This is a genomic window from Rhizobium sp. BK008, from assembly GCF_014197345.1.
In the GTDB taxonomy this organism is placed as follows: domain Bacteria; phylum Pseudomonadota; class Alphaproteobacteria; order Rhizobiales; family Rhizobiaceae; genus Rhizobium; species Rhizobium anhuiense.
Genome location: NZ_JACIFK010000006.1, coordinates 147,125 through 204,795 on the forward strand (window position 1 = coordinate 147,125; position 57,671 = coordinate 204,795).

50 protein-coding genes (1 of these 50 cut by a window edge) are annotated in these 57,671 nt (G+C 60.8%); 18 read left to right on the forward strand and 32 right to left on the reverse strand.

What is annotated here, in order from left to right; genetic code table 11:
- Positions 1-12: 12 nt before the first annotated feature.
- From FHT69_RS22975 to FHT69_RS23000, 6 genes are all read right to left on the reverse strand, one after another.
- The gene (locus FHT69_RS22975; RefSeq protein WP_027664817.1) at positions 13-828 is read right to left on the reverse strand and encodes a carbohydrate ABC transporter permease; all 816 of its coding nucleotides are present in this window, start codon (positions 826-828) and stop codon (positions 13-15) included.
- The gene (locus FHT69_RS22980; protein ID WP_047619046.1) at positions 828-1,766 is read right to left on the reverse strand and encodes a carbohydrate ABC transporter permease; all 939 of its coding nucleotides are present in this window, start codon (positions 1,764-1,766) and stop codon (positions 828-830) included. The genes FHT69_RS22975 and FHT69_RS22980 overlap by 1 nt, the downstream gene beginning before the upstream one ends.
- Positions 1,766-3,094 (reverse strand): ABC transporter substrate-binding protein, encoded by a 1,329-nt coding sequence (locus tag FHT69_RS22985; protein WP_063473716.1) that lies wholly within the window; start codon positions 3,092-3,094, stop codon positions 1,766-1,768. Before FHT69_RS22985 ends, FHT69_RS22980 begins: the two co-directional genes overlap by 1 nt.
- A gap of 55 nt (positions 3,095-3,149) precedes the next feature.
- Positions 3,150-3,827 carry a GntR family transcriptional regulator gene (locus tag FHT69_RS22990; RefSeq protein ID WP_174824481.1) on the reverse strand — a complete coding sequence of 226 codons (678 nt, stop codon included), beginning with the start codon at positions 3,825-3,827 and terminating at the stop codon, positions 3,150-3,152.
- A 7-nt stretch (positions 3,828-3,834) separates the two neighbouring features.
- Complete coding sequence (locus FHT69_RS22995) at positions 3,835-4,719, reverse strand: dihydrodipicolinate synthase family protein (RefSeq protein WP_097543795.1); 885 nt, start codon at positions 4,717-4,719, stop codon at positions 3,835-3,837.
- 95 nt (positions 4,720-4,814) lie between these two features.
- A complete protein-coding gene (locus tag FHT69_RS23000; protein WP_183906013.1) occupies positions 4,815-7,112 on the reverse strand; it encodes a PBP1A family penicillin-binding protein in 2,298 nt (765 codons plus the stop codon).
- Positions 7,113-7,409: 297 nt separating this feature from the next.
- On the opposite strand from FHT69_RS23000, the gene FHT69_RS23005 reads away from it, so the two are divergent.
- Both FHT69_RS23005 and FHT69_RS23010 read left to right on the forward strand, forming a co-directional pair.
- Positions 7,410-8,642 carry an HlyD family secretion protein gene (locus tag FHT69_RS23005; protein ID WP_047619055.1) on the forward strand — a complete coding sequence of 411 codons (1,233 nt, stop codon included), beginning with the start codon at positions 7,410-7,412 and terminating at the stop codon, positions 8,640-8,642.
- Positions 8,624-10,618 carry a glycosyltransferase gene (locus FHT69_RS23010; protein ID WP_183906014.1) on the forward strand — a complete coding sequence of 665 codons (1,995 nt, stop codon included), beginning with the start codon at positions 8,624-8,626 and terminating at the stop codon, positions 10,616-10,618. Before FHT69_RS23005 ends, FHT69_RS23010 begins: the two co-directional genes overlap by 19 nt.
- 177 nt (positions 10,619-10,795) lie before the next feature.
- Here FHT69_RS23010 and repC read toward each other — a convergent pair whose 3' ends face one another.
- From repC to FHT69_RS23040, 6 genes are all read right to left on the reverse strand, one after another.
- Positions 10,796-12,100, reverse strand: coding sequence for a plasmid replication protein RepC (repC, locus tag FHT69_RS23015; protein WP_132575474.1), 1,305 nt, complete (start codon positions 12,098-12,100; stop codon positions 10,796-10,798).
- Between the two features lie 154 nt (positions 12,101-12,254).
- A complete protein-coding gene (repB, locus tag FHT69_RS23020; RefSeq protein WP_183906015.1) occupies positions 12,255-13,256 on the reverse strand; it encodes a plasmid partitioning protein RepB in 1,002 nt (333 codons plus the stop codon).
- 3 nt (positions 13,257-13,259) lie between these two features.
- A complete protein-coding gene (gene repA, locus FHT69_RS23025) occupies positions 13,260-14,453 on the reverse strand; it encodes a plasmid partitioning protein RepA (protein ID WP_047619065.1) in 1,194 nt (397 codons plus the stop codon).
- Between the two features lie 273 nt (positions 14,454-14,726).
- A complete protein-coding gene (locus FHT69_RS23030) occupies positions 14,727-16,040 on the reverse strand; it encodes a hypothetical protein (RefSeq protein ID WP_063473721.1) in 1,314 nt (437 codons plus the stop codon).
- A 331-nt stretch (positions 16,041-16,371) separates the two neighbouring features.
- Entirely contained in the window at positions 16,372-17,361 is a 990-nt protein-coding gene (locus tag FHT69_RS23035) for a potassium channel beta subunit family protein (protein WP_183906016.1), read from the reverse strand.
- Between the two features lie 813 nt (positions 17,362-18,174).
- Positions 18,175-18,927: an SDR family oxidoreductase gene (locus tag FHT69_RS23040; RefSeq protein WP_132575476.1), complete on the reverse strand. Its 753-nt coding sequence runs from the start codon at positions 18,925-18,927 to the stop codon at positions 18,175-18,177.
- A gap of 406 nt (positions 18,928-19,333) precedes the next feature.
- On the opposite strand from FHT69_RS23040, the gene FHT69_RS23045 reads away from it, so the two are divergent.
- The 7 genes from FHT69_RS23045 to FHT69_RS23075 all read left to right on the forward strand — a co-directional run bounded on the left by FHT69_RS23045 (position 19,334) and on the right by FHT69_RS23075 (position 26,965).
- Positions 19,334-22,969: a PAS domain-containing protein gene (locus tag FHT69_RS23045; protein ID WP_183906066.1), complete on the forward strand. Its 3,636-nt coding sequence runs from the start codon at positions 19,334-19,336 to the stop codon at positions 22,967-22,969.
- Positions 22,966-23,607 carry a response regulator transcription factor gene (locus tag FHT69_RS23050; RefSeq protein WP_183903912.1) on the forward strand — a complete coding sequence of 214 codons (642 nt, stop codon included), beginning with the start codon at positions 22,966-22,968 and terminating at the stop codon, positions 23,605-23,607. Before FHT69_RS23045 ends, FHT69_RS23050 begins: the two co-directional genes overlap by 4 nt.
- Before the next feature lie 2 nt (positions 23,608-23,609).
- Positions 23,610-23,987 (forward strand): response regulator, encoded by a 378-nt coding sequence (locus FHT69_RS23055; protein ID WP_047619077.1) that lies wholly within the window; start codon positions 23,610-23,612, stop codon positions 23,985-23,987.
- A gap of 1 nt (position 23,988) precedes the next feature.
- Positions 23,989-24,681, forward strand: a complete 693-nt coding sequence (locus FHT69_RS23060; protein ID WP_063473726.1) for a response regulator transcription factor — start codon at positions 23,989-23,991, stop codon at positions 24,679-24,681.
- Between the two features lie 263 nt (positions 24,682-24,944).
- Positions 24,945-25,298 (forward strand): ArsR/SmtB family transcription factor, encoded by a 354-nt coding sequence (locus FHT69_RS23065; RefSeq protein ID WP_047619082.1) that lies wholly within the window; start codon positions 24,945-24,947, stop codon positions 25,296-25,298.
- Between the two features lie 394 nt (positions 25,299-25,692).
- Positions 25,693-26,358 carry a nitroreductase gene (locus tag FHT69_RS23070; RefSeq protein WP_183906017.1) on the forward strand — a complete coding sequence of 222 codons (666 nt, stop codon included), beginning with the start codon at positions 25,693-25,695 and terminating at the stop codon, positions 26,356-26,358.
- Positions 26,359-26,392: 34 nt separating this feature from the next.
- The gene (locus FHT69_RS23075; RefSeq protein ID WP_047619086.1) at positions 26,393-26,965 is read left to right on the forward strand and encodes an NADPH-dependent FMN reductase; all 573 of its coding nucleotides are present in this window, start codon (positions 26,393-26,395) and stop codon (positions 26,963-26,965) included.
- 95 nt (positions 26,966-27,060) lie between these two features.
- Here FHT69_RS23075 and FHT69_RS23080 read toward each other — a convergent pair whose 3' ends face one another.
- The 6 genes from FHT69_RS23080 to FHT69_RS23105 form a co-directional block, all read right to left on the reverse strand.
- Entirely contained in the window at positions 27,061-28,248 is a 1,188-nt protein-coding gene (locus tag FHT69_RS23080; protein ID WP_047619090.1) for a galactarate dehydratase, read from the reverse strand.
- A gap of 12 nt (positions 28,249-28,260) precedes the next feature.
- On the reverse strand, positions 28,261-29,478 hold the full coding sequence (locus tag FHT69_RS23085; RefSeq protein ID WP_183906018.1) for a mandelate racemase/muconate lactonizing enzyme family protein: 1,218 nt from the start codon (positions 29,476-29,478) through the stop codon (positions 28,261-28,263).
- A complete protein-coding gene (locus FHT69_RS23090; RefSeq protein WP_063473728.1) occupies positions 29,475-31,196 on the reverse strand; it encodes an ABC transporter ATP-binding protein in 1,722 nt (573 codons plus the stop codon). Before FHT69_RS23090 ends, FHT69_RS23085 begins: the two co-directional genes overlap by 4 nt.
- 7 nt (positions 31,197-31,203) lie before the next feature.
- Positions 31,204-32,325, reverse strand: coding sequence for an ABC transporter permease (locus FHT69_RS23095; protein WP_063473729.1), 1,122 nt, complete (start codon positions 32,323-32,325; stop codon positions 31,204-31,206).
- Positions 32,326-32,334: 9 nt separating this feature from the next.
- Positions 32,335-33,321, reverse strand: coding sequence for an ABC transporter permease (locus FHT69_RS23100; protein ID WP_063473730.1), 987 nt, complete (start codon positions 33,319-33,321; stop codon positions 32,335-32,337).
- Positions 33,322-33,441: 120 nt separating this feature from the next.
- Entirely contained in the window at positions 33,442-35,379 is a 1,938-nt protein-coding gene (locus FHT69_RS23105) for an ABC transporter substrate-binding protein (protein ID WP_063473731.1), read from the reverse strand.
- Positions 35,380-35,693: 314 nt separating this feature from the next.
- Here FHT69_RS23105 and FHT69_RS23110 point away from each other — a divergent pair, with 314 nt between their 5' ends.
- From FHT69_RS23110 to FHT69_RS23150, 9 genes are all read left to right on the forward strand, one after another.
- On the forward strand, positions 35,694-36,407 hold the full coding sequence (locus FHT69_RS23110) for a FadR/GntR family transcriptional regulator (protein ID WP_047619104.1): 714 nt from the start codon (positions 35,694-35,696) through the stop codon (positions 36,405-36,407).
- Between the two features lie 21 nt (positions 36,408-36,428).
- A complete protein-coding gene (locus tag FHT69_RS23115) occupies positions 36,429-37,259 on the forward strand; it encodes an NAD-dependent epimerase/dehydratase family protein (RefSeq protein ID WP_063473732.1) in 831 nt (276 codons plus the stop codon).
- On the forward strand, positions 37,256-38,131 hold the full coding sequence (locus FHT69_RS23120) for an SMP-30/gluconolactonase/LRE family protein (RefSeq protein WP_063473733.1): 876 nt from the start codon (positions 37,256-37,258) through the stop codon (positions 38,129-38,131). The genes FHT69_RS23115 and FHT69_RS23120 overlap by 4 nt, the downstream gene beginning before the upstream one ends.
- A 60-nt stretch (positions 38,132-38,191) precedes the next feature.
- Positions 38,192-39,145, forward strand: a complete 954-nt coding sequence (locus FHT69_RS23125; RefSeq protein ID WP_047619110.1) for a dihydrodipicolinate synthase family protein — start codon at positions 38,192-38,194, stop codon at positions 39,143-39,145.
- Positions 39,146-39,212: 67 nt separating this feature from the next.
- Positions 39,213-40,799 carry an ABC transporter substrate-binding protein gene (locus tag FHT69_RS23130; RefSeq protein ID WP_047619113.1) on the forward strand — a complete coding sequence of 529 codons (1,587 nt, stop codon included), beginning with the start codon at positions 39,213-39,215 and terminating at the stop codon, positions 40,797-40,799.
- A 5-nt stretch (positions 40,800-40,804) separates the two neighbouring features.
- The gene (locus FHT69_RS23135) at positions 40,805-41,902 is read left to right on the forward strand and encodes an ABC transporter permease (RefSeq protein ID WP_063473734.1); all 1,098 of its coding nucleotides are present in this window, start codon (positions 40,805-40,807) and stop codon (positions 41,900-41,902) included.
- A gap of 4 nt (positions 41,903-41,906) precedes the next feature.
- Positions 41,907-42,842, forward strand: coding sequence for an ABC transporter permease (locus FHT69_RS23140; RefSeq protein ID WP_063473735.1), 936 nt, complete (start codon positions 41,907-41,909; stop codon positions 42,840-42,842).
- The gene (locus tag FHT69_RS23145; RefSeq protein ID WP_063473736.1) at positions 42,839-43,696 is read left to right on the forward strand and encodes an ABC transporter ATP-binding protein; all 858 of its coding nucleotides are present in this window, start codon (positions 42,839-42,841) and stop codon (positions 43,694-43,696) included. The genes FHT69_RS23140 and FHT69_RS23145 overlap by 4 nt, the downstream gene beginning before the upstream one ends.
- Positions 43,693-44,436, forward strand: a complete 744-nt coding sequence (locus FHT69_RS23150; protein ID WP_063473737.1) for an ABC transporter ATP-binding protein — start codon at positions 43,693-43,695, stop codon at positions 44,434-44,436. The genes FHT69_RS23145 and FHT69_RS23150 overlap by 4 nt, the downstream gene beginning before the upstream one ends.
- A 90-nt stretch (positions 44,437-44,526) precedes the next feature.
- Here the strand turns inward: FHT69_RS23150 and FHT69_RS23155 are convergent, their stop codons facing one another.
- The 14 genes from FHT69_RS23155 to FHT69_RS23220 all read right to left on the reverse strand — a co-directional run.
- The gene (locus tag FHT69_RS23155; protein ID WP_063473738.1) at positions 44,527-44,973 is read right to left on the reverse strand and encodes a GNAT family N-acetyltransferase; all 447 of its coding nucleotides are present in this window, start codon (positions 44,971-44,973) and stop codon (positions 44,527-44,529) included.
- Positions 44,974-45,135: 162 nt separating this feature from the next.
- Entirely contained in the window at positions 45,136-46,230 is a 1,095-nt protein-coding gene (locus tag FHT69_RS23160) for a hypothetical protein (RefSeq protein ID WP_063473739.1), read from the reverse strand.
- A gap of 281 nt (positions 46,231-46,511) precedes the next feature.
- The gene (locus tag FHT69_RS23165; protein WP_063473740.1) at positions 46,512-47,453 is read right to left on the reverse strand and encodes an ABC transporter ATP-binding protein; all 942 of its coding nucleotides are present in this window, start codon (positions 47,451-47,453) and stop codon (positions 46,512-46,514) included.
- A gap of 22 nt (positions 47,454-47,475) precedes the next feature.
- On the reverse strand, positions 47,476-48,111 hold the full coding sequence (locus FHT69_RS23170) for an ABC transporter permease (protein ID WP_047619135.1): 636 nt from the start codon (positions 48,109-48,111) through the stop codon (positions 47,476-47,478).
- Positions 48,108-48,740, reverse strand: a complete 633-nt coding sequence (locus FHT69_RS23175; RefSeq protein ID WP_063473741.1) for an ABC transporter permease — start codon at positions 48,738-48,740, stop codon at positions 48,108-48,110. Before FHT69_RS23175 ends, FHT69_RS23170 begins: the two co-directional genes overlap by 4 nt.
- Before the next feature lie 37 nt (positions 48,741-48,777).
- A complete protein-coding gene (locus FHT69_RS23180; RefSeq protein ID WP_063473742.1) occupies positions 48,778-49,596 on the reverse strand; it encodes a phosphate/phosphite/phosphonate ABC transporter substrate-binding protein in 819 nt (272 codons plus the stop codon).
- Between the two features lie 5 nt (positions 49,597-49,601).
- The gene (locus FHT69_RS23185) at positions 49,602-50,606 is read right to left on the reverse strand and encodes an ornithine cyclodeaminase family protein (RefSeq protein WP_063473743.1); all 1,005 of its coding nucleotides are present in this window, start codon (positions 50,604-50,606) and stop codon (positions 49,602-49,604) included.
- A 121-nt stretch (positions 50,607-50,727) separates the two neighbouring features.
- A complete protein-coding gene (locus FHT69_RS23190; protein WP_183906019.1) occupies positions 50,728-51,615 on the reverse strand; it encodes a glycine betaine ABC transporter substrate-binding protein in 888 nt (295 codons plus the stop codon).
- A 115-nt stretch (positions 51,616-51,730) separates the two neighbouring features.
- Positions 51,731-53,236 carry a histidine ammonia-lyase gene (gene hutH, locus FHT69_RS23195; protein ID WP_063473745.1) on the reverse strand — a complete coding sequence of 502 codons (1,506 nt, stop codon included), beginning with the start codon at positions 53,234-53,236 and terminating at the stop codon, positions 51,731-51,733.
- The gene (hutC, locus tag FHT69_RS23200) at positions 53,233-54,000 is read right to left on the reverse strand and encodes a histidine utilization repressor (protein ID WP_063473746.1); all 768 of its coding nucleotides are present in this window, start codon (positions 53,998-54,000) and stop codon (positions 53,233-53,235) included. The genes hutH and hutC overlap by 4 nt, the downstream gene beginning before the upstream one ends.
- The gene (locus tag FHT69_RS23205; RefSeq protein WP_047619153.1) at positions 53,997-54,848 is read right to left on the reverse strand and encodes a MaoC family dehydratase; all 852 of its coding nucleotides are present in this window, start codon (positions 54,846-54,848) and stop codon (positions 53,997-53,999) included. Before FHT69_RS23205 ends, hutC begins: the two co-directional genes overlap by 4 nt.
- Complete coding sequence (locus FHT69_RS23210) at positions 54,845-55,651, reverse strand: SDR family NAD(P)-dependent oxidoreductase (protein WP_063473747.1); 807 nt, start codon at positions 55,649-55,651, stop codon at positions 54,845-54,847. The genes FHT69_RS23205 and FHT69_RS23210 overlap by 4 nt, the downstream gene beginning before the upstream one ends.
- A complete protein-coding gene (locus FHT69_RS23215; protein WP_063473748.1) occupies positions 55,648-57,198 on the reverse strand; it encodes an acyl CoA:acetate/3-ketoacid CoA transferase in 1,551 nt (516 codons plus the stop codon). Before FHT69_RS23215 ends, FHT69_RS23210 begins: the two co-directional genes overlap by 4 nt.
- Positions 57,199-57,297: 99 nt before the next feature.
- A protein-coding gene (locus tag FHT69_RS23220) for a YeiH family protein (protein ID WP_063473749.1) crosses the window boundary here: on the reverse strand, positions 57,298-57,671 show its 3' portion. It continues 652 nt past the right edge of the window; 374 of the gene's 1,026 nt are visible here — the last part of the coding sequence; the start codon falls outside the window, past its right edge — the gene reads right to left on this strand; it ends in the stop codon at positions 57,298-57,300.

Below are 57,671 nucleotides of genomic sequence, written 5' to 3' on the forward strand. Positions count from 1 at the left end.
CGTCTCACCCGCTCACTTGACGGCTCCGGCCGTCAGGCCTGCCACGATCTGCCGTTGCGCAAACACCGTCAAGATCAGCACCGGCAAGGTGACGATCAATGCGGCTGCCGCGAGCGGACCCCAACTGACCTGTTCGAACGAGAGCATGTTGTAGACCGCGACCGGAAGCGTGCGCGTCTCGCGACTGGCGAGCACGATGCCGAAGACGAAATTGTTCCAGGAAAAAATGACCGACAGGATGAAGGCGACGACGATGCCCGGCCTTGCGATCGGCAAGGCGACCAGACGGAAAACCTGCCAGGGTGTCGCGCCGTCGATGCTTGCAGCCTCTTCCAGCTCCATCGGGGTCGTCTCGAAATAGCCGATCATGATCCACACGACGATCGGCACGGTGACCACGAGATGGATGATGATCTGCGGCAAGAGCGTGCCGAGCAGGTTCAGCCATTGGAACAGCAGGAAGAGCGGGATCAGGAAGGAAAGGCCCGGTGTCATGCGCGCGATCATGATGACCATCGCGGACTTCTCCGCCTTCAGCCGGGCGATGCCATATCCGGCGGGCACGCCGATCAGCAGCGCCAGAAGCGTGGCCGCACCCGTCACCAGCACCGAATTCCAGAGATAGAGGAAGAAATTGTTCTCCTCGAAGACTTTCAGATAGTTCGACCAGGCCAAGCGCTCCGGGATGAAGATCGGCGGATAGGCGCCGTTGTCGATTTCATACTTCAGCGACAGCGAGATCATCCAGAGGAAGAACAGGACGACCGGCGAGATCATCACCAGGGCGACGAACAGCAGTCCGATGCGATCGAGCGTCTTGCGCTTCATCAGCGTGCCTCCCCGTCGGACCAGTTCACGCGCTGCCTGAGCATCATAAGGACGAAAGAAAGCAGGACGATGAGGATGAAGAAGACAACCGCCATGGCCGAGCCATAGCCGATATCGTAATAGGCGAAAGCGGTGTTGTAGAGATAGATGTTGATCGTTTCCGACGCCGTGCCGGGGCCGCCTTGGGTCATGGCATAGATGATGTCGAAACTTTTCACTGCATCGATGCTGCGGATGATCACGGCGATCATCAGGAAAGGCGCGATCATCGGCAGCGTCAGATAACGGAATTTCTGCCAGACATTGGCGCCATCGATCTCCGCACTTTCATAAGGTTCGCGCGGAACCGCCGCCAGGCCGCCAAGCACGATCAGCATGATAAGCGGCGTCCATTGCCAGGTCTCGACCAGCACCAGCGACGGGATGACGCTGCTCTGATTGTAGATCCACTCCTGGGGACCGATGCCGATGAGGGAGAGGAGATAGTTGAGAACGCCGAGCTGCGGATGGAACATCATCGTCCAGACGAGTGCGATGGCGACGGGTGTGGCCATCATCGGCATCACGAATATGCCGCGGATGAGACCGCGCAGCGGAAATTGAGCATCGAAGATCAGCGCGGCGAGCGTTCCCAGAAAAAGGGGAACCACTACGGAGAGCGTCGTATAGAGCACCGTATGCCACAGCGACTCCCAAAAGCGCACGTCGCCGGCGAGGCGCACATAATTGTCCCACCCCGCAAAGACCTGCGCTTGGCCGAGCGTCCAGCTGTTGACGCTCATCCACACGGTAAACACCCATGGAAAGACGATCACGGCCGATATGACGATGAGCGCCGGGATGACGAAGGGCCAGTAGTTGGGAGCAAACCGATCCGGTTTGCTCCTTCCTTTCGACGCCTTGGCCGCTGTGGCCGTTTCGATGCTTGCCGAGGCCATTATCCCTCGCTTTTCGCCAGGACGGGTTCGAACTGTGCCGTCGCTGCCTTCAGTTCGGTTTCGGGATCAGCGCCGCCGATCATGTTGGTGAGACCGACGCCATAGATGTCGCGGAACTCGGTGACCGGAATGATGACCGGCAGCGCGAGCTGCGAGATCTTGCCCGAACCGACGACGGCATCAAGCCACGCGCCCGGCATCTTGACGCCTTCGCGAACCTTCGCATCCTCGAGGACGGACTGCCGGAAAGGAACGCCGGCGCCGGCCTGCAGCAGACGGGCGCCCATTTCATGCGAAATCGCCCATTGGCAGAAGAGGTAGGCTGCTTCCTTTTTCTGGCTTGCTGCGACGACGCCAAGGCCGTCGCCGAAGGTGCCTGCGGCCTGTGCCTTCGGGCCTTTCGGCATGATGCCGTAACCGACCTGGCCGACGACGCGCGACTTTTCCGGATTTTCGATCGGCGGTGCAAAACCGACGCCATCAAGCCACATGCCGATCTTGCCCTGCAGGAAGGCCGACTGCGCCTCCGCCCAGTTGAAGCCGGAGACGCCGGGAGGGGCGGTTTTGGTCATCAGTCTCTGGTAAAGCTTGGCCGCATCGATCGCTTCCGGCGATGTCGTGCGCAGCTTGCCGTCAGGGCCGAGCGGGCTCGAACCATAGCCGAGCAGCAGCGACGTCCAGACCGGCGTATTGGCGTTCTTCAGGCCGCGGGCGACGAAGCCGTAGGTGTTGGTCGAAGCGTCGGTCAGTGCCTCCGCAGCACTTGCCAGCTCTTCGAAGCTCGAGGGGTAAGCAAGCCCCTTCTTCTCGAACAGCGCCTTGTTCCAGTAGATGATCCAGTAATCGACTGAAAAGGGAAGAGAGCGCAGAACACCTCCGGCGTCCTTGGCGAAGGCGAGGCCGGCTTCGGCGAAATCGCCCTCCGTCAGGGACGGGTCGGTCAGCGAAGGGTCCTTGAGGAAACCGCTGATATCGGCAAGCCAGCCGCCCTTTTCGAACTGCCGCTTCTGGACATGGTAGCTCATATGCACGACGTCGAAACTCGGCTTGCCGGAGCTCAGCTCGATCGTCGTCTTCTGGCGCTGCTGCTGTTCGGGCGTCGCTTCGGCATTGACCTTGATGCCGGTGAGCGCCTCGAACTCGGACAGGTACTTCAGCAGTATTTCGCTGCGCGGGCTCTTGACCAGGTTGACTTCGAGCGTCGTGCCGGCAAAACGCTTCCAGTCGACGGCGGCCGATGCGAGCCGCATGCCGAGCATGCTGCTCGCCCCAAAAGCGGCTGTGCCCGCCAGAAAGCCGCGTCTCGTCGGATTCAAAAACGATGACATGTGATTCCTCCTCCTTATGCCGGCGATCTCCTCACCCCCGGCTGTTTATTTCCGATTATATCCTGAGCGCACGATCTCTTGCATGATTGATGTGTGCGACAAGGCTGTTGACGGCGTCCTCCGCCGATCGTCGTTCGATCGCCTCGAGCACTTTCAGGTGCTCGCCCATGACAGGTCCGACGTGACCTTCGATGCGAAAACGATCCTGACTGATCAGGCGCATCTTGATCGAGTTCACCCGATAGGCGTTCGAAATGATGGAATTTCCCAGGGCATCGATAAAGGCGTCGTGCATACCCCAATCGACGGCCTGCGCGTGCACTTCCAATTCGTGCGATGTATCGCCGCTTCGAATGGCATCGGCGATATCCCGATGCTGCTTCAAAAGCCCGGCGATCGTCTCGTCAGACGCAGAGCGGGTGAAAAGCGCGACGGCCTCCTTCTCCAGGAACACGCGCAGCTGGAAGGCCTCGCGAATGAGGTTGAGGTCGATATGAGCAATCTGCAAACCCCGCTGGGGGACCGTCTTGATCAGCCCTTCGGCTTCGAGCCTCGGGATGAGCTCACGGATGGCGCCGAGCGTCAGTCCCGTCAGCTCGACGAGACGGCGCTGGGAGACGAACTGGCCGGGACGCACGTCACGCGCAAGAAGATGGCGCGTGAAGCTCGCATACGCCTTTTCCCGCAGCGTTGGCTGCTCGTCCGTTTCGTCCATCGCCTCTTCCCGAAACATGTCTGACCTATGCCGCTTTCGACTGGAAAAGACGATCGAAAGCAAGAGCGAGCTGCGCCTGCCCTTCGGCGGATATTGAAGCGAGCGGCGGGCGCACCGCAAGCCAGATCTCTTCGGACGCCACGTGCGCCATCATGGCTTTCACGGCCGGGACAACAGGATACTTAAGCAGCTCGGCCACAAAACCCTCGATGCGGGGATCGTCCTTGCCTTCTTCGGCCATCAGCTTGACGTCGCGGGGCACAAAATTCGCCATGCCGGAGATCGCCCCCTGGCCGCCGAGCCGCACGCCCCTGGCAAGATGCCGTTCATCGCCCACCAGGATAATGAGATCGCCATGCGCCTTGAGCAGGCTTTCGGTATACGGCCAGTCGCCGGAAGAATCCTTGACGCCTGTCACGATATTGGGGAAGGCGGTCCGCAGCCGTCCGATCAGCGACACGGTCAGCGGGACCATGGTGAGCGAGGGAAGATTGTAGACGATGATGTCCCGCGCCTTGTCTCCCAGAATGGCGAAGACGGCCGAAAACCACTGGAAGACACCGTCGTCGCTGACATTCTTGAAATAGGACGGCGGGGCAAGAAGAATATTACGAACGCCCTGGGAAAGAGCATGATCTGCCTGGATCGCCGCATCCTCGGCGGCATCGACCAGCACACCGACGATGATGTTTTTTGCCGCGATCCCGGCATCAAGGAAAGACGCGAGGACGCGGTCACGTTCCCGGCTTCCGATGGAGGAGCCTTCACCCGTCGTTCCGAACAGGGTTACGCTGGAACATCCGGCAGCGAGGCTTCGCCTTGCCTGCACGATCATCGCATCGATCGCAATATCGCCATTGCTGTCAAACGGCGTGGCAAGGGCGACTGACAGGCCGAATTTCTGGGTCAAATATGCTTCCTCCCGATTGTTGAGATTAGATGTAGCAGACTGACATGTTAGTTGTAAAGAGATGATTGCAGGCGCGCCTCGTTACGCGTGCCACGTCACTTTTCGCAGAGCCGCCGGCCGCCGGAATATGGCTGATAGGTACAGTCGGACGGCCGGAAGGAGCGGTAACTGCGTGAGCAGGCGGCGATGTTACAGGACTGCGGTGCGCCTTGACCATCGTTTGCCGCTTCTGTCGATCGCACGCCATTCAGCGTAGGTTCGGCCGTCGCCTGGCGCATGAAATCCCGCCAAATATGCGCTGGCAGGGCGCCGCCCGTCACCCCCTTCATCGGCGCGTCATCATCATTGCCAACCCAGACACCGACGACAAGCGCTTCCGTGAAGCCGACGAACCAGGCGTCACGATTGTTCTGGCTCGTGCCGGTCTTGCCGGCCGCAAACGTGCCGGGGTCCGCTCCACGCCCAGTACCGCGCTCGACCACCAACTGCAGGAGGCCGAGGAGATCGGACTGGTAGGGCGAAAGATCGACGTTCGGCTTTGATTGTGAGCCAACTCGAAATGTCTTGGGCTGCCCTGCCGCTTGAAAGTCGATGATGCCCCAGGGCTTGACAGGTGCCCTACCGAGTTGGACGGACGCATAGGCGCTGGTGAGGTTAAGCAGATTTACTTCGGATGTCCCAAGCGCCAAAGACGGCGTGTTGGCGAGTGGTGCATCGATGCCGAGTTCACGCGCTGCGGCAATCACATTGTCTAAACCAACCTCTTCGGCAAGCGCCACTGAAGCGGCATTGAGCGATCGCGCGAACGCCTCGGCAAGCGTTACCCAACCGCGATAGTTGCCGCCGGAATTTTCTGGCGACCAGCCAGCGATGTCAATTGGCGCGTCCAGAACCTGGTCAGACAAGGTGAACCCGGCCTTCAATGCTGCGTAATAGACGAATAGCTTGAAGGTGGAACCCGGCTGGCGCATCGCTGTGACGGCGCGGTTGAACTGGCTTGCCTTATAGTCGCGCCCGCCAACCATCGCGACGACCGCGCCATCGGGCGTCATCGCAACCAACGCGGCCTGCGATGCTCCGACTGCCTTCCCTTCACCGTCCAAGGCTCCTTTCACGACCCTTTCGGCGATTTGCTGCAATTGCGGCACCATCGTGGTTCGCACCGACGTCGAACCTGGCGAGGAGCCGGCGATTTCGCTCGCTTGCGGCGAAATCCAGTCCGCAAACCAGCTTCCCGAGCGCGGTGTCGGCGTCGTTGGATGCAGCTTGGCAAAGCTCGCCTTGGCCTCCGCCGCCTCTGGCGCGGTGATTTTTTCATTGGTCGCCATCGCATCGAGAACGACCATGCTACGCTGCCGGGCGCCTTCGAAATTGTCGATGGGATTCCATTGACTTGGAGCCCGCAGCAACCCCGCCAGCATCGCCGATTCCGGCAAGTTAAGGGCGTCGATATCCTTGTTGAAATAGATCCGCGCGGCGGCAGGCATGCCTGTCGCGCCGGCGCCAAGATAGACGCTGTTGAGATAGCGCGTCAGGATTTCCCGCTTGCCGAGCTTCCACTCCAGCCAGACTGCGATCACAACCTCCTGTATCTTTCGCTTTATCGTTCGATCGCTGTCCAGGTATTGCAGCTTGATGAGTTGCTGGGTGATGGTGCTGCCCCCCTCCACCACCGAGCCAGCCTCCAAATTCCGGAGAAACGCCCTCCCGATCCCTCTCGGATCGACGCCGAAATGGTCCATGAACCGGCGGTCCTCAATCGAAAGGACGGCATCGATCAGATGGGACGGGAACTGGTCGTATTGCGTATATGGCCCTTGATAAGGTCCCTGCCTTACGAGCGGCGCACCGTCAGCGGTTTCCAGCACAACAATCGGCTTCAACGTTCCGTCACGAATCTCGCTCCAGGGCACGTCTTTTAGTGCCCACACCAGCACGCTGCCTATGAGGAGGCACACAAGCAAGGCCGAGCCCATAGCGAATTTCCACCAGTTCGCCAGAAGCCATCGGCGCCGGCGACTTTCGCGCGGCTTGCTATGCCAATGGCGAATGCCGCGCCCGGCTTTGATCGGAGCAGTCGTCATCCATTTGGTGAGAGCTGATGTGCTTCCCAGCCGCATCGACCTCGTCAGCCTCGTTCTCAAAAACAAAGCCATCGACTTGATCTTCGCCAGCACAGGACTTGCCTGCAAATCGTGACGCAGCGCACGTAACAGATTGCTCGCGGCCTGGCGAGTTTGGACGAAGGGTCGGTGAGGGAGTTGCGGACTGTCGGCCTGGGTGGTTCTCGGCGAATCCGAGGCGGTCACTTGCGTTGCCGAAACTGCTTGCTGATTGCCACCCGTGCTCGATTTGCCAACGCTTTCGCCTGAGGATTCGGGAGGATTGGGCATCGGTTACCGCCAAAAGGCCAACGTGGCGTGAACTTTATAGCCGAGCGATGCTGCGTGTTCTACCGCAAAAGGCCCCAATCACTCCGAGGCGTTTTGGCCGGAATAAACCCCTGATCGAACAGGCACCGTAGACTTTCAATGCGGCGCTTCGTCCAGAGCCGACCTGCTTCTGCCGCAGGCTTACGACCATCACTTGTCTATTTTTTTCAATGCGCTAAATTACAAGAATTAGTTGCATCAGTTTGTCCCCGCTCGATTGGGGCGGATGCTGCAGAAGCGATACCTTCGGATGCCAACATGATCTGGAACCATCGCATCACACGCATTGTTGTCGGCCTGCTGCTGCTGGCACTGGTGACTCTCGTTTCATTGCCGACGATTACCGGCTTTACGAGCCTTGATGGCACGGTCAATGCGCGGTTTGCGGTCGTTAATGCCCCAATCGATGGCACAATTGCGGAAGAATCCCTCAAGGTCGGCAGCCCGGTCAAAGCGGGACAATCCCTCGCAGAAATCAGAAATACGCGCGTTAATCGCGCAATCCTCGCGTCGCTCGAGGCAGATCACAACACGGCGCTCGACCGCGTCGCGGCACTGAAAAAGGAACGGGAGGAACTCTCCGCGCTTCGCGAGGAATTGTCTACCAGATTGGAAGTCTACAAGCAGACCACCATTGCCAATCTCGAACGCGAAGTCGAAATCCTGCGGAAGAAAGTCGAAGTGTCGCAAGCTCAGGATCTGGTCGCCCAGGTCGACTTGAGCCGCCGGATGCAGCTCGAGTCAAAAGGCATTCTCACGCAGAAGCTGGTTGAGGCCGCGCGTGCCGCGGGCGCTGCGACCGGCGGCGAAGTCGAAATCAGCAACCTGACTGTCGATCAATTGCAACAAAGGCTCAATGCGGTCCGCCAGGGTATCTTTGTCTTCGGCGACGGACAGAATGACGTGCCTTATTCGCGACAGCGCGAAGACGAGGTAGTCGTTCGCATCAACGACTTGAACTCGCGCATAGCGGAAAATGAAACACGAGCCACCGAAGTTCAAAAGCAGCTGGTCAAAGAGGCAAATCGCGTCAGCAGCCTTGAATCCGCAACCGCGATAGCGCCCTTTGACGGCGTTGTTTGGGCGAGGAGTATCGTCAGCGGTTCGAACGTTGTGCTGAATGACGAGTTGATGCGCCTCCTCGACTGTCGAGAGCTGTTTGTGGATATCCTTGTTCCCGAGGTCAATTATGACGAGATCTATCCGGGACTTGTCGCGCAGGTGCGTTTGTTCGGCCGCAGCGATGTCTTCAAGGGCACGGTCATTTCTGTCAGAGGCAGTTCGGCTTCGGTCGAGACCGATTCCTTTGCCGCCACTTTGCCGCCGTCGACCCAGCGCAATGCCCGCATTCGGGTTCGCCTTGATCCATCCTTCATGAACGACGACTTTGCCAACTCCTGCCAAGTGGGGCGCACAGTGCAGGTACGGTTTTCCAAGCATGGCATCGATGTGTCCAACTGGGTGAAAAGCCTGTGGTTCAGTATCTTGTAGCGCTGGTTCCGACCCTTCTCGTTTTGGCCTTCTTTTGCCTGGGGCCGTTCAATTGGTCGCGCCGCCACACCTGGACACGGGCGGTGACCTGCGCGTTTGTCGCAGCAGTCGCATTGCGATACATGTTCTGGCGCTTGACGGAGACAGTGCTTCCCTATCCCAACAACGGTGCGAGTTTCTACTGGGTTTGGATCCTCTTCGTCGTCGAGATTCTGGCGTGCGTCGAAGTCATCCTTTTTCTGGTATTGATGAGCCGCTACGTCGACCGGAGCGCGGAAGCGGACAGGCTGGCTCGTGGTTTCTTTGCGCGCGACAAGCGTGAGCTGCCGACTGTCGATGTTTTCATTCCAACCTATAACGAGCCACTCGACGTGCTCGAGCGAACCATCATCGGCGCCCGCTCGCTGGATTATCCTCCCGACAAATTGAATGTGTATGTGCTTGACGATCAACGCCGGGACTGGCTGAAGGCCTATTGCGAAGAAAAGAACGTCATCCACGTCATGCGCGGCGACAACAACCACGCCAAAGCGGGCAATATGAACAATGGGCTGAAGGTCAGCTCGGGCGAGTTTATTGCGGTCTTCGACGCCGATTTTGTTCCCTATCGACATTTCCTTCGCCGAACGCTGCCCTTCTTTTGCGACGAAAGCATCGGCATCGTCCAGACGCCTCAACATTTCTTCAACGCCGATCCGGTGCAATCAAACCTCGGCCTGGAGAATATCTGGCCGGACGAGCAGCGTTTGTTCTTCGACGAGATCGCGCCCAGCAGAGACGCCTGGGACGTCAGTTTCTGCTGCGGGTCATGCTCGATTGCCCGCCGCAAGTCCATTGACGCAATAGGAGGATTCCCGACGGAGTCGATCACAGAAGACCTGCTGACAACTCTTTCAATGCTCAACAAAGGCTACAAAACGCGCTACCTGAACGAGCGGCTGTCGATGGGATTGGCTGCCGAAAACCTGACCGGTTATTTTGTGCAGCGCGAACGGTGGTGTCAGGGAGGTATTCAAACCCTTTACCTGCATAATGGCCCGCTGCGTGGCCCCGGATTGACGCTCTTTCAACGGATCATGTTCCTGCCGGCGTCCTGGCTGGTGCAGTATCTGGTCCGCTTCATGATATTGCTCGTCCCCATCGTCTATCTCTGGTTCGGCCTGCTCCCCCTCTATTTCACTGACATAGCCGATTATGTGTCTCATCAGGTGCCGCTGCTGGCAGCGTATTTTCTGCTTATGCTATGGATCACGCCGACGCGCTATCTGCCTGTGATATCAAGCGCCGTCGGGACCTTTGCGACATTCCGCATGTTGCCTACCGTGGTCTCCAGTCTCGTGAGACCATTTGGCAAGCCGTTCAGGGTGACGCCGAAGGGCAGTGGCAACGAGTCGAACCAGTTCGACCGCTACAGCTTTGCCTGGATCGCAAGCATCATCATGATCACCGTCCTTGGTCTGCTGGTCAACATCGTCCCGGAAACGGCGCATGTACAAGGCCAGTTTTCGCCGGTCGCGGCCTGGTGGTCAGGTATCAATATCGTCGTGCTGCTCATCGCATCGCTCATCTGCTTTGAGAAACCCCGACGCTTGTTTCATGCCTTCAAGCTCGATGAACCCGCGATCGTAGACGATGTTCCTGGCCAAATCGTAAGTTTGGCCTTGGACAAGGCGGTCGTTGCGGTCCCCACCATGTCCCGATTTCAATCCAAATCCGTCGTGCTTAAACTGCCCGGCTTTGCTCCGTTCAAATCTGAGCTCAGACTGGTCACCCAACGACGCAGGAGCATAAGTCGCGGCGGTGACAAGCAATCTTACTACCTCCACCTGTATTTCGAACTCATTGGCTCTGCTCGCGACAGCATGATCGTGAAGCTCTACACTGGTCAATATTCGCAGGACATTCGCGACATCGATAAAGTCGCGGTCTCTCTTAATCTTCTTCTGCGTTCGTTCGGGCGAACGCGCACGTTGTAGTCGACAGTCAACCTCGGATCGTCCGGCCGGCGTCCTCTCGAGCGTTGCCGCAACAGAGCCGGATTATTCCATCGAAGGGGCGCCAACCAAACCCGCCCTCAGCGGCGGGTTTTTCTTTGCCTTGTTGCCGCTTTGTCAGCGTTGCGGATCATTGTCGTAGCCGCAACTTCCTTACGATCAACCGGCATGTCGCCGCACTCCACTGTTTGCCCGCACCAGCGCCATCAGCATCGGGCCGATAGCAAATTCGCCCCTCTCGGTTCTTCGGGTCAGATCGCGGAGATAACCGCCAGGCGAGTTGATATGCCCTCCCCTTTCCAGGATGCAGGCGATCACGGTTGCGGCATTTTCCGGCCCCATGCCCGAGCAGGCTTCCTCATAGGCCGAGGGGCTGACGCCGAGCATCGAGCGCACGATGACGGCAGCCGACATCAGATCCCGCCAGTTGCCGATCGTTCCACCCGGCCCGTAGTCGAGAATTTGAGGGCAGGCCTGGAGGACGAGGCCAAGCGGGAAGGATTTCAGGCTATGCCCGGCCCCTGGATCTGCCGTGTCTTTCGCCTTGTTGCCCATCCCGCCGGAAGGCTTCGGTTGTTTCAATCTTCGCTCGTCCGGCGCTTCGGCGTTCGGCTCATTATCGGCCACCGCCCTTTCGCCCTGCTTCGTTTCGAAGCTTGGTTCAAGTTCATAAGTGGAGTCGGGATTTGAATTCTGTTTGTGACGCTCAATCTGAGACTCATTGGCGTCTATTTTTTGTGTTTTTATCCGTCTTTCCAATGCGTTGATGATCTCGTCGCGCAGTAGTCCCATCTCGTCGAGCAGCGGCGCCAGTGCTTCGGCCGTCGCAACGCGCGGAATTCGGGCAAGGAGCGTGCGGAACATCGCCGAAATTCCCTCCCAGTCACCGGAGACCTCCTCTTCGATGGCTGTCGCGATCAGCTTGGAGATATCGCGCCGGCACACCGTCAGGCGTTCCCTGGTCACCCTGAGCAATTCCCGGTCGGCGACCGCCTGGGCGGCCAGGTTTTCGATTTCAACCGCACGCGCGAGCAGCGGCGCGACGCTGAAGCCGAAGGCCTCACCGACGGCACCTGCTTTGTCGCGGCGCGCATAGCGCTTTCCATTCGGACTGTCCTTGCGCAGGATCAGGCCGGCCTCGACCAGGACGGCAAGATGCCGCCTGAGGGTGGCTGCCGTCATGCCGCGGGCACGCAGCGAAAGCTGCGCATTCGACGGGAAGACGATCAGGCCCTTTTCTTCGGAAATCTCGTCGTCAGGGTAGAAAGTCAGAAGCGCATCGAGCACCGTCAGCGCCCGATCGGTCACGCCGAGCGCCGGCCGCGCCTCGCAGATTGCCCTGAACAGCTTCCACTTGCTGCGCTTCATTCCCGGCTCGATGGTCTCGGCCAGTTGCTGGCTTGCCAGCATGCCAAGCGACATCGGCCGCCGCCCAAAGGGCGTCGTCACATATCCACTCTCCATTTGCCTTCACCTTCGTTCAGGCAAAAGAAAACCATCCACCAATTTGGTGCCTAAGACGCTTGACTGTGATTCGTGGAAATGCGATTCTCGATGTGCTTAAGATCTGAGAAGGGCTTCCACGACGGCGTCGTTGGGGGCCTTTTTCTTTTGCGCGTTACGCTCCTCTGTCCTTGTTGAATTCCTGGAACAGGCCCTTCAGCCTTTCCTGGACGAATTGATCGAAACCGGGTGCGGTCTTGCCGTCGAAGACGAAGGTTGCACCGGATGCTGTCTTTTTGATCACCACCGGCACGCCGCTGACTAGGGTTTTGGCGATCGCCGGCTTCGGCGCTGCCGTCCTCTTCGTTGCCAGAACGAGTGCCCGATGAAACCGCTCGTCGCTTGAGATTTTGCGAGCGTCGTCCGCGGACAACTCCGCGATGATCTTCTCGATGTCGGCGCCTTCCAGCCGCTCGCCCAGCTCCAACCAGCGTCGACGGCCGATATCGGGGGCCGCGCCGATGGCGTTGACGAGCGCCAGGGGGACCTGCCGGATGACGATCAGCATTCTCGACAGCGCCGCCTTATCGACGCCGAGAGCCGCCATGATGACATCGCGGCCAAAGCTGCGTTCCTCCAGCCGCGATGCGAAGAGCGCACGCTCGATATAGGAGAGATTGGTTCGAGCGCTGTTTTCCTGACCCTGGCTGACGACCAACTGACCGTCAGTAAGATCGCGGACGACCGCGCGCACCCTGATGCCGATTTCTCGGGCGGCAGCCAGGCGACGATGGCCGTAGGCAACCTGATAGCGTCCCCTAGTTTCGGGATGCGGACGAACAAGGATCGGAACCTGCTGCCCATGCTCGCGGATCTGCTCGACAAGCTGGGCGAGTTCGGCCGCATCGATCGCCAACCGATCGCTAACGAAGGAAGCGTCGATCAGGCCGGGATCGAGCTCGACGATGGTCTGGCCGGCGGCAAGCTGCCGTTCCAGTTCACTCGCCCGCTCCATTTTCTCGGTAATGTTGCCGAGCGTCTTGGTGATGCCGCCGACCGGCACCGCACTGCGCTCCTGCGGCACGAATCCGGCGATCGGACGATTGTCGCGCGGCGCGACTGCCTCCACCGTTGCCGGGTTCGGAGCGGAGATTTCGATGAGGTTCTTGCGCGCCATCTCCTATTTCCTTCCCCAGGTCGAGCGAATATGCGCTTCGATCTCGCCATTCACGAGGTTGAGGGACTCCAGAGCCCGGTCATAGGTTCCGCGTGTGAACTGCGACCGCTCGACCTCGTAGAGAGTCTGCTTGGTGACGCCGGCGTCGGCGACCGCCGTCGACTTCACCATGGCATTGTGAAGCATTCGATTGCCGAAGATCGCCCGCATGAAGCCGGTCATCTGACTTTGCGGCCCGTCGTTCGGCTCGAAACGGGTCACGAGATAGCGCATCCAGTCATAGCTGGTGCGACCACCCGCCTTTTCCACGACCGACATCAGCTCACTCGTCATCGTCAGGAACTGCGACATCGACATGACATCCAGCATCTGCGGGTGAACCGTGATCAGGACCGAGGTTGCCGCGCAGAGCGCCGACATCGTCAGGAATCCCAACTGTGGCGGGCAGTCGATGACGACGATGTCGTAAAGGCTTTCGATCTCCGTCAGGACCTCGCCGATGCGGGCAAAGAACATCGTCTCCGCCGTTCCCGAGGCCATCGCCTTCGGTGTCTCGTGCTCGAATTCCATCAGCTCGAGATTGCCCGGAATCAGATGCAGATTGGGCGTGTAGGTGGCGCGCACGATGTCGGCGATCGGACGCGGCTCCTCATATCGGATCGCGCCATATATGGTTTCGCCCTCTCCGACGTCGAACTCCGGCTGATGGCCGAACAAGGCGGACAAGGAAGCTTGCGGATCGAGGTCGACGGCGAGCACGCGGTAGCCCCTGAGCGCCATGAACTGCGCCAGGTGGGCCGCCGTGGTGGTCTTGCCCGAGCCGCCCTTGAAATTCATGACGGAGACGATCTGGAGCTTTTCGCCCGGCCTGCGGGCCGGCACATATTTCGGCGTGCCGTTTCGCTCGTCGAGGACCCGGCGAATCCGATCCATATCCAGGGCACTGTAAAGCCGCCGTCCGTTTGCGAGCGGATCGGGGCCATGGCCATCGGCAGCCACCTGGCGGAGATAGCCTTCGCCAATGCCGATGAAGGCCGCAGCTTCCGCCGGCGAAAATGTTCTGATGGTCTTTTGCGACAGCGGGGGGAAGATTTTTGCCTGATGCTGCTGAAGTTGATAGGATAACTCCTTCGCATCTGTTGCCAGAAGCGACGGGAGATGCTCTTGATCGTCCTGAAGAGCAAGACTCGGCTGCATGATCTTTTTCCCACGTAACTGCGCAATTTTGAACGAAAGCGCTTCAGTTGCGCAGTTACTATATGCCTCGATTCGTTACCAATTTACAAATGCTTAACCAAGCTGCTCATTTCACCCATCGAGACGGCTGGCCAGGTCAGGCAGGTTTCGGGCGGCTGGCGCCATGGCGACGGCTCGAAACGGCTGACAGCCCTGGCGGCTTTCAAACCGACCGGGAAGTTTAGGCCTTAGCCTTATAAATCTAATTTATTCAATACCTTGGATGCTACCTGGCTATCTCCCGTCGTCCTTGAGGTAGTTGTTGCCGTTGATCACCAGAAGCCCGTCGGATGCTTTGTCCGGTTCGAATATGCTCATGCTTTCCGTCCTGCCGTCGGCGTCGGTCAAGTCGAGGCGATAGCCGGAAAGCTTATAGCGGCCGCTTGCGCCCGGCCGGTTTCCGGATGTGGTGACGCCCGATCGGGATCCGCCGATTTCGTTCATCATCGAGGCGCCGGACCAGCCCGTGCGTTCGAAGGTGCCGTTTCGACGAAGCGTCAGCGTATGGCTGGAGGCCACCGATCCCGATGAGGTCGCAGTCATGCCGCTCGAGGCAAAGGTGGAAACCCATTCGCCGTCGAGCGTCGTGCCCTCATCAAATGGCGGCACGGCGCGATAATCCGCGTCTGAAATCACCAGGTCCTCACCCTTTTTCGAGAATGGTTTCGTCTCGATTTCGATCGTGCCGTAGGCTGAGGTGACGCTGCGCATTTCGATCGACCCGGCCGAGGAGAAGAAACCGCCGCCGGCAAGCTTGTAGAGACCGCAATCAGTCGGGGTCTCCTTGCAATGTTCGCCAATGCTCCGGCCGCCCTTCGGCAGCTCCGTGCTGAACCGGCCCTCCCGGTCGAACATGCTGATCGTGCTGTCCGAGTAGAAATCCATGCCGCCGAAGACATTCGGCCGGATGCCGGTATCGAGATGGGTGAAGACGCCGTCCAGCCCGCCATCGCCGCTCGCCGGAACAAGGTCGAAATCCCTGTCGGAAGGATCGAGCTTCACCGAGCGCACGAGGGCCGCGAAATCAGCCTCCGCCCCTTTGCTTCTGTCGCCGGTTACATTCAGCAGCACGAGCTGCAGATAGGCCTGCCGCTTGTCGCCGGCGATGCCGACCACGATCTGGTTGATGCTGACATTGTTCTGATGGACGCAGCAGCGTTCTTCCACGCGGATGTCGTGGCCGTTCACCGTCACCCCGTAATGTTTGATCAGGATATCTTCCTTCGCCATGTCGGGCAGCGTGGCGACGAAGGTCTTCATCCCGGCCTGCAGGGAATTGCGCGCGGCCGGGAGCGGCTTGGTGATCTGGATCAGAGCACTGCCGCGCTTGTCGTCATCCGTTTCAGGAAAATCCTTCTGCAGCATGAAGAGATTGCCTTTGGCGGCCTTCCTCCAGCCGGAAGCGGCGTCGGGCAGGGTCACCGTCAAACCGCCGATATCGGCGGGCGCGGCAAATGCCGGAAGGCAGGACAGGAGGCAGGCAAGAACGACAATGAAGCCCAAACCTGACCTGGCCCGCCCTATCCGATCGACATACGCATTGCCCATGTGCCCCTCCCCTCGTGCTTCGAAGACCGCCGACGAGATTTGGAGCCGGGGGAGGCCATTTCAACCCTGAGCTTCATGAAGGTTTCTTGAACGCTTCGACCCACATCATATTCGTGAGCCTACGAAGAAGTGGGCGCTATCAGGAGAAACAGGGCGATAACGGCCGTCATTGCCGCTCAATAGCGGCAGTTGCTCTATCGCAGCTCAGCGCCGATCAAAAATCGGAAAGCACGCCAACCGCCGAGGGGCCACCACGGTGCTGCTGCGGTAGGCCAACCGCAGTTTCCCTCGACGAGTTTTGGTTTGGCTCGTCGAGAGAAATTTGTTTCGCCTAGAAGCGACGGGGTTCTTCGGGTTTGTTGCCGGCGATCATGTCGATCCGGTCCAGCACGTCAGACGTCATCTTTTGCCTGTGTGAGAGGGCCGCGAGATTGTCCTGCAGCTGGCTGGCGCGCGATGCGCCAAGAATGACGGTCGAGACGTTCCGGTTGGCGAGGCACCACAAAAGGGCGAGATGCGTGATCGATATTCCGATCTCGTCCGCGAGCTTTGCGAGCTCGCCGACTTGTCGGAGCTGAGCGCGGCCGGCATCGCTGGACCACTTTTCCTTCAGCCATTCGTAGCCAGGCAGGTTCATGCGACTGTCGGCGGGCACACCGTCATTGTATTTGCCGGTGAGGACGCCCGAGGCGAGCGGCGACCAGATCGTGGTGCCAAGCCCGATCAACTCGTAGAGCGGGAGGTAGTCCGACTCGACCTTCTGGCGCTCGAAGATGTTGTATTGCGGCTGCTCCATCGTCGGCGGAGTGATGCGCAAGTCCCGAGCGACGGCATAGGCTTCCGTCAATTGTTGCGCCGACCATTCCGACGTACCCCAGTAGAGCACTTTGCCCTGGGCGACGAGATCGTGCATCGCCCGGACTGTTTCCTCGATGGGCGTGTCGATATCCGGGCGATGACAGAAGTAGAGGTCGAGATAGTCGACCTGAAGCCGCTTGAGCGCGGCATGGCAGGCGTCGGTCACATGCTTGCGCGACAGGCCGCGCTGTGTCGGTTTCTGCCCTCCCCAGAAGACCTTGCTGGAGACGACGAAGCTGTCACGGCTCCAGCCCAGCGATCTGAGCGCCTCGCCCATGACGATTTCGGACTTGCCGCTTTCGTATCCCTCGGCATTGTCGAAGAAGTTCACCCCGTTGTCATAGGCAAGCTTCATGAGATCGACGGCGTCGCCTCCATTTACCTGCTTGCCGAAAGTGACCCATGAACCGAAAGAGAACTCGCTCACTTTCAGACCCGACTTTCCCAAACGTCGATATTCCATCATGCAGCTCCCGCAAGTTATGAACATGTGCCGGCCTGTCACCGGCGTCGGCGTCGCACGATTGATCGACTGCCAATTCGCGTAATCTATGGCATGAGCAACGATATGCGAGGCTTAGCTATCGGTTCGCATCGCCTCTTTTGTGACGAGACGATCGATCCAGTGAAACGATCCGCGTTTGCCCGCCTGGACTGAAGCACGGGTGCGGTGGAACCGCCGCCACGGTTCTTGCCTGCGTTCCAGCCTCCGGCAAGAGAAAGGGCGCTCCGCGACTTATGTCGGAGCGCCCGTAGCGTGCGGTCGACGACGTTTGCGGCGGAGGTCGACGGCAGCAACGCAAGATGAAGAGATTCGGAACGGATAGGCAACATATGATTAGAATAGGGGGCTTTGTCGGCCGCCGATCGATCGTGTCATCCACTGGATATCCACAGCTTATCCACAGGAACGGCGACCGCGACCGCAGCAACTTCAATGACATTCGCCTGGCGGCAAATCACACCTCACAAATGCTTATGTGACTGGTGAACGACACTACGCTTTTGTTTGCCGGCTTAGATACAAACCAAGGCCTGGTTCGGATAGATTTGGTTCTCTTCCCGACCGTGGCGGCGGACGCCGGGAGGAGGTGGGCGGTGGGCAACATGAGGGTCCACCGCCTTCTTTTAACCGCCCCCTGGGGTCGGCCATCTCACACGTCGAGTTTGACAATTCCCTTGGCCGCCAGGGCCTCGACCGATACCCGACCTGCACGCTACGGAATGCGTCTTGGATATGAATCGGGTGCCACCGCGCGATCAAATGATCGACTCGCTAGTCCGCCATCGCTTGGTAGAGCCAGTCGGAGAGCTTCTCGGTCGCCACGCGCGCGCCGGCGCCAGGAAGCAGCGCGCCGGCGGTCAATTCGACGCCGAAATACGAGGCGGATGGGTCTGTCACCACCTGCCGCTCGTCCTCATTCGCGGCGAGATAGATCCGGGCGATTTCATCGATACCGAATTGATCCGGACCGCCGATTTCAACAATATCGTTCAACGGCGCTCCGACTGACAATTCCGCCAGCAATGCGGCGACGTCACGGGCCGCCACCGGCCTCATGAACGCCGGAGACAATCGGAAAACATCACCATCAGCACCGGTGTCGATCAATCCGCTGATGAACTCGTAGAACTGTGTGGAACGGAGAAGCGTATAGGGTCGATTTGAAGCCCTGATGAGATTTTCCTGCACCATTTTCGCGCGGAAATAGTCGCTTTCGACCAGACTTGGCGTGCCGACGACCGAAAGTGCAAGATAGTGCCTGACACCGGCCTCGGCCGCTGCGGCAAGCAAATTCCTGGTCGAAGCCCTGAAAAAATCCAGCGCCGCACTGTCGCCGAAAGATGCGGCGTTGGTAACGTCAACGATGACTTCAGTTCCCGCCAAGGCCGCTTCAAGGCCCTTTCCGCTAACCGTGTCGACGCCGAGCGACAACGACGCGGCGCTGACTTGGTGGCCGGACTGGCGCATGATTTCACTGAGGCGTGTTCCGACAACACCGGTTGCTCCCGCTACCGTGATTTTCATCTCAGCATCCTTTGTTGCATTGCACCGCGCGAATGGCGACGAGATCGCGGATAGGGATCGTCTTCAACGTCTCGGAATCGACCGGACCGACAATGACTGGAAAGCCGGGCGCTCTCCATCGTCCATGGGGTCCGGTCGCCTTAGCCGTACGTCTAGCGAAACCACCCCAAGGTTTAGGATGCCCCACCAGAAGGCAGGACAGGTCTCCAATTGCTCGTTCGCGCCGAACTACCGATTCCGGGCACGGCGGCCACATCCCCGCGCAATGCATGGGTTTCCATGAGTTGCGGTTGTAATGGGGCGGGGTTACGGTCTGAGCATGCGCTCGCCAGCCCCGAAATCGAGAATAACGACAATACAAAACGCCGACGATCCCGTGGCTTTGTCTGTCCGGCAGGAGCAACTGATAATGAGCGTCTGGTCGCACCGCCCTCAATTCCTGCACCTGGGCCTTTTCATCTTAGCCTATGTGCTGGCCTGCGGATTCGCCCAGTCGCTCGCAATCGTCCCTGGAACCGGAATTTCCATCTGGCCGGCGAGTGGCCTTTTCATTGCGACACTTGTGGCCGCCTCTCCCTACAGCTGGCCTTGGTGGGTGCTGGGAGGCTGCCTGGCCGAACTGTTCAGCAATTTGCTGTGGTTCCACAGTCCGCTGCCTGCGGCTTTTCTGATCTACATCGGTAACGCCCTGGAAGCGGTTGCCGGGGCATGGCTCGTCAACCGAATCTTGAAGCGGCCAGTTCGGCTGGAAACCTTGCAGGAAGTTTTCGCGTTCGTCGTACTGGGCGCGGGGATTGCGCCCATCGCAAGCGCGACCGTGGGAAGTGCGACCCTGGCGTGGTTTGGCATACAATCGCAATCCTTCGCAACGGCTTGGCCTCTTTGGTGGATCGGAGACGCCACCGGCGTCCTGATCGTAGCGCCGCTGGCGTTGGTCGTATTTCACAGCTGGCGCGGCAAAACCCGACTCTCAGCCGCGCAATGGGTGGAAGCTTTCGTCCTGGGGCTGATCTTTCTCGGCGTTGCGGCTCTTTCGCTGAGCGGCTACCTCCCCTTCGCATACATTATCATGCCGCCTCTTCTTTGGGCCGCCGTTCGCTTCGAATTCAAAGGCGCCGCCGTATCCTTGGTCCTCCTCGCCTTGATCACGGCGTTGTTCACGATAACAGGCACCAGCCAGTTTGCCGGCGATCCCGAGGCCCAGAAGCACAAGCAGGTCATGCTGCAGCTTTTTCTGGCCATCTCGGCATTTTCGGCGCTCATTGTGGCCGCCATATCCCGGCAACACCAGTTGGCAGTGCTCACATTGCGCCAAAGCCTGGATACGCTCCGCGACCGGGAGCGGGAACTCTCGCAGCTCGTGGATATGGTTCCGAGCCACGTCTGGCGTCTAACCCCCGACGGCGAGCCGACCTTCTTCAACCAACGGATGGTCGATTTTCTCGGTTTCGATGTTGCTGATTTCGACAAACCCGACATGAGCCGGCTGGAGTCCGTCCTGGACGCCACCGTTCACCCGGAGGATGCGGCGGGTTTCGGAGATGCCCTTCGCCATTGCCTCGCTACCGGCGCGAGCTTCGCCATGCGGTATCGACTGCGCCGCTCCGACGGCCTCTATCGCTGGATGTCGAGCCGCGCGGAACCGATGAGGGATCAATCAGGGCGCATTGTCCAGTGGTACGGCCTGTGTCACGACATCGACGATCAGGTTCATGCCGAAGAGGCCGTGCGGCGGAGCCAACAACAGCTTCAGCAGATCATAGACGCCGTGCCGGTTCGCATCTGGAGTGTGGAGCCCACGGGAGGATCGTTCTATTTCAACAAGCGGTATCAGGATCATTTTCGCTCCGTTATTGCCAATTTCGACGCTCTCGGTGAACCGCGCATCGACGATCTGCTGCAACAGCTGATTCATCCAGAAGACGCACCCGACATCCAGCGTACGCTCAGGAACTGCTTCGAAACCGGCTCCGGCTCCGCGATGCGATTTCGCTGGCGCGAACAGGATGATGTCTATCGCTGGGCGGAATGCCGGGTCGAGCCCCGCCGCGATGACGACGGAACGGTCGTGCAATGGTATGGCGTTTCTCTCGATATCGACGACGAGGTGCGTGCGCTGGAGGCGTTACGTGAACGTGAGCGCGAGCTCTCGCAGCTCGTCGACATGGTCCCGGTACAGATCAGGCGCTTGACACCGGAAGGCGAGCCGGTCTTCTTCAACAAACGTCTGATCGACTTTTTCGGTCTCGACGTGGGCGATATGGACAGGCCTGGCATGAGCCGCCTCGCGTCAGTCATTCACACCCTCGTCCACCCCGATGACGCATCGAGGTTGCTGGAGACGGTTCATCGTTCCCTCGCCAGCGGCGATCCCTTCTCGATAAAATACCGCATGCGCCGCGTCGACGGTGCCTATCGCTGGGTCGACGGCCGCGCCGAACCGCTGCGGGACCAAAGCGGCGCAATCATGCAATGGTACGTGATCTCAGTCGACATTGACGATGAGATGCGTGCACAGGAAGCGCTGCGCGACCGGGAGCGGGAGCTTTCGCAACTGGTGGATATGGTTCCCAGCCTGCTCTGGCGGCTCAATTCGGAAGGCACTCCGACCTTCTTCAACCAGCGCCTAATCGATTTTCTCGGTCTCGACATCGCCGATATGGAAAAGCCCGGCGTGAGTCGGCTGGCAGCCCTCATCGAAGCCGCCGTCCATCCCGACGATGCCGCCAGCCTCGCCGAAGCGCTCAACCACTCCCTCGTCACCGGCGAGGGCTTCTCGAAACAGTATCGCCTGCGGCGCGCCGATGGCGTCTATCGCTGGGTGAAGGGCAGCGCCGAGCCGCTGCGGGACGAAAACGGGCGGATCGTCCAATGGTACGGTCTCTCGCATGACATCGATGATCAGCTGCGCGTTGAAGAAGCGCTGCGAGAGAGTGAACGCTCGCTCTGGCAGATCGTCGAGACGCTGCCGGCCATGATCGATTGCGCCGCTCCGGATGGAGAGCCGGTCTATCGCAATCCTCAGCTTCGCGACTTTCTCGGATACAAGCTCGAAGAGCTGGACGGAACAGGAAAGTCCCGGCTGGCCGGCACACTCGACGCCGGTGTTCATCCCGACGAGGTGGCCGGAGTCAAGGAAAAGTATGCTCATTCGCTCGCCACCGGCGAGCCCTATGCACGCAGGCATCGCCTACGGCGGTTCGATGGTGAATATCGTTGGGTCGAGACACGCGCGGCGCCGATGCGCAACGCTGAAGGCGAGATCATTCAGTGGAATGTCATATGCCTCGATATCGACGGTGAGGTACGGGCGCAAGACGAGCTGCGCCTGGCGCAAGAGGGCCTTGCCCGGGCGAGCCAGGCAGCGAGCCTCGCCGAGCTTTCGGCTTCGATCGCGCATGAGGTGAACCAGCCGCTGGCCGCCGTCGTGGCGAATTCGCATGCCTGCCAGCGCTGGCTCACGGCTGAGCCGCCGAATATGGAGCGGGCGCAAAAGACGGTCGAGCGCATCATCCGGGACGCCAACTCGGCGGCCGAGGTCGTCAGCCGCATTCGCGCCTTATTCAAACAGTCCGCGGACAGGAGGATCCAAACGACGATCTCCGGCATCATCGACGAGGCGCGCAGCCTGATGACCGACGAGGCCTGGCGACGTCGTGTTCGCATCGGTGTCGACGTTGACGGCAATCTTCCGCTCATTGCAATCGATCGCATCCAGATCCAGCAAGTCCTGATCAATCTAATCCGCAACGGCATGGAAGCGATGGACGCCGTTGCAGACGACAGGACGATCGAGATCCGCGCGCGCCATATGGGGAATGCCGTCCAGACCGAGATTAGCGATCGCGGCCAGGGTATCGAGTTTCCCGAGAAAATGTTCGAGCCGTTCTTCACGACCAAGGAAAACGGCATGGGCATGGGGCTGGCGATCTGCCGTTCGATCGTCGAGCTTCATGGTGGACGATTGTGGGCCGAGAAGAACAATCCGCACGGAGCGACGTTGATCTTTACCTTGCCCATAGAAACGAAGGCGGCGTCATGACAGCCGATGACCATATTGTCTTCATCGTGGATGACGATGGACGTATTCGGGAAGCGCTCGGCGAGTTGCTGGAGTCGCACGGCATGCGCGCCATCGCCTTCGAATCGGCCTGCGATTACGTGAAAGCGGACAAGCCTGACCTGCCCGCCTGCCTTATTCTCGATATCGAACTGCCTGACATCAACGGCCTCGACCTGCAGAGACAGATCGCTGACAGGGACCATCCGCCGATCGTCTTCATCACAGGACATGGCGACATTCCCTCCTCCGTGCGTGCGATCAAGCATGGCGCGGTGGACTTCCTGACCAAACCCTTCAGCGATGCGGACCTCATGGCGGCAGTCCACGCGGCGATCGCCGAGGATCGGACAAAGAGATCGGAACGCGCCGAACTCGACATGCTCAAACGACACTACCTCGACCTGACGCCGCGAGAGCGCGAGGTGCTGCCGCTCGTCGTCAGCGGTCTTCTCAACAAGCAGGCGGCAGCCGAATTGGGGATCAGCGAAGTCACGCTGCAGATCCATAGAAGAAATGTGATGCAGAAAATGGCGGCGGCGTCGCTCGCCGATCTCGTCCGGATCGCGGAGAGATTGGAAATACCGATAACCCACTCGCGCCGAGTGGGAGGGAATTGAACATGAACAAGACAAGACACGTCGTGGCAATTGTCGATGACGATCCAAGGCTGCTTGAATCGATGGGCGACCTTCTGGAATCCGCGGGTTATGTGGCCCGCAGCTTTTCGTCGGCGGGCTCGTTGCTCATCAACGGGCTGTCGGACCTCGACCTGCTCATCACCGATATCGGAATGCCTGGCATCGACGGCTTCGAACTTCGCGATTTGGTGCGGAAGTCGCGTCCGGAGCTGCCGGTATTCCTGATCACGGGCCGCCACGAGATAGCAGATCAGGGCCGCGCTCAAGGCGTGGGCGGATTTTTCCGCAAGCCCTTTGATGCCCAGGCGCTGCTGGCAGCCATAGCCAACGCTTTGCATAAATCGACAGATGGAGGGTGACATGCGAGTTGACCAGCCGTTGCTGCGGAGATCGGCGCCGTTATCGTTGCAGGGCAGATGTGAAGAGACAGAGCCACTCGTCATCATCGTCGATGACGACGCGTCCGTTCGTGAGGCGCTGTCGGAGCTCATCCTGTCGGCGGGTTTCCGGTCGACCAGTTTTGCCTCGACCCGCGAATTGCTTGACGCCGATATATTGGATAGCCCCGGTTGCCTGATCCTCGATGTGCGCATGCCTGGAGCAAGCGGCCTCCACCTGCAGCGTCATCTGGCCGAAAACGGCATTGCCAAGCCGATCATCTTCGTGACCGGCCATGGCGACATCCCGATGACCGTTCAGGCGATGAAGGCCGGCGCTGTCGATTTTCTCACCAAACCCGTGCGGGACCAGACGCTGCTCGACGCCATTACGGCTGCCATTGCGACGGATGCCGAGCGGCGAGCGGAAGCCGCGATCGCCGAGCGCAATATCAAGCGCCTGGAGACCCTGACGCAGCGCGAGCGCGAGGTTCTGCATGAAGTGGCGCGCGGCCGCCTCAACAAGCAGATCGCCTTCGATCTCGGCATCAGCGAAGTAACGGTCAAGCTGCATCGCAGCAATGTCATGCACAAGATGGAGGCTGCCTCCATCGGCGAATTGATCCGGGCCTGGGAAACTCTGCCCGCACAAATGCGCCAGGCAGGCGCGCGCTAGCGCAATTCCAGACGCAACACTGCTGCACAGTTTTGCTGGAATTGCTCCAGCTTTAGCAGCACGCCTCCAAAAACTCGGGATGCCGGCCTCGAAGATTACATACCGCCGCTGTCCATTTGATGCGCGCCGTATCCGATCTGCGCCGAAAAAGACCATCTTGCGCCGGCAATGGGGTTTCGGCCGCGCACCCATGCGTTATTCCTAAATTAAAGCTCGGGGATATGACCTGGTGCCCCGCTTTGGTTCCTAAAGGAGATCTCGCTTTGAACAATCACTCGTCAACCGCGCCTTCCCCTGAAACCACCGCCTTCGACAACGAAGCAAACTTCCTGTCGGCCATGGGGAATGCCAAACGGCTTCATATGCTGCATCTGCTGGCCGAGGGAGAAATGTCGGTGAGCGTCCTGGCCGACGAGGTGGGGTTGAGCCAATCTTCGACGTCCCAGCATTTGGCCATTCTTCGAGAACAGGAACTCGTGCAGACGCGAAGGGCTGCACAGACGATCTATTATTCACTTCAATCCGGCGCGGCCAAGGCGATGCTCGATACGCTCGCCGACATTTTCGGATCCTACCATCGCTCCCCGGTAGAACGTGTCCGAGCCGTAGGCACCTGATGACGAAGCGTTGCTCTTGCGGCTCATGATTGGTGTCCAATTCTGCTGAGGATGATCCTGTCGGCAACTCAGGATCGGCGCCGCCGCATCGAGCTGCGGCATCACGGCGAAGAACGCAGTTTCGAAAAAGACGACTGCGGCTTGAGCGCAAGCGCCAAGCCGCCGTTCAGGGGCCGCAATTCCAAGGCCGGGATGCCGTGGCGCGGGAGTCCTGTCATGCTTCGCCTACATGCCCCTCGAACGCATCGATCCCCGATGTACGTTTGATGTACCCCTCCTAGACCACGGTGTGATTACGCCTCCATTGCGAATGGAGATAATGAACCGCATCAGGAACGGAACGGCAGCCCGACCATGCTCATCGATGCTGGGTTTGGGTCAGACGGAGGTGATCATGGACGTATATGAGGCAGTCAAAAGCCGACGGTCGGTGCGCGGGTTCAAAGACGCGCCTGTGGACAGGGGGGTTCTGGAGCGGGTGCTGTCCGCCGCGGCTTGGTCGCCGTCAGGATCGAACATCCAGCCGTGGAACACCTACGTGATGACCGGCGCGCCGCTGGCTGAGCTGAAGACGTCCGCCGTCGAGCGTGTGGCCCATGGCGACGCCTGGGACAAACGGCAGTACGAGATGTACCCGCCCGCACTGAAGTCCCCCTACGGGGAGCGCCGATCCGCCTTCGGCAAGGAGCGCTACAGCGCGCTCGGCATTGCACGCGAGGACTGGGAAGCGCGCCAGCGGGCAGCAATCGCCAACTGGAACTGTTTCGGCGCGCCCGCCGCCCTGTTCTGCTACATCGATCGCGACCTGGGCCTACCCCAATGGGCCGACGTCGGCATGTATCTGCAGACCGTCATGCTGCTGCTCCGCGCCGAAGGTCTGCACAGTTGCCCGCAGATGGCGTGGTCGCAGGTTCGCGAGACGGTCGCGGAGGTCCTGTCACCCCCGGACGGGCTCATCCTCTTCTGCGGCATGTCGATCGGGTACGAGGACCCCACGGTAAGTTACGCCCGTACGGGCCGCGCGCCGCTCGACGAGACGGTCACGTTCCTCGGCGATTAGTTACTTGCGATCAAAGGACAAGAGGGAGAACGCCATGACCACGCATAAAGTAGGCTATCTCATCGGCAGCCTCGCCAAGGGCTCGATCAACCGCAAACTCGCCACGGCGTTGGTGCGGTTGGCCCCGCCGGAACTCGAAATGTCGGAGATATCCTTCAAGGATCTGCCGCTCTACAGCTACGACTATGACGCCGACTACCCTCCGGCTGGCAAGGCATTCAAGGCGGCAATCGCGGCCGTCGACGCCGTGCTGTTCGTCACGCCGGAATACAATCGATCCATACCCGGCGGGCTGAAAAACGCAATCGACTGGGCGAGCCGCCCCTACGGCACCAACTCGTTCACACGCAAGCCGTCAGCAGTGATCGGCACGTCGCCGGGCGCGATCGGCACAGCCGTCGCCCAGCAGAATTTGCGCAGTGTGCTCAGTTTCTGCAACTCTCCGCAGATGAATGCCCCGGAAGCCTACATCCAGTTCACACCAGGGCTGATCACCGACGACGGCGAGGTCACGAAAGACAGCACCGCCGATTTCCTTCGCACTTTCATGCGGGACTTCCACGTCTTCATCGCAAGGGTTCGCTCAGTGCTGCCTAGAGATGCCTAGAGGGCGCTTGGAATGAGCGATTGCGTATCCTGTACTGCGGGAGCTGGCCACGTCCATCCGGGCGGCCAGCTCCGGTTTTTAAAGCGCACAATGCCTCAGGCGAAGGCGTAGGAGCCGTCCGGTCGCTTCGGCACGCGCCGCTGCCAGTGGATGTAGCCTTCCTCTTCCATCGCCTTCTCGTCCATTTCGACGCCCCAGCCCGGCCGGTCGGGACGCAATTCCAGATAGCCGTCCTTCGGCAGATAGGGATCGACGACATAGCGGGTTTCCCCCTGCCGTTTCTCGATATCGAGGCCGCCATAGACATAGGCCTGCCCCTTCGGCAGCCGGTATTCGAGGATGCGGAAATTCTGCGCCGCGGCCGAAAAATGAACGTTGACCGCCGTCGCAAGCGGCCCCATCGGGTTGTGCGGCGCCACCCCGACGAAATAGGCTTCGGCGAGTGTGGCAATGCGGCGCATTTCACTGATGCCGCCGACGACGCAGATATCGGGCTGGATGAGATCGGCGCCCTTGACCTGCAGCAGCCGCAGGAACTCGTTTCTGTTGTAGAGCGACTCGCCGGTGGCAAGCACGCAGTTGAGCCCCTGTTTCAGATCGCCCCACGCCTCGATATTCTCAGGGCGCAGCGGTTCCTCGAAAAACAAAGGATCGTAGGGGGCCAGCGCGTTGCCGAGTTGCCTTGCGGCGACCGGCTCGAAAATCTTGGCATGGGCATCGAAGGCGATCTCGTATTCGTCGTTGACCGTCTCGCGCAGCGAGCGGAAATAATCCGCCGAGGCTTTCACCACATTGCCCCAGCGATGGGCGTGCATGTCGATACGCCAGGGGCTGAGCTTAAAGGCGGTGAAACCCCATTCTTCCTTCAGACGATCGAATTCGTCGCGGGCGGCCGGCGCGTCCGGTGCGGTGTAGACGCCGGCATAGACCTTGATGCGGTCGCGCACCTCGCCGCCCAGCAGCTTGTAGACTGGGACATTTGCTGCCTTGGCCGCAAGATCCCACAGGCAGTGATCGAGCGCAGAGATCGCGGCAAGGCCAAGCGCGCCCGGCGGGAACCGGCTTTGCTGGATCAACAGATTGACGAGATAATCGACGCGTGTGGGGTCCTGGCCGGAGAGAAATGCGTAGAGATAATCCAGGAGCGGCGGCAGCGCCTTATCGGGGCCGTGATTGTAGCATTCACCCCAACCCGTCAGCCCGTCATCGGTGTCGAGCGCGACGATCACGCGGGGACGGTCCTTGTCGCGGGTCATAAAAACCCGCATGCGGTCGATCTTCATCTTTCTGTCCTTCTAGCGATTGAAATAGCTGCGGCGTGCGACGCGCGTCTGCACGTAGAGATGCTCTTTGTAGGTTCCGGGATTATAGGAGCCGGCAGCTTCCGGCACGGGAACGGAGACATTGCCGCCGCTCGGAAAACGAGCGACGAATGCTTCGTCGATATCGCAGCCGAGCCCCGGCCCGTCGGGGACCGCAATCAGGCCGTCGACCTGAACGGGGTGCGGCACGATCGTCTGGCGGCGGCCGTCCCAGTCGTCGTCAAGGCGCTCGAGAATGAGGGCGTTCGGGATCGCCGCAAGCAGATGCAAGGCGGCATATTCCGCCACCGGCCCGAGCGAGCCCGAATGCGGCGCCATCTGGATATGATGCGCCTCGGCCATGGCGGCGATCTTCTTCATCTGGGTGATGCCGCCGGCCCGGCCGGTATCCGGCTGGATCACGTCGACCAGTTCCTTCTCGATGAGCTCGCGCTCGCCGAAGATAGTCGCCGAGCGCTCGCCAGCCGCGAGCGGCACATGGGCTGCGTCGCGGATGCGCCGGTAGCCGTCGATATTGTCGGGTGCGATCGGATCTTCGACCCACATCAGCTCGTAAGGTTCGAGCGCCCGCACCAGCCGGCAGGCATCGGCTGGCGTCAGCCATGGCGGCCCATGCAGATCGATGGCGATGTCCATGTCGTCGCCGACGGCGTCGCGGAGAGCTGCAACCTTGCGAACGGGATCGGCAACCCCGCCGCATTTGATCGCCTTGATGCCGCGCTCCTTGATGGCAAGCGCGCGCTCGGGCGTATTCGCATGTGAATAGATCGGGATCCGGTCACGCACCTTGCCGCCGAGCAGCATCCAGACTGGCACGCCGAGCGCCTTGCCCTTGATGTCCCAGAGCGCCATGTCGATGCCGGTCATCGCACCGCCGCCGACCGTCCCGAGCATGCCGTGACCCATCATGGCGATATGCATCTTCTGCCACAGCCGTTCGATATGGGCCGGATCCTCGCCGATAAGGAGGGGTGCAAGATCATGGATCGCCGTCTCGATGACGCGCGGCCAGCCGGAGCATTCACCAATACCGGTGATGCCCTCGTCGGTATCGATCTTCAGAAAGAGCCAGTTCCGGGTGCCGGCGAGCTGTCTGGACGCACCATCTTCGGAGCGCTCGTCCGAGGCCCATTTGGAGGGATCGGGCTGACCGGCATGCATGAGAAACGTGCGGATCCCGGTGATTTTCATCGCAGAGAACTCCCATTCTTCAGAATCTCCGGCGCGACGTAGCGGAAACGCCGCGAATGATCGCGGTCGCGCGGATCGGGGCGCGGGATGGCTGATATGAGCGCCTGCGTATAGGCGTGCTCGGGCGTGCGGCAGACTTTCTCCGCATCGCCGATTTCGACGAGTTGGCCTTTGTACATGACGCCGACACGGTCGCACATGTAGCGGATGACGCCGATGTCATGACTGATGAAGATATAGGCGAGGCCGAGTTCGTCCTGCAGGCGCATCAGGAGATCGAGCACCTGCGAGCGCACGGAGACGTCGAGCGCCGAGGTCGCCTCATCGGCAACGATGACACGCGGATTGAGTGTGATGGCGCGGGCAATGCCGATGCGCTGGCGCTGGCCGCCGGAGAATGCGTGCGGGTAGCGTTCGCGCGCCCTCGGGTCTAGGCCGACCTGCTCCATGAGGTGGCAAACGCGCTCGTCCAGCGCCCGCCCCTTTGCCACGCCATTGACGAGCAGCGGCTCGCCGATGATCTGGGAGACGGTCATGCGTGGGTTGAGGGAGCCGAAAGGATCTTGAAACACCATCCGCAATTCCCGCCGTGCGGCGGCGAGCGTCTGACCCTTTGCCGTTGCCAGATCGATGATGTCGCCGTCGGCGCGGCGATAGAGGATTTCGCCTGCTGTGGGATCAATCAGCCGCATGATCGAGCGGCCCATCGTCGTCTTCCCGGATCCGCTTTCGCCGACGATCCCAAGCGTCTCGCCCGGCAGAAGCGAAATGGAAACATCGTCCAGCGCTTTCACTTCACCGAAATCCATCGATACATTGCGGAGTTCGAGGATCGGTGGCGCCGTCGTGTCGAGCGGGGCGCGCTCCAGCCGAATTTCGGCCTTCGCTTCCAGCTTCAGCACCGAGCCGATCAGCATGCGGGTATAGTCGTCTTTCGGTGCATGAAAGATTTGCTCGACCGGCGCATATTCCTTGGCGACGCCATTGTGCATGACGAGCACATCGTCGGCGATCTGCGCGACGACGCCCATGTCATGGGTGATGAACAGAACGGCCATGCCCTTGGCCTTCTGCAGCCGGGCGATCAGATCGAGAATTTCGGCCTGTGTCGTCACGTCGAGGGCCGTGGTCGGTTCGTCGGCGATCAGGAGCTGCGGTTTGCAGGCGAGCGCCATGGCTATCATCGCGCGCTGGCGCATGCCGCCGGAATATTGGAAGGCATATCGGTCGAGCGCCTTTTCCGGCGAGGGAATCTCGACCTGCTTGAGCAGCGATATGGCCTCGGCGCGCGCCTCTGCCTTGCTCATCCTGGTGTGAAGGCGAAGCGCCTCGACGATCTGGTTGCCGACCGTGTGGATCGGCGACAGTGACGACATCGGCTCCTGGAAAATCATGGCGATGTCGCGGCCGCGGATCGCCCGGATCTGGCGCCCACGCGGATTGAGACTGGTCAGATCGATCGAGCCGCCGTTCTGTTCGTTCAAGATGATCGATCCGCCGGAGATACGGCCGGGCGCATCGACGATCTGCAGGATCGAACGCGCCGTCACCGACTTTCCCGATCCGCTTTCGCCGACGACACAGAGCGTCTTGCCCGGCTCGATCGTGAAGGACAGATCGCTGACGGCGCGAAAGACGCCGGTGCGCAGCGGGAATTCGACGGTCAGATTTTTCACCTGCAGCAGCGGCTTGCCGGCAATGGGAACGATATCGGTCATGCCGGCCTCATTTGTTGTAGGGATCGGCTGCATCGCGCAGGCCATCGCCGAGAAGGTTGAGCGCCATCACGGCAACGACGACGGCGCAGCCCGGCATGAAGAGCCACGGTGCCGTGGCGATCGAGCGAATGTTCTGGGCCTCGCGCAACAGCACGCCCCAGGAGATGGTCGGCGGCTGCAGCCCAAGCCCCAGGAAGGAGAGTGAGGTTTCGGCAAGGATCATCGCCGGCACCGCAAGCGTGATCGAGGCAATGATGTGGCTGGCGAAGCTCGGCAGCATGTGGCGAAAGATGATGCGTCTTTCGCGAACGCCGTCGAGCCTGGCGGCGGCGACGAATTCTTCGGTGCGCAGGGACAGGAAGCGGCCGCGAACGACGCGGGCAAGCTGCGCCCAGCCGGTCAGCGACAGGATGATCGTGATCATCATATATTGCAGCGTCGCCGGCCAATCCTGCGGCAGGGCCGCGGCCATGGCCAGCCAGATCGGGATCGTCGGCAGCGACAGCACGAAATCGATCACCCGCTGCAGGAAGAAATCGATGTGGCCGCCGTAGTATCCCGAGATGCCGCCGAGCACGATGCCGAGAATCAGTGAGAAGAATACGCCAACGAGGCCGATCGACAACGATATCTGCGAGCCCTGTACCGTTCGGCTGAAGACATCGCGCCCCAGCCTGTCGGCACCGAAGAGAAGCAGCGGCGTCGTCTTGTCGGGCGAGGCGATCAGATGGATGTTGGTGTTGAACAGGCCGAACACGGAATATTCATAGCCGCGCCCGAAAAACTGGACGTCGACACGCTTCGTCGTGTCTTCCTTGAAGATAGCGGCCAGCGTTTCCGGATCGCGAGTCAGCTTCATCGGGTAATAATGCGGGCCGAAGGAGAAACCGTTCGCAGTATCGATCAGATGCAATTTCTGCGGCGGGTGAAAAGTCGCCCGCGCATTTTGCAGGTTCGGATCGTTGATGGCGAAGAAACCGGGAACAAGGGCGACGATATACATCATCACGGTGACGACGAGCGCGACCATGGCGAGCCGGTGCCGGCGGAAAGCCCACCAGATGAGCTGCCACTGCGATGCGACGGCAGCGCGATCCGGCTGAATATTTGTAACGGTGATGTCGGCCACGTGAGGCTCCTATTCCAACCGGATGCGGGGATCGACCAGCGCAAGCAGGATGTCGCTGATCAGAGAGCCTATCAGCGTCAGCGCGCAGATCAGCAGAACGAAGGCGCCGGCGAGATACATGTCCTGGGCCATCAGCGCCTGCAGCAGCAGGGGTGCTGCCGTCGGCAGATTGAGGACGATGGCGACGACGACGGAGCCGGAAATGAGGTTGGGCAGCAGCCAGGCAATCGTCGAGATGAAGGGATTGAGCGCGATCATCAGAGGATATTTCATCAGCAGCCGGAACTCCGAGAGCCCCTTTGCCCGTGCCGTGGTCACATAAGGCTTCGGCAGTTCGTCGAGCATATTCGCGCGCATCACGCGAATGAGGCTTGCCGTCGAAGAGACGGCCAGGATGATGACGGGAAGCCAGAGATGCGAAAACAGGTCGACCATCTTGGCGAAGCTCCAGGACGCGTTCTCGTATTCCGCCGAAAACAACCCGCCGACATCCTGGCCGAATTCGACCGCCGCGATATACATCAGCACCAGCGCCAGCAGGAAAGACGGAACGGCCAGGCCGAAGAAGGTGAAGGCGGTGAAGAAATAGTCGCCGATGGAATATTTGCGCACGGCGGAGAAAACGCCGATCGGCAGGGCGATCGCCCAGGTGGCGATCAATGTCGACAGAGCCAGGACGAGGGTCAGCGCCATGCGCTCCCAGATCAGGTCGGAGACCGGTTGCTGCCACTCGAAGGAAATGCCGAAATCGCCGCGCGAGAGGATGCCCCAGATCCATTTGAAATATTGGACGAGCATCGGATCGCCGAGGCCGAAGCGCTCGCGCAATTGTGCCGCCGTGTTCTGATCGACGATCTCGTTGGAGGCGGCCAGCGTCGCAATATAGGTCGTGACATAGTCGCCCGGCGGCAGCTGGATCAACACGAAAGCGAGGAAGCTGACGGCAAACAGCGATGGAATCATCCATAGGAAGCGTTTGGCGATAAAGATCAGCATGAGGCGCCTCTTGCATTGAACGCCGCCCTCCGGGCCCTGTCGGCCGTCAGCCGGCAAGGCATCTCGGAGGGCGAACTGAAAGAAAGCGCCGTACCGTTGGGCACGGCGCCAAGTTCGAAATCAGCTCGTAAAGGTGAATTGCTGCGGCATCGCAGGCCCTGGATTGGGCCAGGACCAGCTATCCGGCTCCTTCTCGGGAACATTGCGCAGATTGTTGCGGATGATGCCGAAGCCGCCGACGGCAAGGCATAGGCCGACTGTCTCGAACTCCTCCGCAGCGATATCGAAGATCTGCTTCATGATCGCGCCGCGCTTGTCGAGATCGGCCGTCGAACGCGCTTCGTCGAAGAGCTTCATGCGCTTCTTCTGGCTTTCCGGGGGCTCTTCGCCGCGGGCACCGTTGGAGGTGTACCAAAGCGTCCACGGAATGGCGTAACGCGATCCTTGAGGATGGAAGGCGAAGAAATCGCGCGGATCGAGCATCGGATCGAGACCGCCAGGACCCGGCCACACCGCCGCATCATGGGCGTTGTCGTCGCCGCGAGTGTAATAGAGCGCCCGCTCGATCGTGTTGACCTTCATGTCTATACCGATCTGAGCCCAATGCGTCTTGACCAATTCCAGGGCATCGACGAGGTCGGGATAGAGCGTCGGAATGACGTCGATCGAGAAGAACACTTTCTGGCCGTCGGGCCGCAGCCGGAAACCGTCGCTGCCCTTCTTGTAGCCGGCTTCATCGAGCATCGCGCTCGCCTTGTCGACATCATATTCGGTGAACTGGCGCGCGTATTTCTCGTTATACCAGGGATGGGTCGGACGCGGTCCTGCCTGGTAGGGTTCGCTCTGTCCGAAATAGACGATGTCGATGAGTTCTGGGCGATTGATGCCGATCGACAGCGCTTGCCGGAACGCCTTATCCGCAAACATCTTGCGCATGGCAGGATCTTTGTGGGTGATGTTGAAGTAGATCTGGCACTGTTGCGAGGCCGAAGGCACCAGCGTCAGCAGACGATAATCGCCTTTCTCCATGTTCTGGGACAGCGTCGGCTTGTTGGCCAGAACGCTGATATGGCGTTCCTGGATATCGATCTTTCCGGAGATGACGTTCAGCATCAGCGATTCGACGTCCTGCGAGATGCCGAAGTTGATTTCATCGATGTAGGGAAGCTGGTTGCCCTCGGTATCGACCTGCCAGAAATAGGGATTGCGGGTCATGACGACGCGCGTGGCACCCCCGGCATAGGGCTCCTTGACCACCCACGGATCGAGCGTCGGCTTGTCGACATTGCCCCACCGCGACGGGATCTCGATATCGCCGCAACGGCTGCGGAACAGCTCCGTCCAGCTGGTGACGCCGGCCTTCTTCGCATCGGCCTCGATATTGGGATTGTATTTCGGCAGGAACTGGCTGCAGTAATGCTTCGGGAACAATGTCGGATGCTGACCGAGCGGCGTGGCGAGGTTTTCGAGATAAAGCGCGTTGGCCGCCGCAAAGGTGAACTTCACCGTATAATCGTCGATCTTCTCGACCGTGACCGGCTTGCCGGCGACCGCAAGCTGCGCCGGTGTCGAGCTGTAGAGCTCGGTGTTCTTGACGCAGTCTTCGATCGCAAAAACGACGTCGTCGGCCGTGAAGGGGTGGCCGTCGGACCAGCGAACACCTTCGATCAGATGGAAGGTGAATTGCTTTGCGTCGTCGCTAACTTCCCAGCGTTCGGCAAGGTTCGGCTGCACGGCGGTAAAATCGAGGTTCCAGCGCACAAGGCTCTGGTTGCCGACCATGCGCAGGATGCCGTTATGGTCCGATGAACCGCGAAGGCCGCGCCGCAGCGAGCCGCCATAGGTGCCGACTTTCTCGTACGGCGTCACCACCATCGGCTTTTTCGGCAGGCGCTCGGCAAGCGGCGGCAGTTTTCCGTCTTTGACGAGCTGCGCAAGTGCCGGCGCTTCGCCGCCTGCGGCGAAAGCGCGGCCGGCGATGGACAGCGCTGCGACGCCAGCCATGCCACCAAGCACGGCGCGGCGTGTGACACCACGCGACAGAATTTCATTGGGCATCGAGTTCCTCCCTTTTTGCGCCGGCACAGCTTTTGCACCGGCTGATGCGGCGGGCTCCCGACCTGCCGCTTGCGCCCTCCTCGGCGCTGGGACCGAACCATAGACACGTTCTCAAATGATTACAAGAGTTGACAGATATTTACAAATTCGATAGCGATGCAGCCAGACACCGCAGGCGTCATGCCGCTGAAAATACTGTCGCCAGACCAAAAACGGCGGCAGATCTGTCAGATTCTGTAGGCCACACAGAAGACCTCACGATCGGCGACAGGGAGTACGTGGGGCGCCGCGTGGCTTGAGAGAAAAGGACCATAATGACTTTCGCAGTCGACGCCGTTTCCAACAGAGGCGCAACGCGCTTCAGCGACATCATCTACGAGAAGATCGTGGGGATGATCGCCGACGGCAACTTTCCGGTGAACGAACGACTGCCGTCGGAAACGAAGCTCGCCGCGGATTTCGGCGCCTCGAGGCCCGTCGTGCGTGAGGCGCTCGAACGTTTAAGAGCCGATGGCCTGGTCGTTTCGCGCAAGGGATCCGGTTCCTATGTTCGGCAAAGGCCGGATTCGTCGATGCTGAAAATGGTGCCGGTCGGCTCGCTCGCCGATGTCCAGCGCTTTTTCGAATTCCGCGCCGGCCTCGAAGCCGAGGCTGCGGAGCTTGCCGCACGAAACTGGCAGCCGGATGACAGGGAGCGGATAACGGCAGCGCTTCTTGCGATCGAGCAATGCCTTCGCAACGGGGAGCTTGGCGCTGAGGAAGACCAGGCACTGCATGATGCCATCGCCATGGCGACCGGCAACCAGTTCCACATCACCGTTCGTGAATGGTTCAGGCCGCATTTCGCCATCGGGCATTCCGTGACACGAAGCCTGAGCTTGAAACGAACGCTGGAGCAGATTCGCAGCGTCCAGGATGAGCATGCGGTGATCGTGGAGGCGATCTTCGCGCGGCGGGAAACCGACGCTCACGATGCGATGAAGAGACACATACTGAATGCTCGCGCCCGCATGTTCCAGGGCGTTTGAGCGAGAATGGGAGGAAGAACGATGAAACGGGTCGCTGTGACGGGTGCCGCCGGACGTGTCGGAACGCTGCTGCGCCCGCTGCTTCGCTCGCATGTCGAGCATCTGCGCCTGATCGATCTCGAGGAGCCTGCCGGGCTTGGCGAAAACGAGCATTTCGTGAAGGCCGATCTCGCCAATGTCGATGAGGCCACCGCTGCGCTTGAAGATATCGACGGCATCGTCCACCTGGCGGGCATTGCAAGCGGCATCGATATGAACGCCATCCTGCAGGCCAATGTGCTGGGAACCTACAATCTCTACGAGGCGGCGCGGATCAACAAAATTCCCAGGGTCGTCTATGCCTCGAGCAATCATGCCACCGGCTTTTATCCGCGCGGCCAGCTCGTCTCGCCGCTCGATCCGATGCGCCCGGACAGCCCTTATGGGCTTTCCAAATGCTGGGGCGAACTGGTGGCGGGGCTCTACTACGACACATCGGGCATTCGCTCCCTTTCGATCCGCATCGGCAATGCCGGCACCTATCCCAACAGCGAGCGATCCGTCGCGATCTGGATCAGCGCACGAGACCTGGCGCAATTGGTCAGGATCGGCCTGTCGCACCCGTCGATCGCCGCGACGGTGGTCTATGGCGTTTCTGACACCGACGAGAAATGGTGGGACAACGAACTGGCAGCGAGGCTCGGCTACCAGCCACAGGACCGGCCACGCGACCATGCCCGCATCGAGCAGGGATCCGAAGGGCCGGTGGCGCTTGCGTTCCAGGGTGGCGGCTTCTGTGAGATCAATCACGACGGCACCATCCGCATGCGGGACGCCGAGGGCTTGGCCGAGAGCCTGGAGATGGTTCCATGACGGCACCGCGCATCATCCGCCCGGACGTCCGTTCCGTGATCCAGCAACCGCTGACGGTCGGTGAATCCCCGGTATGGGACGAGCGGACCGGCACGCTGTGGCTCGTCGATATCCTGGCGCCGGCAGTTGTCCGCATCTCCGCGCAAGGGAAGGTCGACCGCTTCGACATGCCGGCTCCGGTCGGCAGCCTCGGGCTCTGCCGTGACAACAGGATCGTCGTGGGCCTCCAGACAGGCGTCCACCTCTTCGAGCCCGCCTCGGGCGATCTCGAGTTCCTGTGCGATCCGGTCGGGCGCCACATCAATGGCCGCCTCAACGATGGCAAGGTCGGTCCCGACCGACACTTCTGGGTCGGCTCGATCAGCGAAGCCAAGCCGCAAGTAAACGACGCCGCTCTTTTCCGGGTTGGCGCCGACGGCAGCGCGCGGACGGTGGCAACGGGACTGACGAGCTCCAACGGTCTTGCCTGGTCGCCGGATGGCCGGCGGATGTATCACTCCGACAGCCGGCAATGTTTCCTGCAGGCATTCGATTTCAATCCGGCGACGGGCGAAATCGGCGAAGGACGCCGGCTTCGCAGCTTCACGGAAGACGACGGGCGGCCGGACGGAGCGGCCATCGATCGTGACGGCTTTTACTGGAGCGCCGGCGTATCCGCCGGTCGCCTCAACCGGATATCGCCCGACGGCGAAATCGTCGAGATCTACATTCTGCCGGTCGCCGCACCGACCATGCCGTGTTTCGGAGGGCCGGATCTGCGCACCCTCTACGTCACGAGCCTGTCGACCGACCGCACTGGACGCTTCGAGGCGGGAACGGTCATCGCCTTCGACGCGGACGCAGAGGGCTTGGCGCCCTTCCGTTTCGGATGACAGCGTGCCGATCACCCGTCGGGTGACGGCGGATTGATGGAAAGCTAAGGGGGAAGAAAGATGAGCATCGCAATCATGCGCAAGGCGCTCACAGGCGTATCGGGTGTTCCCGTCACCGCCTATGACGGCAGCGGCGAAGTCGACCCCCGGATCACGGCGAAGGTCTATGAGCGGGTGGCGGCAGCAGGCATCCACAACATCGTTGCCGCCGGCAATACCGGGGAATTTTATGCGTTGACGCCTGAGGAGATCAGGATCGTCCACGAGGCGGCGGTGTCAGGTGTCGACGGCAAGGCGCCGGTGACGGCGGCGATCGGCCGGTCGCTGCGCGAGGCGGTCGGCATGGCAAAGGACGCGGCCCGCATCGGCGCCTCCGCCGTGATGTCGCATCAGCCCGTCGATCCTTTTGCGGCCCCTTCGGCCCAGATCGACTATTTCTGCAATCTTGCGGATGCTTCCGCCCTGCCGCTGGTCGCGTATGTCAGGGCCGAGGGTTTCAGTGTCGCAGAGATCGTTCGGCTCGCAAATCACGGCAATATTGCCGGTATCAAGTTTGCGACGACCGATCTGATGCTGCTGTCGCGAGCGATCCCGGCCGCCGACCCGGCCGGTGCACTGTTCGTCTGCGGCCTGGCAGAAAGCTGGGCGCCGACATTCACCGCAGCCGGTGCGCGCGGCTTCACTTCCGGTCTCGTCAATGTTGCACCGAAGCTCTCGCTTGCCGTCCACGATGCGCTTGAAAATGGCGATTTCGCCGCGGCACGAGCGATCGTCAACAAGCTCGAACCATTCGAGCGGATGCGGACCAAATTCCGCAACGGCGCCAACGTGACCGTCGTGAAAGAGGCGGTCAGCTATTCCGGTCTCGATGTCGGCCCGGTGCGTGTGCCGGGCTTGCCGCTGCTCGACCAGCATGACCGCGAGGAACTTCATCGGCTGCTTCGAAGCTGGGAGGCCGAGGGCAATGTTCAAACGGATCCGAACCGGCAGGAGACTTCAAAGGCCGCCGTCTGAGGCCGACATTATTTCCGCAAGCAACAGGTGCCGGCATGGCCGCGCCACAGGATTGGGAGGTCTTGAGATGCTGAAACAGCTACTGACAACGATCGCGATAACGGGCGCCCTGACGGCGGCACAGCCGAGCTGGGCTGCATCGCCGCCAAACATGCTGGTCATCGGCACGAATCTCACCGGCATAAGAACGCTCGATCCGGCCCAGAACAATGCCCGCACGGTTTCCGAGCTGATCTCCAATCTCTACGACAACCTCGTGCAACTGTCACCGGACGATCTAAAAACGCTGAAGCCGATGCTCGCGACGCAATGGAGCGTCTCGGCGGACGGCAAGATCATCACGCTGACATTGCGCGACGACGCGGTCTTCCAGAGCGGCAACAAGGTAACAGCCGATGATGCCGCCTGGTCGATCCAGCGCGTTATCAAGATGGGCCAGGTCGGCTCCACCGATGTCGCGCTCTGGGGCTTCACATCAGACAACGTCGAAAAGCTCGTTCGGGCAAAGGACGAACACACGCTTGAGATCGAGCTGCCGCAGGCCGTGAACACCGATCTCGTGCTCTATTCGCTAGCCGGCTCGTCGATCGGCATCATCGACAAGAAGACGGCACTCTCGCATGAGGCAAACGGCGACTTCGGCGGCGCCTGGCTTTCTGCCAATTCTGCCGGCAGCGGCCCGTTCGCGCTGGCGCAATGGCGGCCGAACGATGTTGCGATCTTCAACGCGCAGCCGAACTACTGGGGCGGCAAGCCGGCCATGGCCCGCGTCGTCGCTCGGCATATCCCAGAATCCGGCAACCTCAGACTGCAGCTCGAAGCCGGAGATGTCGATGTCGGCCAGTATCTGGCAAGCGGCGACCTCGATGCCCTGTCCAACAACAAGGACGTGGTGATCGAGAGCGTTCCGGGTCTGGGCTTCTATTACATCGCCCTCAACCAAAAAGACCCGGATCTGCAGAAGCCGAAGGTTCGCGAGGCCTTCCAGCATGCTTTCGACTGGAAGGCGATCTCCGGCAACATCATGCGCTATACCGGTTTTCCCTGGCAGTCGATGATCCCGCGCGGCATGATCGGCGCGCCCGAGGAAGCTGCCTCCCACTACGACTATGATCCTGCCAAAGCCAAACAGCTGCTGGCGGAAGCCGGCTACCCCAATGGCCTGAAGAAGGTGCTCAATCCATCGGGCGCGGCGACACTGCCCTTCGCCGAAGCGCTGCAGGCGAGCGCCCGTGCTGCCGGCCTCGATCTCGATCTCGTGCCCGGCGAATTCACGCCCGCCTTCCGCGAGCGGAAATACGAGGTGCTGCTCGGCAATTCCGGCGCCCGACTGCCTGATCCTTTCGCTGTCGCCACGCAATATGCCTACAATCCCGACAACAGCGACGAGGCGCGTCTCGGCAGCTATTATCTCTGGCGCGCCGGCATGAAAGTGGACGAGCTCAACACACTCGTCGACCAATCGATGAAGGAGCGCGATACGGGCAAGCGCACTGACATCTTCAAGAAGATGGACGGCATCTATGCCGGCATGGCCTCGCCGCTCGTCATCTTCTTCCAGCGAACCGACCCCTATGTCACGCGCGCCAACGTCAAGAACTATCACGGGCACACGACCTGGTCGACGCGCTGGCACGACGTGACCAAGGAGTAGAACGCGTGGCGAGCGCCGATCTGACATCGAAGCGGGAGAGCGGCACCCGTTCTGCGGAGGGCGGGTTCGCCGAGGCGGCCCCGCACCCTCTGGTGAACCTGTTGCGGCGCTTGGCAGGGCGGGTCGTGGCTGTGGTGACGACGCTGCTCGGCCTTCTCTTCCTGACCTTTTCGATGGGTCGTCTGCTGCCTGCCGACCCGGTGCTCGCCATCACCGGAGCGGAGGTCAGCAAGGAGGTTTATGATCGCGTCTATCATGAGCTGGGGCTCGGGCAACCCGTCTGGATGCAGTTCCTCGCCTATGTCGGGAAGATCGCGACAGGCGATCTCGGCACCTCGGCGACGACCGGCCAACCAATCCTCACCGACCTCATGACGATCTTTCCCGCCACCATCGAGCTTGCGGTCATCGCCATGATCATCGGCGCCATCATCGGCGTTCCCCTGGGGATCACGGCTGCCGTCAGACGCGGAACTGTCATCGACCACGTCGCCCGCATCGTCGCCCTTGCCGGCCATTCCATTCCGATCTTCTGGACCGGGCTGATGGCGCTCTTCATCTTCTATGCCAAGCTCAAGCTCGTCGGCGCATCCGGCCGCATCGACGTCTTCTACGAAGGTCTCGTCACACCCATGACCGGCTTTCTCCTGATCGACGCAGCGCTGCAGCAGCAATGGGACGTGTTTCACAACGCTCTCGGCCACATCATCCTGCCGGCGGCGATCCTCGGCTATTATTCCGTCGCCTATATCAGCCGCATGTCGCGCAGCTTCATGCTGGAGCAGCTCAGCCAGGAATACATCATCACTGCGCGGGCAAAGGGGCTCGGCACCCGCAAGGTCGTCTGGCGCCATGCCTTCAAGAACATCCGCGTGCAGCTTTTGACGATCATGGCGCTGACCTTCGGTGGGCTGCTCGAAGGAGCGGTGCTGATCGAAACGGTTTTCGGATGGCCGGGGCTCGGCCAGTACCTGACCCGAGGGCTGCAGATGAATGACATGAATGTCGTCATGGGCTCGGTGCTGACGATCGGCGCCGTCTTCCTGACGATCAATATCCTGTCGGACTTCCTCTATCGCATTCTTGATCCGAGGACACGGTGACGCCATGACGATTTCCTCTGAGCACGCAGACAGCGTTGACACCGGCGGCTTTCGCAAATGGCTGCTCGCGCCGGAGCCGCGAGGCTGGTTTCAATCGTCCGCGCAGCAAATCCATCAGGGCTGGCTGAAATTCAGCCTGCACCCGCTTGGCCTCGCCGGACTCGCCATCATCGTGCTGCTGATCGTGGTAGCGACGGCCGCCCCCTTGCTGACGAGCTACGATCCGATCGTCCAGGACATGGCCGGGCGGCTTGCCGCGCCATCGGCAAGCCATTGGCTCGGCACCGACAATTTCGGCCGCGATGTGTTCTCCCGGGTGATCTATGGCGCCCGCACGACGCTCTACATCATCATGCTCGTCACGATCATCGTCGCCCCGCTCGGCCTGCTGATCGGCACCGTCTCAGGTTATTTCGGCGGCATCATCGATGAAATCCTGATGCGCGTCACCGACATTTTCCTGTCTTTCCCCGGGCTGGTGCTGGCGCTCGGTTTTGCCGCAGCGCTCGGACCGGGCATCACCAACGCAATCATCGCAATTTCGCTGACGGCCTGGCCGCCGATCGCGCGCCTCGCGCGGGCCGAAACGCTCAGCCTTCGCAAGGCGGACTATATCGCCGCCGTGCGCCTGCAGGGCGCGAGCTCAATCGCAATCATCACCCGCCACATCCTGCCGATGTGCATTCCCTCGGTGATCGTCCGCGTCACCCTCAATATGGCCGGCATCATCATCACCGCCGCTGGTCTCGGCTTCCTCGGCCTCGGTGCGCAGCCGCCATGGCCGGAATGGGGCTCGATGGCCGCGAGCGGCCGTGAGTTCATGCTCGACAGCCCCTGGGTCATCGCCGCACCCGGCATTGCCATTGCGCTAGTCAGCCTCGCCTTCAACCTCGTCGGCGATGCGCTCCGCGATGTGCTTGATCCCCGAGGTTCAGAATGACCGAGCCCTTGATCGATATTCGAAACCTCGAAATCGCCTTCGGCGGTGGACAGGTGCGGGCCGTGCGCGGCGTCAGCTTCGCGCTCGGACAGGAAAAACTCGGGATCGTCGGTGAATCCGGATCGGGAAAATCCACTGTCGGGCGGGCGATCATGAAGCTCTTACCGCCGACCGCGATCGTCAATGCCGAGCGGATGCGCTTTCGCGACGTGGATCTGCTCAAGGCAAACGAGAAAACGATGATGACGATCAGGGGGCGGCGGATCGGGCTCATCCTGCAGGACCCGAAATATTCGCTCAATCCTGTCATGCGGATCGGCGAACAGATCGCCGAAACCTATCGTTTCCATCATCCCAAGGCGAGCACCAAGCAGACCTCCCGCCAAGCGCTCGATATGCTCGAAGCCGTCCAGATTCGCGATCCCGAGCGCGTGGCCCGCCTTTATCCGCACGAAATCTCCGGCGGGATGGGCCAGCGCGCGATGATCGCCATGATGCTGATCGCCGAACCCGAAGTGCTGATCGCCGACGAGCCGACGTCGGCACTCGACGTGACGGTAAGGCTCGAAATCCTGGCGCTGCTCGACGAGCTCGTGCTACGCCGCAATCTCGGCCTGATCTTCATCAGTCACGACCTCAATCTGATCAGGAATTTCTGCGATCGCGTCCTCATCATGTATGCGGGGCGGGTCGTCGAAGTGCTCGAGGCGCGCGATCTCGACAAGGCCAGACACCCCTATACGCAAGGGCTGCTCGCATCCCTGCCGACGATCGACAATCCCCCTGCCCGGCTGCCGATCCTCAAACGCGATCCGGCCTGGCTCGACGAACCCGTATTGGAGGCGCCGCGGTGATCAAGATCGACAATCTCACGATCCGTTTCGGGCATGGCCAGCGACCCGTCGTCAGAGACATCAGCCTCGCCATCGAGAGCGGCACGGCCTTCGGCCTGGTCGGCGAGTCCGGCTGCGGAAAATCCACCGTGCTCAGGGCGCTTTCCGGCCTCAACGCCAATTATGACGGCCGGATCTCGCTCCAGGGCGAGACGCTGGACCGGCAGCGCAGCCGGCCGTTCTTCCGCCGGGTGCAGATGGTGTTCCAGGACCCCTACGGGTCGCTCCACCCGCGCAAAACCATCCGCTCGCAGCTGAAAGAGCCGCTGCGCAACCAGGGACTGGATACGAATTCCGTCGACGTGAATGCCGTCCTGAGATCGGTCGGCCTCGATCCGGCGCTGAGCTACCGATTTCCGCACCAGCTGTCCGGCGGACAGCGGCAGCGTGTGGCGATCGCCCGCGCCCTGATGCTGGACCCGGATGTTCTGCTTCTCGACGAACCGACATCTGCGCTCGACGTGTCGGTTCAGGCCGAAATCCTCAATCTCCTTCAGGATTTGCGTCGGGAACGCGGCCTCACCTATCTGCTCGTCAGCCATGATCTCGCCGTCGTCTCCCATATGTGCAGCCGCGTCGCCATTATGGAAGCCGGCGAGATCGTCGAACAGGTCGATATCGCAGCCCTGCGCAGAGGCGCGGTCGAGCATCCCTATTCGCAACGCCTGCTGCGGGCGAGCCAGATGTATGGAAAGGCGTAAATTCTCGATCGATGCGCGGCGGCTCGACGTCGTCGCAGGCCCGCCATCCTCAGGATCGTCAATGGCGGATCAGAGACTCCCAATCCAGCACTATCCGCTCGATCTGGAGTACAGGCCAAGCTCGTCTCTCATAGCAAATCCGCAACGCTGATAGAACTCCGACAGCGCCCCACCTCGCTGCGAGATCAGCCAGACGCTATTACACCCTTCAGCTTTGGCTGTTTCAAACATTGCAGAAAGCAGAGCAGTGCCTATTCCCTTACCCTGTGCGTCGGGTTGCACTGAAAGCTCGTCCAAGTAAATCACCGGGCCGGTGTGGCGCCGCTGTCGTACGCCCAGCGCAATCCCGAGCACCTTGCCTTCATCAACCGCCGCCAGCGCAACCGATCTAGGGGTTTCAAGCACATAGGTCACATTTTCCGCAGCCGCCTCAAGGGACCAGCTCTCGTTCCACGGCGGCAGGGCATAGGCTCTTACCAATACGTCGGCCGCGCCGCTGACGTGTTTTTCAACCAGACGTTCGATCCGAAATGACATGAACTTGTCTCACGCTACGTGAGGTGACATTTGCCGAGCGCGGTTGGTTTCGCAATGGTGTGTTGCCTGCATCCGCAGATTTTTTCCGAGCTTATCCCCAAAATGGCTAGGCGCCAGGCAGGCCGAGCCAGTCCTCCCGGCTGAGCCCGCCATTGAAAGTCCCTATTTCCAACTTGTGTAATCGTCAGCGACGCAACCAAACGGCGCACGATCCTGATCGAACCGCTTCTTGAGCTGCTGGCATCCCCACTCGTTCAACGGCGCCGGCATGAGATTGTTGATATCCATGCCAGGCGATTGAAATTGTGTCGTGGAGCTCGTGACGTACCAAAGCCAGAAGCCGACCACACCGACGACGATCAGGAGCAACACACCGAAGAAAATCTGCAGCCGCTTCCAGATCGATACCGCCTTTTTGGGCTCTTCGACCAAGACCGTCGCATTCCGATCGCCTTCTTGCTGAGACGCAAGAGATGCAAGAGCGGCGGCACGCTCATCATTCGTAAGCTCGACGCGCTGCAGACGATCGTCCAGAAGCACCGGAAGAGCAGTATTGCCGTGCCTGACAGCCAGTCCGATCGCTTTGCCCTTGGCTTCACCGACGATGAGCGGCTCTTCTCCATTCTTCATGCGCGTGTAAGCCGATCGCCCCGTTTTGTCGGCGGCGATCTTGTCATTATAGGTGATGGAAAGGACGCCGCGTTTGCGGTCGAATGCGGTCACCTCGACCGGGACAGGGGTCAGCATGGCAGGCCGGCGCAGTTGGCCCTTGACCCGCCAAATGCGGATACCGAGAAAAATCATACCCAGGCTCATGCCGCCAAGCAGGATGACAAACACAGTCAGCGTGATGATCCGGTTCCAGAGCATATCCAGACCGAGGCTCATCGTCGCGAGTTCCGGATGATCGGCTGAGATCACAAGGCCAGTTTCATAGTCGCCGGTATGGAAATCGACGAACATGACCTCGACCTCGGTGTCGTAGTCCCGTCCGCCGTAATTGTAGACAAGGCGTGCTTCGCAATCCGTGAAGATGGCTTTGCGCGTCGTGCATCGCCCGTTTTGCACATCGCCGTTTTCGAGCACCAAGGGGTTCTGGCTGATCTGGAAATCGCGGATCACGCCTGGCGCTGCCGAAACGAAGAGAAAGATAGCCAGTGCCAGGATGATAGGCGTTGACCAGAAGTAAGCATTTGGCGTGGAGATGACGTTGCGCGCCAACGAAAGCGGGCGACTAGGAAGAACAAGCGAAGACAATGGCGTCGACCCCTTATGTGACAGCGCAGCGCGCTGGTAAAGCTTCAGACAGCCGATGATGAATGAGCGGCGTTGACGCCATTGCGACCGGCTTCACACAATCCCATTGTGTGATACCGATCTACAGCCTGAGGCGGGCGATCGGCAATCCCTTTCAGCGCGCGTGGGTAGCATTGGCATGTTGATCCCTTCGCGCACCGCGAGCGAGTCGGTGAGTTGCGCTCCAATATCGATGGTTCGTGTCCTCGGCGCTGCGCTCGCATCTGCTTAGCAGGTGAGCTCTACAGCCGATTGGCGCGCAACAAGGTGTCTCGCGACAGATATCCCGCAAGCGTCCCATCGGCTGACCTGACATGCAGGCCCGGCATCTCACCGGAGAGGATGAGCGCCAAGGCATCGTGAACCGTGGCGTCAGCGGCGATCTCGGCATCGCCGTTGGACGGTTCCGGCGCGGTCATGATCGTCGATACGGCAATCAAGCTGAGCCTCTTTATGGCTCGGTCGGGGCCGAGGAAACTCTCGACGAATTCGTTGACGGGACGCGCAAGGATTTCCTGCGGGCTATCATATTGAAGGAGGCGGCCATCCCGCATGATCGCAATGCGATCGCCCATCTTGATAGCCTCATCGAGGTCATGCGTGACGATGACGACGGTTTTCTTCACCTTCCTCAAAATATCGCGGAATTCGTCCTGAAGCCGGACGCGGGTGATCGGATCGATCGCGCCGAACGGTTCGTCCATCAGCATGATTGCGGGGTCGGCTGCGAGTGCACGCGCGAAACCGACGCGCTGGCGCTGCCCGCCTGACAATTCATGCGGCAGACGCTGCCGCATGATGGCCGGATCAAGACCGACGAGATCCAGGAGTTCGTCGACGCGGCGATTGCTGCGCGCCTTTTCCCAGCCGAGAAGCCGCGGGACGGTCGCGACATTGCGTGCGATCGACATATGCGGAAACAGACCGACCTGCTGGATGACATAGCCGATGCTGCGGCGCAGCTCCTTCTGGTCGACCCGGGCGATATCCCTGCCGTCGACCAGCACACGTCCCGTCGTCGGGGTCTCCAACTGATTGATCATCCGCATGGTCGTGGTTTTGCCGCAGCCCGAAGGACCGATCAGGGCAACCGTCGTACCAGTCTCGATCAGGAGATCGAGGTTGTCGACCGCATGCTGGCCGCTTCCGTCGTAGTTCTTGGTAACATGATCGAGATGAATCATCCTGATATCCGCTTTCGGCCGCTCAGCGCCGTTGAGTGAAGAGGCGCTCCAGGGCGCCGAAGGCCAATTCCGCAAAGATTGCGAGCAGGGCAATCGGCACCGCTCCGACAAGAAGGCGCGGCATGTTCATGATCGCAATGCCGGCATTGATGAAATCGCCAAGCCCGCCGCCGCCGATGAAAGAGGCCAGCGCCGCCCCGCCGATGACCTGGATGGCGCTCGTCCTGACGCCCGACAGAATCGCGGGAACGGCCAGGGGAAGTTCGATCTCCCACAGCATCTGTCCGGCGCTCATGCCCATTCCATCCGCCGCATCGATCACCGAGGCGTCGATCTCGCGGATGCCAATGATCGTGTTCAACAATAGCGGCGGCACGGCCAGGACGATGAGGGCGATCACCGACGGCAGCAATCCGATGCCGAGAAAAGGCATCGTCGCCGACAGGATCGCCAGGCTCGGGATGGAGCGCAAGGCGCCGGCTATATTGACCACCGCAAAGGCGGCGCGTGGTGCCCGTGCGACGACAAATCCGAGCGGCACGGCGATGACGAAGGCGATGCCGAGCGAGAGGGCGCACATCAGAAGATGGCGATTGAACGCGTTGAAGAAGGTGCCGGAATTGTTGAAGATCCAGCTGAATGCATCGATCACGATCATGCCGGCTTCCCCCCGCTGCGCCGGCGCAGCAGCCTTTCGAAGGAGGCAAAACAGCAGTCGGCAAAGAGCGCCAGACATGACGTCAGCAGCCCGCCGGCGATGATCTTTTCGGGAAAGCGCTGGTCGATGCCTTCGAAAATGATGACGCCGAGCCCGCCGGCATTGATATAGGCGGCAACGGTGGCGATGCCGATGACCGTCACCATGGCGATGCGGATGCCGCCGACGATATAGGGCATGGCCAGCGGCAGTTCTACTTCCCAGATCCGCCGTGCCGTGCCGTAGCCCATGCCATCAGCAGCTTCCAATATGTCACGCGGAATAGCCTGAAATCCCATGCCGATATTGCGGATCAGGATCATCAGCGAGTAGGCGGCAAGACCGGTTATGGCGGGTGCCGCCCCGATGCCCATGATGGGGATCAGAAGCGCAAACAGCGCCAGGCTCGGCACGGCGAACAGGATGCCGGTGAAGATGACGATGGCCGCAAAACTCCGCGGCCGCCTCGCCGCCCATATCCCGACGATCAGCGAGATCACCAGGGCAATGCCGACCGAGGAAAAAACGAGATAGAGGTGCTCCAACAGCGCGTCGAAGAGCCGGTCGAGATGTTTGGGGACCCATTTCATCGTCGAAACCTCCGCATCCGAGCGCTCGTTCGGCTGTCTACCATGTGATCCCCAATCTGCGATCGGCGTCGTCGGCTCTTAGCGGCAGACTATCGTAGGCCGGGGGAACGACCGTCGAAAATCGCCGGAGGCCGAGCCGTTCCAAAACCGCCGCTCCCTCACGCGTTTCATGCAACGTCACGAGGCTTTGCTGTAATGCTGTGGCGATGTCCGCAGGCAAGGTTTGCGCGGCAACCAATAGCGGCGCGGGAAGCGGATCGGTCGTCGCCAGAATACGAAGACCATCGATCGCATCGGTTTCGTGCATCGACAACAATTGGAAGGCGTAAGCATCGATCGCACCCGCATCGATCCTGCCGTCCTTGAGGGCGGCGACGATGCCTGACGGGTTGAGCAGCGGCCCGACCGTCATGCTCTGCTTCACTTTCCCGGCAAACCGGTCGGCAAGAAAAGAACGCGCCGCGTGGTAGCCCGATTGGGAATCGCGCACGGTCCAGCCCCAGCGGGCCACAGCGAGATCCGCTACCTCGTTCACCGCCCCGGTGGAGGCGACGAGAATGTGGCTGGCATAGAGCGGCTGGTCCAAAGACCATGCCTCGCTCGAAACGGGTGCAGCAAGGGCAGTCGGCCTGGCGCCCTCGGGCATACGCGAAAACGGATAGCCGCACATAAAGACCAGCCCCATGTCCGGCCTCGCCCATAGCTCCGACAGCGGCGCCGGTGCTGCATGAGCGATGATCTCGAGCTCAATGCCGGACTGCACGCTGACCAGCGCAAACAACGCATCCCACAGGCCGCGAATGCGCGGACTGAGATTATACATTCTCGAACAGGCGATCGGCTTGGACATCACCATGGCAACTATGCGAACCGCAGCCGCTGGCCGATGTTCATCTCTCTTGCCTTGTCGACCATGGCGGCGCCGAGCGCCACGTCGGTGGTGCTGAGGCCGCGGTGCCAGAACAGGATCGTCTCCTCGTCACTTTCGCGGCCGGGCTTCATGCCGCAGACGATCTGGCCGATTTCGGCATGCAGGTTCTCGGCCGTCACCTTGCGCTCGTCGACGTGACGGCGAAGCGCTCCGAACGGCTTGCCGGGGCCGCATTGTCCCCAATCGTCGACGACGACCTTGTCCATGATGTCGGTGAGATCGAATTCAAGCGCGCTCATCGTGCCATAGGGCACGACGAAGGCGCCCTTCTTCACCCATTCCGTCTTGAACAGCGGCGCCGGTTCCGGCAGGCGGCTCGCCTCGACCATGATGTCGGCGCCCTTGAGGCAATCCTCCCAATTGTCGGTGACGATGATCTTCTTGCCGAGATCCGCCTCAAGACGCTTGGCGAAGGCATCCCGACTTTCCGGCCGGCGCGAATGCACGCGGATTTCCTCGAAGTCGAAGAGATGGTCGAGAAGCCGGACATTCCAGTAAGAGGTTCCGCGCGCACCGATATGGCCGAGAATCTTGCTGTCCTTGCGGGCGAGATATTTTGCGCCAAGAGCGGTGACGGCCCCGGTGCGCATGTCGGTGATATCAGTTGCGTCGATGATGGCCTTCGGCACGCCGGTGTTCGGGTCGAACAGGTTGAGGACCGCAAGCTCCGAAGGCAGATCGACCTTGTAGTTGTCGACGAAGTCGCCGACGACTTTGACGCCGGCATAATTCAGCGCTTTGACGTAGCCGCGAAGCACGTTGAAATGGCCTTTGTCGGAGCTCTCCGGCACAAGATGAACACGCGGCTCGATGACGGTTTCACCCCTGCCCTGCGCATCCAGCGCCTTCGACACCGCATCGAGAATCTCGTCATTCGTCAGCGCCAGCGCCTTGGCATCGAGGGCGTTGAGATAATCGATCCAGATTTCCTGCATTTCCCGCTTCTCCATATTCCTGCCCGGCTGCTGACCGGACGGATTTTCGAACAAAAACCCTTAAATGGATCGCCGCGCCAGACCGCAGCCGGATTGATATCCGGCCGCGGAGGCATGACAATCATTTCGGCAGGAGGCCGTTTTCCTTGAGGAAATCGACCGCCACGTCCTTGGCTTCCTCGTGATCGGTTTCGACCTTGGCATTGAGGACCCGCATCTTTTCGTTGTCGAGATGGGAGCCGACCGCTTCGAGCAGTTCGGCAACCTTCGGGTTGGCCTTCAGCACGTCCTGGCGGACAACAGGCGCCACGTAGTAGGGCGGAAACAGACCCTTGTCGTCTGCCAGCGGCACGAGATTCTTCGAGCCGATCTGCCAGTCGGTCGCCGCACCATTGGCAACGTCGATATCCTTTTGTTCCAGCGCGTCGTAACGAAGACCAAGCTTGGCGAACTGCTTGAACTCCTTGAACTCGGCGTCGTAGACGCGCTTCAGGCCGGGCAGGCCGTCGGCGCGATCCGGAAATTCGGCGCCGCCGCCGAAGACCAGTGTCTTGGAGACCTTGGCGAGATCCGACAGCCTCTTCAGATTGTTGGCCTGCGCCGTTTCTTGCCGGACGACGATGACATAGCCGTTATTGATCCCGCTCGGCTTCAGCCATGTGAGATTGAACTGCTTGGCGTAGAAGTCCTTGACCTGCGTATAGACCTTGTCGGCGTCGGTCGACATCTCGCCCTTGACGACGGATGCGAGCGCCGTGCCGGTATATTCCGGATAAAGATCGATCTCGCCGGCCACCAATGCCTGGTGCGCAATCAGCGTGCCGCCGAGGTTGATCTTGCGCTCGACGGTGAAGCCGGCATTTTCCAGAACGGCTGAATACAATTCAGCGAGGATGAACTGCTCAGTGAAATTCTTGCTGCCGACCTTGATGGTCTCTGCGGATGCAGACTGGAACATGGCGGTTGCCATGATGCCGGCTGCAAGGATGCCCTTTGTCCAATTTTTCATAGTCATTCCCTCTTGTTGACTTTTCAATGAACGAACCGGCGGCGTTCCCCAGAATAGCCGTCGGCATGACCGGTCGGCGCCCTGCCCTTCTTGGTGGGGCAGTGGCGAACCGGGCTTACAGCGGGCCAAGCCCGATCAATGCGGCGATCGCCGCAAAATCCGGCCCTTGCGCGCGATCCTCATCAAGCGCCGGGACGTGATTGCGGACGAAAGCATAGGCCTCAGCCGATCCCTTGCCCAATTCGCCTGAGACGCCGCGCAGCTCGACGGCCTGGGCCGAGGCAATCAGTTCGATGGCAACGAGATAACGCAGGCGCTCGACGATCGCCTGCGTCTTTGCCAAAACGCTCGGCGCCATCGACGCTTGGTCTTCCACGCCATCGGCGACGGGAAAGGGCGAAAGCGAAACCGGCATGGCGAGATGGCGGATTTCGGCTTCCATGGCCGAGACGGTCTTTTGCACGGTCGCAAAACCGGTCCGGCTCTGGCCCATCGGGGTCAGGAAGCGCGGGAGGTCTGACATGCCGGGCGACATGATCTTCATGATCCGATAGGCGGTGCCTGCCGCACAATGCGCCATCGCCTGCCCCAGCCTTTCCCAGGCGAGCACAAAAGCGGTCATGTCGAAATTGCCGTGTGCAAGAATGACGCCTTCGGAGGCGATGACGACAGGATTGTCGCTGGAGCTGACGAGATCTATCTCCGTCGCCTGCCTTGCCTCGTCGATCGCATGCCTCATCGCGCCCCAGACCTGCGGCGTGCAGCGGTAGCTCAAAGGATCCTGGAGACGTCTTGCGGCATCGGCCGCAAGCAAGGAGCTTCCCGAAAGCAGTTCCATCAGTTGAGCGGCGACACGGCGCTGCCCAAAGGCCGGTCTGGCAGCGAGAGCGCGATCGTCGAAGACGCTGACATTGGCCCGGAACGCTTCGAAATTAACGGCAATCGCCTTCAGGGACCAATCGAAGAGCCGCTCGATATCCTCAAGCGCCAGGCAGGCAAGGCCGATGGAGAGACTGTTGGCCACGACAAGCGCATGCCCGTCCTTCGGCGCCAATTCGAGTTGTTTCAGGCCGGCCCTTTCCAGGGCGATGGCGGCCGGCAGCACTTCGCCGCCAAGCTCGATCTCGCCGAAGCCGAGAAGCGCCCGGCTCATATGGGCAAGCGGAGCCAAATCCGCCGCACCGATCGAGCCCAATGACGGGACGACCGGATGGATATCTGCATTGATGGCGGCGATCAGACCACGGAACACGTTCAGCGAAATGCCGGAGCCGCCCGCCGCCATGCCTGCAGCCCTAACGGCCATCATCGCCCGCACGGATTCCTGGGCAAGCGGCTTTCCGACGCCGACCGCGCGGGCTTGCGGCACACGCATCTGAAACGCCACCAGATCTTCCGTTGCAAGTCGTGTATCGACCCCCGCTCCCAGTCCTGTCGTCAGGCCATAAACCGGCAGCTCCTTTTCCGTATAGCGATCGACGACGGCGCGCGCCGCCGTAATCCGAGCCTCGACCTCGGCGGAGATTTCGATCCTGGCGTGACGACGGGCAATTGCTGCGATGTCCTCGATCGTCGGCGGCGACGCGCTGAAGGTGATCGATGGAGAATGGGTGGCGCTCACTGTTTCTCTCCGAGAATGGCGACGGGCTTCGAGGGACCCTTGGTGGACCGTGCTTCCAGCCGATATTGCGCGCCCGGATAGTATAACAGCGCACAGGTCACGACGGCCTCGCCCGACCAGGTCCTTCGAAAGACGCGCAGGCAAGGGTGATCATTCTTCAGGCCAAGATATTTGCGGATCGTCGTGTCCGGTTTGACGGCCTGGACGATATGTTCGAACGCCGTTATCGGCGCCACCTTCGTCAGATATTCGTTCGGCGTCATGCTGCTGAAATCGGTCGACAGATAGTCGGGCGCGACCAGCGGATTGACGTAGCGCTCCTCGACCTGAATGGGCTGGTCGTTTTCCAGGTGCACGATCAGCGAGTGCATCACCTCAGCGCCGAGCGTCAGTTCGAGCGCGTCGGCAACGTTGGCATCCGCCTTCATCGAGCCGGCCTGAACGACCGCCGCCTTATGCGTGTGACCCCGCTCCAGTATTTCGTCGGCTATGTTGCGGATTTGAAGCAGATCGACGTCGAGGTGCTTTGGCGACACGAAGGTTCCGATCCCGGCGGATCGCTTGAGGACACCCTCGAACATCAATTCCCGCAGCGCGCGGTTCGCCGTCATGCGGCTGACGCCGAATGCCGCCACCAGTTCGCTTTCAGAGGATACCCGGTCTCCCGGCTGCAGCTTGCCTTCGGCGATGTCGGCCAGGATCTGCTCCTTGATCCTGATATAATGGCGCGCCTCGCGGGCGGCTGGTTTGACCGCTTTCGTCATGACAGCCTCGCCATGCCATTGTCGAGGATGGTCACACCCCGTGACGCAACGATCCCCCTGAAGCGAATCTCGGCGTCGTTGCGCCACATCTGCAGGGTGATCGTTTCTCCGGGAAAGATCGGCGCGCTGAACCGCGCCGCGATCGCCCGCAAGCCGATCTTCATGCCTGGATCGATGGCGGCGATGATGGCGTAGCCCGCATAACCGAAGCTGCACAGCCCATGCAGGATCGGCCGATCGAAGCCGCTTCGGCCGGCTGCCTGTGGATCCGCATGCAGCGGATTGAGATCGCCGTTCAGGCGATAAAGCAGCGCGGCGTTGTCAGGGAGGTCGACATTGAATTCGAAGTCCGGCTCTCGGTCCGGGACTTTGGACAGAGGTTCAGGCGCCGATCCCGCCGAACCGCATCCACCGTCACCGCGGCAGGCGTTCGTCTGGACGATCGTCGCGATCGGCTCATCACCGTCCACGGTTGCGATCATGCGCTCGAAGCTGACGAACATGCCTTTCTCAAGGCCGCGATCGACCACCGACAAGACGCGCGACCGGGAGATCAGCGGCACATCGAGAGGGACTGGCCGGTGGATGGTCAGGCGATGCTCGGAATGCACGAGACGCGCCCAGTCGACACCCGTCTGCTGCATCCACGGGCCTGGATGCGCCACGACATTGGCAAGGGTCGGCGCGGTCACGAGATCGCGTTCATAGACATAGTTCAATAGGTTTTCGTCGAGCGGGTTGGTGCCGTAGCCGACAGACAGGGCGTAGAGGATGGCATCTCTTGCAGTAACCACATGCGTCGCTTGCGGCACCGGGAAATCGAGAATGGATTGGGCCGACAACGTCACGATGCGGCTCCGCCGGATGCCACGGGCTTGCGAACACCACCCGACAGGCGGATGCCGCCGTCGACGGAAAGCAATTCGCCAGTGACGAACTCTGCCCCCTGAACAAGCCAGACAATGGCGCCGGCAACGTCTTCCGGTGTCGCGACCCGGCCGAGCGGCGCGGTTTCCGAAAATCGCTTGGCAATGGCGCCATAGGCATCCGGCCCGAGCGTGTCGCGCATCCAGCGCGTATCGATGATGCCGGGGCAAACCGCGTTCACCCGGATATCGGGACCGCAGGTGCGCGCTAGCGCCAGGGTCAACGCATTGAGCGCACCCTTGGAGGCCGTATAGGCAAGCGAACTGCCGCCGCCGGTAAAGGCAACGTTGGATGAGACATTGACGATCGCACCGCCGCCGCTGTCACGCATCACAGGCACCGCCGCCCGGCACATCTGATAGGCGCCGATGACATTGACGCCGAAAACACTCTGAAAATCTTCGGCCGACAATGTCTCCAGATCGAAAGGATCCGATTTGACCGTCGTTGCGGCATTGTTCACCAGGGCGTCGAGCCGCCCCCACCGGTTGACGGCCGTCGCGACCATCCGGCGGCAGGCCGCATCGTCGGCAACGTCGGCCTGGACGATCTCGACCTCCGCGCCCAGGCTGCGGCAGATATCGGCCGTTTCATCGGCCTCTTTGTTGCTGCTGTTGTAATTGACGACCACCCGGGCACCGCTCTCGGCGAACTGCTTCACGCATGCGGCCCCGACGCCTGTTGCCGAGCCCGTGACGATGATGACGGCTCCATCGATTTTCATGGGGCAAAGTCCTTCATGGCGTGGGTGGCAAACAGGCGCGCGTCCATCTGTTTCAGCTGGCCCGACACCGCGACGCCCTTCGGCAGGCGGTCGAGAACATGGGAGGCGAGATCGATGCCGGGGGCAAACTCCGTCAGCATCAGGCATCCGTCGATCACTCGAAAGACCGCCCGCTCGGTGACGACGAGCTGCGACTGCCCTTCCGGCGCAAAGGCCGGGCTCGAACTGATCTGGTCGACATGGTCGACGATCTTGCAAACTCTGCCGTCCCGGATGATGTCGAGGCTGCCGTCGGCAACCGCAATTTCCGCGCCGCCGGCCGAAAATGCGCCGAGATAGACAACACGCCCCGCCGTCTGCGAAATATTGGTGAAGCCGCCGACCCCAACGATGGAATTGTTGAAGCGGCTGACATTGACCGCACCGTGCCTATCCACCTCGGCCATGCCGAGAAAGGCGATATCGAGGCCGCCGCCGTCGTAAAAGTCGAACTGCGAAGCCTGTGGGACGATGGCGGTCGGATTGACGGCAGCGCCGAAGGACAGTTCCTCGGCCGGCACGCCGCCGATCACGCCGGATTCGATCGTCACCGTATAATCGTCGAATCCCTCTTCGCTGGCGATCCGACCGATCCCGGCGGCAATGCCGATGCCGAGGTTGATCGTCGGGCGATGGAGCGGCGCCAACTCCAGGAAGGCACGGCGCTGAATTATCTTATCGGCCGACAGCGGCGCCGGGTGCAGGCGGCTCACCGCCATCCGGACGCGCCCGGTATAGGCGATATTGTCTGTCTCGGCGAAACTGACGCCGTGCTGGGCCGGATTTTCGCAGACGACGACATAATCGACCAGCGCCGCCGGGATGCGAACATCGCCCGGCGGCAGCGAGCCGCGCTCGGCAATCCGCTTGACCTGCACGATGACGACACCGCCGGAATTTCGGCCTGCCTGCGCCATGGCGAGCACGTCGAGCGGAAAGGCTTCGTCCTCGAGGGTGACGTTGCCGTCTTCGTCGGCCGTCGTACCGCGCAAAAGCACGCAGTCGAGCGGCATCGAGGGATAAAGCAGCCATTCCTTGCCGCGCAACGACACGCGCTCGACAAGCGCTCGCGGCGTCGTCGCATTCATGCGGCCGCCGCCATGCAGCGGGTCCATGAAAGAACCGAGCCCGATATGGGTGATCACCCCAGGCTGACCGGCGGCAATCGCCCGATAGAGCTGGGCGATGACGCCTTGCGGCCAACAATGCGCTTCGATCTTTTCCTCGATCGCCAGCCTGCCAAGGCGCGGCGTTCCCCGCCATCCCCCGGCGATCACGCGGGCGACGAGGCCCTCATAGCCGAAATGCCCCATGCCGCGCGTCTGACGATCGCCCGTGCTGGCAGCAAACAGAAGTGTCAGCTTGCGCGGTTTTCCAGTGGCGAGGAAACGCTCCTCCACCGCGGCCGTGATGGCCTCGGGATGGCAGCATCCTCCAAAACCCGAGGCAGCGACCGTCATCCCGTCTTCGAGGAGATCCGCAGCTTGCTGTGAAGAGATGACCCGCATGACGATCTTTGCTTCTCCGCCCTGTATATACAGGCTAGCCGCTGATCGTTTGGAAGGCAACGGGAATTTTTGCAAGTATTTTGGGCACACCACCCCGTCTCAGACGATATTCAGCAGGCCGATCAAGCAAAGCCCAAGCACCGCCAGAGCCAGCAGCGACAGCGCCGCCGCGACGAGGACCCGACCGCCGGTATGGGCGATGGATCTGACATCGACGGAGAGGCCCAACGCGGCCATGGCAGTAACGGTGAAGGCGGCTGATACAGCCGACATCGCGGGCAGCAGCGGCGCCGGGATCGCGTCGAGCGAACGAAGCGTCGCCATGGCCGCAAAACCGAGGATGAACCATGGCAGAACATGGCGGAGATTGATTGCGGCGCCGCCGGGACGGCGACCATGAACTGCGCCGAGCACAAGAATGACGGGGCCGAGCATCATCACGCGGATCAACTTGACGAGCGTGCCCACCTGGG

Bases quoted from the DNA above. Each gene is read 5' to 3' on its own strand.
- FHT69_RS23055 (WP_047619077.1), top strand. From the start codon at position 23,610: ATGAACAAGACAAGACACGTCGTGGCAATTGTCGATGACGATCCAAGG.
- FHT69_RS23175 (WP_063473741.1), bottom strand. From the start codon at position 48,740: ATGAAATGGGTCCCCAAACATCTCGACCGGCTCTTCGACGCGCTGTTG.
- repC (WP_132575474.1), bottom strand. From the start codon at position 12,100: ATGGAGAGTGGATATGTGACGACGCCCTTTGGGCGGCGGCCGATGTCG.
- FHT69_RS22980 (WP_047619046.1), bottom strand. From the start codon at position 1,766: ATGGCCTCGGCAAGCATCGAAACGGCCACAGCGGCCAAGGCGTCGAAA.
- FHT69_RS23000 (WP_183906013.1), bottom strand. From the start codon at position 7,112: ATGCCCAATCCTCCCGAATCCTCAGGCGAAAGCGTTGGCAAATCGAGC.
- FHT69_RS22990 (WP_174824481.1), bottom strand. From the start codon at position 3,827: ATGTTTCGGGAAGAGGCGATGGACGAAACGGACGAGCAGCCAACGCTG.
- FHT69_RS22975 (WP_027664817.1), bottom strand. From the start codon at position 828: ATGAAGCGCAAGACGCTCGATCGCATCGGACTGCTGTTCGTCGCCCTG.
- FHT69_RS23215 (WP_063473748.1), bottom strand. From the start codon at position 57,198: ATGCGGGTCATCTCTTCACAGCAAGCTGCGGATCTCCTCGAAGACGGG.
- FHT69_RS23005 (WP_047619055.1), top strand. From the start codon at position 7,410: ATGATCTGGAACCATCGCATCACACGCATTGTTGTCGGCCTGCTGCTG.
- FHT69_RS23060 (WP_063473726.1), top strand. From the start codon at position 23,989: ATGCGAGTTGACCAGCCGTTGCTGCGGAGATCGGCGCCGTTATCGTTG.
- FHT69_RS23130 (WP_047619113.1), top strand. From the start codon at position 39,213: ATGCTGAAACAGCTACTGACAACGATCGCGATAACGGGCGCCCTGACG.
- FHT69_RS23170 (WP_047619135.1), bottom strand. From the start codon at position 48,111: ATGATCGTGATCGATGCATTCAGCTGGATCTTCAACAATTCCGGCACC.
- FHT69_RS23190 (WP_183906019.1), bottom strand. From the start codon at position 51,615: ATGAAAAATTGGACAAAGGGCATCCTTGCAGCCGGCATCATGGCAACC.
- FHT69_RS23080 (WP_047619090.1), bottom strand. From the start codon at position 28,248: ATGAAGATCGACCGCATGCGGGTTTTTATGACCCGCGACAAGGACCGT.
- FHT69_RS23035 (WP_183906016.1), bottom strand. From the start codon at position 17,361: ATGGAATATCGACGTTTGGGAAAGTCGGGTCTGAAAGTGAGCGAGTTC.
- FHT69_RS23210 (WP_063473747.1), bottom strand. From the start codon at position 55,651: ATGAAAATCGATGGAGCCGTCATCATCGTCACGGGCTCGGCAACAGGC.
- FHT69_RS23105 (WP_063473731.1), bottom strand. From the start codon at position 35,379: ATGCCCAATGAAATTCTGTCGCGTGGTGTCACACGCCGCGCCGTGCTT.
- hutC (WP_063473746.1), bottom strand. From the start codon at position 54,000: ATGACGAAAGCGGTCAAACCAGCCGCCCGCGAGGCGCGCCATTATATC.
- repA (WP_047619065.1), bottom strand. From the start codon at position 14,453: ATGCAGCCGAGTCTTGCTCTTCAGGACGATCAAGAGCATCTCCCGTCG.
- FHT69_RS23145 (WP_063473736.1), top strand. From the start codon at position 42,839: ATGACCGAGCCCTTGATCGATATTCGAAACCTCGAAATCGCCTTCGGC.
- FHT69_RS23030 (WP_063473721.1), bottom strand. From the start codon at position 16,040: ATGGGCAATGCGTATGTCGATCGGATAGGGCGGGCCAGGTCAGGTTTG.
- FHT69_RS23180 (WP_063473742.1), bottom strand. From the start codon at position 49,596: ATGGTGATGTCCAAGCCGATCGCCTGTTCGAGAATGTATAATCTCAGT.
- FHT69_RS23040 (WP_132575476.1), bottom strand. From the start codon at position 18,927: ATGAAAATCACGGTAGCGGGAGCAACCGGTGTTGTCGGAACACGCCTC.
- repB (WP_183906015.1), bottom strand. From the start codon at position 13,256: ATGGCGCGCAAGAACCTCATCGAAATCTCCGCTCCGAACCCGGCAACG.
- FHT69_RS23100 (WP_063473730.1), bottom strand. From the start codon at position 33,321: ATGCTGATCTTTATCGCCAAACGCTTCCTATGGATGATTCCATCGCTG.
- FHT69_RS23115 (WP_063473732.1), top strand. From the start codon at position 36,429: ATGAAACGGGTCGCTGTGACGGGTGCCGCCGGACGTGTCGGAACGCTG.
- FHT69_RS23140 (WP_063473735.1), top strand. From the start codon at position 41,907: ATGACGATTTCCTCTGAGCACGCAGACAGCGTTGACACCGGCGGCTTT.
- FHT69_RS23120 (WP_063473733.1), top strand. From the start codon at position 37,256: ATGACGGCACCGCGCATCATCCGCCCGGACGTCCGTTCCGTGATCCAG.
- FHT69_RS22985 (WP_063473716.1), bottom strand. From the start codon at position 3,094: ATGTCATCGTTTTTGAATCCGACGAGACGCGGCTTTCTGGCGGGCACA.
- FHT69_RS23085 (WP_183906018.1), bottom strand. From the start codon at position 29,478: ATGAAAATCACCGGGATCCGCACGTTTCTCATGCATGCCGGTCAGCCC.
- FHT69_RS23090 (WP_063473728.1), bottom strand. From the start codon at position 31,196: ATGACCGATATCGTTCCCATTGCCGGCAAGCCGCTGCTGCAGGTGAAA.
- FHT69_RS23125 (WP_047619110.1), top strand. From the start codon at position 38,192: ATGAGCATCGCAATCATGCGCAAGGCGCTCACAGGCGTATCGGGTGTT.
- FHT69_RS23165 (WP_063473740.1), bottom strand. From the start codon at position 47,453: ATGATTCATCTCGATCATGTTACCAAGAACTACGACGGAAGCGGCCAG.
- FHT69_RS23050 (WP_183903912.1), top strand. From the start codon at position 22,966: ATGACAGCCGATGACCATATTGTCTTCATCGTGGATGACGATGGACGT.
- FHT69_RS23155 (WP_063473738.1), bottom strand. From the start codon at position 44,973: ATGTCATTTCGGATCGAACGTCTGGTTGAAAAACACGTCAGCGGCGCG.
- FHT69_RS23110 (WP_047619104.1), top strand. From the start codon at position 35,694: ATGACTTTCGCAGTCGACGCCGTTTCCAACAGAGGCGCAACGCGCTTC.
- FHT69_RS23070 (WP_183906017.1), top strand. From the start codon at position 25,693: ATGGACGTATATGAGGCAGTCAAAAGCCGACGGTCGGTGCGCGGGTTC.
- FHT69_RS23185 (WP_063473743.1), bottom strand. From the start codon at position 50,606: ATGCAGGAAATCTGGATCGATTATCTCAACGCCCTCGATGCCAAGGCG.
- FHT69_RS23075 (WP_047619086.1), top strand. From the start codon at position 26,393: ATGACCACGCATAAAGTAGGCTATCTCATCGGCAGCCTCGCCAAGGGC.